Genomic DNA, 56,534 nt, shown 5'->3' on the forward strand with positions numbered 1-56,534 from the left:
TGCCGGCGCATCGCCCGGACGAGCGAGAACGTGGAGCCGAGGTTGTTCTCGTAGTACTCCAGCGGCTTCTCGACGCTCTCACCGACGGCCTTGAGCCCCGCGAAGTGGATGACCGCGTCGAACGGCTCGTGCGCGAAGAGGTGCTCGGTCTTGTCGTGGTCGGTGAGGTCGAAGGACCGGACGTCCAGCGGCTGCCCCGTCAGAGCCTCGATCCGCCCGACGACGGTGGGCTTGGCGTTGGCGAACGAGTCGACGACGACGACGTCGTGCCCGGCCGCCACGAGCTGGACGACGGTGTGGGAGCCGATGTAACCGGCACCGCCGGAGACGAGGACGCGCATGGGTCACACCGTATGGGTTCGGGCGGGTGGTGCGTCAGCGCGGCGTGCCGTCCGGGAGCGACTCGTGGCACTCGCGGAATAGCCGCACGGTGCAGTCGCGGCAGATGTCGCTGTCGAGGCGCGGGTAGATGGCGGCCAGCGCCTCCCCCTTGCGGGCGAAGATGTTCTCGGCGCCGATGACCTCGTCCTGCTCGCTGCGGCGCAGCATCATCGCGAGGTCCGGCTGCACCCCGACGAGGTACAGCCCGCCCCCCATGGCACGCCGCCGCTCCGCCTCCTGGCCCAGCATCTCGCAGCCGGCGCGGTCGCTGAACCCGATCGGCCGGGCGGTCACCATGAGGTGCCGCTTGGCGGGGTCGGCCTCGTCGACCGCGCGGAAGCCGTCGGTGACGGCCTCGACCGCGCCGAAGAAGAGCGAGCCCTCGACCCGCAGCGTCGTCAGCTGCGGGCAGGTCGGAGACTCCGGGCCCACGGGGACGAACTTGCGGCGGGTGTCGTCCAGCGCGGCGGGCTCCGGGGCGAGCTCGCGGATCGAGGGCCGCGAGGTGCGGTACAGGTAGAGGACCAGAGAGACCAGGACGCCGACGAAGATGCCCTTCTCGAGGTCGACGAGCGTCCCGACGAAGGTGACGACGAGGACGACCCGCTCCCGCGGGTGCCGCCGCAGGATCGGGACGATGTGGTGCACGTCGATCAGGCCCCACGCGACGATGAAGAGGATCGCGGCCATCGAGGGCACCGGCAGGTACGCCGCGAGCGGCGCGACGAAGAACAGGATGAGCAGGAGGAAGACGGCCGAGAACACGGCGGCGAGAGGGGTCTTGGCGCCGGCCGCGTAGTTGACACCGGTGCGGTTGAAGGAGCCGCTCGCGGTGTAGGACGAGAAGAAGCTGCCCGCGATGTTGGACAGGCCCTGGCCGATGAACTCCTGGTTGCTGTCGATCCGCTGGCCCGACTTCAGCCCCACGGACCGCGCGATGGCCACCGCTTCGGTGAGCGCGAGCAGCGCGACGATCGTGGCGGGGAAGATCGTGGCCTGGATGGCGCCCGGGGACAGGTCGGGCAGCGAGAACGGGGGCAGGGAGGCCGAGAGGGCCCCGACGGTGCGGATGCCGCTCTCCTCGGCCGGCACCCGCTGGCCGATGAGCACGGTGGCGAGCCCGCCGGCCACCATGGCGATGATCATGTACGGGAGCCTCGGCGCGACCCGCTTGGCGACGATGCCGACGACCAGGGTCACCAGGCTGACCGTCAGGACCCACGGCTCGATGGCCATGACGTTGGTCCCGAGGTGGAGGACGATCTCGTCGATGCGGGCCCCACGGGGGATGTCGAGCCCGAAGAAGTTCTTCACCTGGCTGCCCGCGATGAGCAGGGCCGCGCCCGCCGTGAAGCCCAGGATCACCGTGTGCGAGATGAAGTTGACCAGCGTCCCGAGCCGGGCCAGCCCCATCGCCAGCTGGATGAGGCCGGCGAGCAGCGTCAGGGTGAGGACGAGCCCGATGAACTCGGGGGTCCCGGGCTCGGCGAGCGGGCTGATCGAGGCGAACACGACGATCGAGATCGCGGTCGTCGGGCCCGAGACCAGGTGCCAGCTCGAGCCGAAGAGGGCCGCCACCACGGCCGGGACCATGGCGGCGTAGAGGCCGTACTCGGGCGGCAGGCCGGCGATCGTCGCGAAGGCCACGGCCTGCGGCAGCACGATGAGCGCCCCGGTGACCGCGGCGATGGCGTCGGCTCGCACCGTGCGCGGGGTGACCATCGGCCACCACCGCAGCATCGGCAGGGCACGCTCCCGCAGGGTGGGGCGGACCGTCGGTGTGCTCACGCGGGCTCCAGGACGTCGTGGTCAGGATGCCCCGTAGGGTATTCGACCGCGGCGCCGGTGCGGACCGGCCGCGACGACGGCCGTGGACTCCGAGGCCCTGCGCGCGTCCCTGCGGTCAGTCGTCGTCGGGCAGGACGACGCTGAGGACCCACGAGACGAGGGTGATGACGATCGCGGCGAGCACCGCGTCCCAGAAGAACTCGTCGATGGTGAACGCCAGCCCGATCGCGTCGCTGATCCACTCGGTGAGCTGCAGCATGAACGCGTTGACGATGAACGTGAAGAGCCCGAGCGTCAGGACGATGAAGGGGAAGGAGAAGAACTTCGCGATCGGCTTGATGACCGCGTTGATGAGGCCGAAGAGCAGCGCGACGAGAACGATCGTCAGGGTCTTGGCGGGCCAGTCGGACTGGTCCTCGGCGAGGTCGACTCCGGGCACGACGAGCGCGGCCACCCACAGGGCGACGGCGTTGATGCCGACCCGGATCAGGAAGTTCATCACGGCGTCAGTCTGGCACGCGGGGCCCGCTCGATGACGGACCCGGGCGCCGGCGGCCGAGACCCGGCGCCGGTCACATCTCCTCGTGGGTGTCGGGGTCCCCGCCGAAGAGGCGTCCGTCGGCGCGGCCCAGGGCCGTGATCGCCGCGACCTCGTCGGCGCCGAGCGTGAAGCCCTCGACGTCGAGGTTGCTCGCCTGCCGCTGGGGGCTCGACGACTTCGGCAGCGGCATCGACCCGAGCTGCACGTGCCAGCGGAGGATCACCTGCCCGGGCGTCACGCCGTGCGCCTCGGCAGCGGCCGTGACCGGCGCCTCGTCGAACGGGGCCTGCCGCTTGCCGAGCGGGCTCCACGCCTGGGTGAGGATGCCGAGGCGCGCGTGGACGGCCCGCATCTGCTCCTGGGGGAAGAGCGGCTGGAGCTCGATCTGGTTGAGTGCCGGCGTCACCCCGGTCTCCGCGATGACCCGGGTGAGGTGGGCCTCGGTGAAGTTGCTGACCCCGACCGTGCGCACGAGCCCCTCGCGCTGCGCCTCGACGAGGGCCGCCCAGGCCTGCGGGTAGAGGTCCTGGCTGGGGTTGGGCCAGTGGATGAGGCCGACGTCGATCTGCTCGACCCCGAGCCGGCGCGCCGAGTCACGCAGGGACCGCAGGGCGAGGTCGTGTGCGTGGAAGCGACCCGGGATCTTCGTCGCGAGGCGGACGTCGGCGCGGTCGACACCGCTGCGGCGCAGCGCCTCGCCGACCTCGGACTCGTTCTCGTAGTTGACCGCCGTGTCGAGGTAGCGGTACCCCGCGTGCAGCGCCCCGACGATGGCCTCGACCCCCTCGGGCCCGGCCAGGGGATAGGTGCCGAAGCCGACGAGCGGGACGGCGGTGCCGTCGTTCAGCCGGTGCGCGGCGGTGTCGGGCGTCATGGCGGCCACGCTACGCGCGCCGGAGCGGTGGGTGCGCGACGGCCGACGGGCCGACCGCGGGCCGGTCCTACAGTGGTCGCCATGACCGACGACGTCCCCGCCGAGGCCACGCAGCCCCCCACCCCGGTGCATCTGCGCGCGGCCCTCGCCGCCCTGCCTGTCTACGCCCCTGGCCGCCCGGCCGCCGTCCGCGACGGGCTCACCGCGTACAAGATCAGCAGCAACGAGAACCCGTTCCCGCCGCTGCCGTCGGTGCTCGAGGTCGTCCGGGACGCCGCCACGGCCATGAACCGCTACCCCGACATGGCCGTCACCGCGCTCACCCGGGCGCTCGCCGACCGCCTGGGGGTCCCCGCCGCACGGATCTCCACCGGCCCCGGCTCGGTCGGTGTCCTCGACCAGCTGATCCGGGCGACCTGTGACGACGGCGACGAGGTCGTCTTCGCGTGGCGCTCGTTCGAGGCCTACCCGATCCTCACGACCCTCGCCGGCGCCCGCCCCGTCATGGTGCCGCTCGCGCCCGGCGCCCGGCACGACCTCGACGCGATGGCCGACGCGGTCACCGACCGCACCCGGCTCGTCCTCGTCTGCACCCCGAACAACCCGACCGGCACGACCGTCGGCGCCGACGAGCTCGACGCCTTCCTCGACCGGGTGCCGGCGGACGTGCTCGTCGTCATCGACGAGGCCTACCTCGAGTTCGTCGACGCCCCGGACGCCCCCGACGCGATGGCCGTCCACGCGGCCCGACCCAACGTCGTCGTGCTGCGGACGTTCTCGAAGGCGTACGGCCTCGCCGGGCTGCGGGTCGGGTACGCCGTCGCCCACGAGCCGGTGGCCGAGGCGCTGCGCAAGTCCGCGCTGCCGTTCGGGGTCAACTCGCTCGCCCAGGCGGCGGCCGTCGCCTCGCTCGACGCCGCCGACGAGCTGGACGTGCGGGTCAAGGAGCTGGTGGCCGAGCGCGAGCGGGTCGTCGCTGCCCTGCGCGACCAGGGCTGGGACATTCCCGAGCAGCAGGCCAACTTCGTGTGGTTCGACCTCGGCGACGACACCGCCGCCTTCGCCGCCGCGTGCGAGGACGAGGGGCTCACCGTGCGTCCCTATCTCACCGACGGGGTGCGCGCGACGATCGCCGAGCCGCCCGCCAACGACCGGCTCGTCGAGGTCGCCGGCCGCTTCCTCGCCGCCCGCCGCGGCTGACCTGCCGGGCGCTGACCGAACGTGTGTGAACACGCCGGGGATCCCCGGCGAGTTCACACACGTTCGGGGGGAACCGGCCGCAGGGCACACTGTCGAGGTGCGCATCCTCCTCACCGGCGCGGCCGGGTTCATCGGCACCGCCACCTGGCGTGGGCTGGTCACCGACGGCCACGACGTCGTCGCCGTCGACCTGCTGGTGCCCGAGGCGCACGGCGTCGCCACCCGCGACGACCCGCCCGCCGGACTCCACGTCCTGGACGTGCGCGAGGCCTCCGCCTGGGGTGACCTGTTCCAGGGCGTCGACGTCGTCGTCCACCTCGCCGCGATGGTCGGCGCGGGCGTCACCGCGGCCGACCTGCCGCTGTACGCGGGCCACAACGACCTCGGCACGGCAGCCGTGCTGGCGGCGATGCACGCCGCCAACGTCGACCGGTTCGTCCAGGCGTCCTCGATGGTCGTCTACGGCGAGGGGCGCTACACCTGCCCGGAGCACGACACACAGTCGCCGGGGCCCCGGACCCGCGAGGCCCTCGACGCGGGCACCTTCGACACCCCGTGCCCGGTGTGCGGCGGGCCGCTGGACTGGGCGCTCGTCGGTGAGGACGCCGCACTGGACCCGCGCAGCAGCTACGCCGTGAGCAAGGTCGCGCAGGAGGGGTACGCCGGCGCCTGGGTCCGGCAGGCGCCCGGGGCGGCGGTCTCGCTGCGCTACCACAACGTCTACGGCCCGGGCATGCCGCGAGACACCCCGTACTCCGGGGTGGCGGCGATGTTCCGGTCCTCGCTCGAGCGGGGCGAGCCGCCCACGGTGTTCGAGGACGGCACCCAGATGCGCGACTTCGTGCACGTCGACGACGTCGCCCGCGCCAACCTCGCCGCGGTGCGAGCCGTCGTCGGTCTCGAGCCCGCCACCCACCGTGCCTACAACGTCGCGTCCGGCCACCCGATCGCCATCGCCGACGTCGCCCGTCATGTCGCCGCGGGCTCCGGGCGCGACGTCGAGCCGCGGATCACCGGCCAGTACCGGATCGGCGACGTCCGGCACGTCGTCGCCTCGCCCGCGCGGGCCCGCGACGAGATCGGGTTCACGGCGCAGGTGACGCCCGAGGACGGCCTCGCCCGGTTCGCCACGGCGCCGCTGCGGGCCTGACCCGCCCGCGCGGCCGCCTCACCACACCGTGTGCACGAGGTGCTGGAGCGTGACCGCGAGGACGCCCTGGCCCACGAGGCCCCAGCGCTGCCAGCGCGGCGGCAGCCACAGCGTGGCGAGCAGCAGCCACGGCACGAACGGCAGCCAGATCCGCTCCACCTCGGCCTTGCTCATCATCGACAGGTCGGCGACGGCGACCATGGCGACACCGGCCAGGACGAGCGGGGCGACCGCGCGCTCCCAGCCAGCGGCCGCCGCCCTACCCGCCGCGGACCGCAGCCGTGCGACGGGCACCGAGGCGGCCCCGAGCGCCGCCGGCAGCAGGAGGCCCGCCATCAGGACGAGGGCCCCGAGGTTGCCGAACACCCAGAACCACGCGGGACGCCGGTTCGCGAAGCCCGCCCAGTACCGTTCGTGCAGAACGGGGTAGGCCTCCCACCAGGCGTACCCCAGGGGGGCGAAGGCCAGGACCACCGCGAGCGCCGTGGCTGCCGAGACGGCACCGACGACGACGCGGTCGCGCCGGCCGCCGCGCGTCGCCACGAGCACCGCGAGGGCCAGCAGCGCGACGAGCCCGAGCCCGTACGACTCCATGAGGCACCACCCGAGGAGCAGGCCGGACACGAGGGCCAGCCCGGTCCGGCGGGCGCGCCCGGTGGCCGCTCCCGCAGCGGCGAGGGCGGCCATCCCCCAGGCGGCCGTCGCGGCGAACACGGCGTCGGCCGAGACCGCCATGAGGACCGCCGACGGCCCGAGGACGAGGACGGGGAGCACCGTGCGCGCGGCGTCGCGGGCGCCCAGCCGGTCGAGGGTCACGGCCACCGCGGCCGGCACGGTGGCGGCGACGGCGACGACGACGGAACCGACGGCCGGCCAGGCACCGAGCCCGAGCCGGTCGAGCCCGACGAACATGAGCACCGCCCCGGGCGGGTGGCCGGCGAGGTGAACCGGCCAGTTTCCCGCGCTGTCGAGGGGGATGCGGCTGATGTAGGTGCGCAGCAGCTCGCCGACGTCGTCGATTTGGCGGGCGGCCTGGAGGTACTCGGCCGGGTCGTCGAGGATCAGGCCCAGGCCGGCAGGCCCGTCGACGAGCGCCAGCGAGGCCATCCACACGACCGCCACCAGCCAGGACGAGACGAGCAGCCGCCCCCAGGCCATCCGTTGCACGCGGCCGCGCAGGCCCGGCCACGCGCTCGCCGCGACGAGCGCCACGGCGATGACGCTCGTCGGGCCGGCACGCAGCGCCCAGTCCCCGAGCAGCGGTGCCGCGCTCCCGGCTCCGACGTCGACCCCGACGAGCGGGGGCACGAGCATCGACGCCGCGACGACGACAAGCCCCAGCCCCAGACCCCACCGGGCGCGGCGACCGGCCGCCACCGACGCCGTCGGGCTCCCGGCGCGGGTGGTCGTCGGGGAGCCGGTCATGCCCCCAGGATGCCTGTCGGCCAGGGGCTCCGGTGACCCACAGCGCCGGGTGCCGTCACGATCCCGTAAGGCGGTCGCCCGGTGCCGGTGACCGGCGCAGCGCCTAGGGTCGCTGAGGTGACGTCGACCTGCGACCTCGTCCTGCCGTGCCGGGACGAAGCCGCCGCGCTGCCCGGCGTCCTGGCGAACGTCCCGGCCGGCCTGCACGTCGTCGTCGTCGACAACGGGTCCACTGACGGCACGGCCGAGGTCGCCCGACGGCTCGGAGCGACCGTCGTCCACGAGTCGACCCCGGGCTACGGCGCGGCCGTCCACGCCGGGGTCCTCGCGGCGACGGCCGAGTACGTCGGCATCCTCGACGGCGACGGCTCGATGGACCCGCGCGAGATCGCGCCCCTCCTCGACGCGGTGCGCACGGGCCGGGCCGCGATGGCGTGCGGTCGGCGCCGCCCCGCGGCCCCCGGGGTGTGGCCCTGGCACGCCCGCGCCGGCAACGCCGTCGTGCTCGCGTGGCTGCGGCATCGCACCGGGCTCCCGCTGCGTGACATCGCCCCGATGCGGGTCTGCCGGCGTGAGGACCTGCTCGCCCTCGGGGTCCGGGACCGGCGCTCCGGTTACCCCCTCGAGCTGCTCGTCCGGGCGCAGCGGGCCGGCTGGGTCCTCACCGAGCACGACATCAGCTACCACCCCCGGGCCGCCGGCACGCGCTCGAAGGTGTCCGGCTCGGTCCGCGGCACGGTGCGCGCCGGGCGCGACTTCGCGAAGGTCCTGGCCACCGAGGGGCTCCGGTGACGACCCGACGACCCGCCCGGTCCGACGCCGGAGCGGCCCGATGAGGGGCAGCGTCCTCGTTCTGGCCAAGGCGCCGGTCGCCGGCCGGGCCAAGACACGCCTCGCCGCCGACCTCGGCGACGACCTCGCTGCCGAGCTCGCCGCGGCCTCGCTGCTGGACACCCTGGAGGCCGGAGCCGCCGCCTACCCGCCGGGACGCCGCGTCCTGGCCCTCGCCGGCGACCTGCACGGGGCCGCCTGCGAGGCCGGGCTGCGGGCCGCCGCCGCCGACTGGCTCGTCATCCCGCAGACGGCGCCGAGGTTCGCCGACCGGATCGTCGACGGCCACCGGCAGGCCCACCGGCTCGCCGGGGGTCCCGTCGTCCAGATCGGCATGGACACTCCCCAGGTCCACGCCGCCCTCCTGCGCGGCCTCGCCGAGCTCGCCCACGACCACGAGCGCCCCGTCCTCGGGCCCGCGGTCGACGGCGGCTGGTGGGTTCTCGTCACCACCCAGCCCGCACAGGCGACCGTGCTGGCCGGCGTGCCGCTGAGCCGGGCCGACACCGGGCGGCTCACCGCGTCCGCGCTCGAGGCCGCCGGCCACCCGCCCGTCCTCGGCCCGCTGCTGCGGGACGTCGACGAGGTCGGGGACGCCGACGAGGTCGCCGCGGCGGCCCCGCACAGCCGGTTCGCCCGCCTGTGGCGCGAGCACGCGGGCCGTGCGGGCAGCCAGGCCGTGCCGGTCGACCGCGACGAGAGTCCCGGATGACCGAGCGTCGCCTCACCGGCGTCGCGGCCCGGATCGACGCGAGGATCCCGCGGCCCGAGGACTTCCGCAGCGACCTGCGCGGCCCCGGCACCGCGGCCCGGGCCGGGACCTGGCTGGGCGTCGCGTTCGGGGTGTGCTTCCTCACCGGTCTGTACAGCCACCTGCTCCAGGACCCGGTGGCCCGGATCCCGTTGCCCACCGGCCCGGCTCGGCTCTACCAGGTGACCCAGGGCGTGCACGTCGCAGCCGGGACGGCCGCCGTGCCGCTGCTGCTGGTCAAGCTGTGGTCGGTCTTCCCCCGGCTGTTCGAGCGGCCGCCTCGTCAGCCGCGCCGCCTCGTCCTGCACCTCCTCGAGAAGGGCTCGATCGCGCTGCTCGTGGGTGCTGCGGTCTTCCAGCTCGTCACCGGGCTCGCCAACAGCGCCCAGTGGTACCCGTGGTCGTTCGGGTTCCGCCAGGCCCACTTCGCCCTCGCCTGGGTGGCGGTCGGCTCGATCCTGCTCCACGTCGCGGTCAAGCTGCCGGCGGTCCGGGCGGCGCTCGGTGCCCCCCTCGACCGGGCACCGGCCGCGCCGGGGGCCCCGTCACGCCGCACCCTCCTGCGGCTCACCGGGCTCTCGGCGGTCGTGGCCGTCGTGGCCACGACCGCGGCGGAGGTGCCCGGGCTGCGCCGCCTCGCGGTCCTCGCCGTCAGGTCCGGGGACGGGCCGCAAGGGGTCCCGGTCAACCGCAGCGCCGTGGCCGCCGGGGTCGCCGGTGTCCTCGAGGACCCTGCCTGGCGGCTCCGGGTCGTCGGCCCGGACCGCACCGTCGAGCTGAGCCTGGACGACCTGCGCGCCATGCCACAGCACGAGGCGGTCCTGCCGATCGCCTGCGTCGAGGGCTGGAGCGCCAGCGGTACCTGGGGTGGGGTTCCCCTGCGGGACGTCGTGGCCCTCGTCGGGGCCACGGCCGAGGCCGACGTCGTCGTCCGCTCGCTCCAGTCGCGCGGCGCCTACCGCGCGAGCACGGTGCCGGCCCGCTGGGTGGCCCACGAGGACTCGCTGCTGGCGCTCACCCTGGCCGGGGAGCCGCTGCACCCCGACCACGGCTACCCGTGCCGGCTCATCGCGCCCGCCCGCCCCGGGGTGCTCCAGACGAAGTGGCTCCGCGAGGTCGAGGTGGTGGGGGCGTGAAGGCGGCTCGCATCGCCCTCGGCGGGGCCGGTGCCGCGGCCCTCGCCTGGGGGCTGCTGCTCCTCGCCGGGCTGGGGCCGCAGGTGCTCGCGGTCGCCGTCTGGGCCGTCGGCGGGATCGTCGGGCACGACGCCGTCATCGCCCCCCTGGTCGTGGTGGTCGGCGCGCTCGCCGCGGCGCGCGTCCCCGGCTGGCTGCGGCCCGTGCTCGTCGGGCTGCTCGTCGTGCTCGGACCGCTCACGCTCGTGGCGGTCCCCGTCCTCGGCCGGTTCGGGGCGCGGGTCGACAACCCGACGCTGCTGGACCGCCCGTACTGGGCCGGCTACCTGGCCGTCGTCGCCCTGGCGCTCGTCGTCACCGCGGCGCTCGCGCTACGGCGGCGCCCGCGCCCGTCGGCTCAGCCGTAGGGGTGGGGGCGACCCGCGAGGGTCGTCGCGAGCCGCTGGAGGGCGGCGTCGTCCCAGCCCGGCGGGTCGGTGATGGCGACCCAGGCCCGCTCGTTCGCGGGCCCGGAGTACAGGTGCCCGTACCCCATCGGCACGCTGCCCGCGCTCGGCAGGTCGAGCAGCACCTGGACCATCGACACGAGCGGGAACCACCCCATCCGCGGCGACACGTCCGGGCCGCGCTGGCCGTCGCTGAGCCACTCGGGTGGGGCGAACGCCAGGTCGCTGTCGAAGAAGACGACGGGGTCCGAGGCGTGCTGCAGGTACACGATGCGGGTCGGCCCCCAGCGCCCCGCGGCCGGGTCCGGGCCGTCGCGCTCGGACATGAACCGCACCGTCCGCCCGTCCCCGTGGGCGGGCAGGGACGCCGGGCTGCCGGGGTCCCGGTCGGCGACGAGCCCGGCGTGCACCGGGTTGACGAAGGGGGGCCCGACGAGGAGCGCGCCGTCGATCGGCTCGTTGATGAGGTCGATCGAGCCGAGGATGCTCTCGACCCCGTACGACCCGAGCGAGAGCCCGTACAGGTACAGCCGCGGGCGGGACGACTCGGGCAGGGTCGACCAGTACCGGTGCACGGCCGCGAACACCGTGCGGGACGTCTCGCTCGCGGCCTCCTGGTCGGCGAGGAGCGAGATCCAGCTCGGGAGGTAGGAGTACTGGACCCCCGCGATCGCCGTGTCGCCGTTCCACAGGAACTCGAGCGGGTCGGTGCCGTTGCGGTCGAGGTAGCCCGTCCCGGTGGTCGTCGCGAGCACGAGCACCTTGCGGTCGAAGGCCCCGGTCCGTTGCAGCTCGGACAGGACGAGGTCGGCGCGGGCCTCGGCGGTGTCGGCGCTGCGCAGGCCGACGTAGACCCGTACCGGCAGCCGGGCACCGCCCCCGGTGGCGTCGTTGATGTCCTGGACGTCCGGCCCCCCGGACACGAAGCCGCGGCCCTCGGCGCCGAGGTCCGTCCAGGCGACCGCCGACCCCGGGCCCCCGGACCTGACCGGGGACGTCGGGGGCTCGGCCCCCGCCGGGACGACGGTGTCGGACGGGGCGAAGAGCGCGTTCGCCCCGGCGAAGAAGCCCGTGACGAGGACGCCGCTGAAGAGCGCCCACGACGCGACGAGCAGGGCGGCGGCCCCGACGACGGTCGCGAGCCGGCGCGGCATGCGCCGGCCGAGGCGACGGCGAACGGCCCGGAAGCCGACCCGGATGCTGCGGGACACGATGAGGAGAACGGCCGACACGAGGACCGTGACGGCGGCCACGAGCGGCCACCCGCCGGGGCCGATCGGCGGCATGCCGTAGAGGTGTCGGATGTCGTTCTGCCAGCCCACCTGCTTCCACGCGGCGAGCACCAGCACGAGGACACACAGGGCGACGGACCCGCTGACGAGGACGGCGTGGAACCGGCCGCGGGGCCGCGGCACGCCGAGGTAGGCGAACGTCGCTGCCGCCGCGGTGCCGATCCCGTAGCCCACGACGAGGCTGACCCCGGAGATGACGCCTTGGACGGCGGCGAGCCGGGGGAGCAGGGACGGCAGCAGCGACGCCGCGACGAACACCCCGCCGACGGTGAGACCGGCGCCCGAGAACCGCGCCTCGGCGACCCGGGTCGGGCGCCCGAGCGGCGGCTCGAGCCGCCGCAGCAGCCGAGCGGCCGCGCTCGCGTGACGCAGCGTGGCGGTGCGCGCGGACGAGCCGGCCGCGCGGGGCCGCTCCTGGTCCACGAGGGAGCGTGTCGTCGGTGTCGTCATCCATGCCTCCGGGCCGGCGGTCGGCCCTGGTCAGCAGGGTACGACCAGGGGCGCCGGGCCCGTGGCCGCCCGGGCCGTTTCCGGCCGGACCGCCGCGAGCCGCCGGCCGACGGGCCGGCGCTCGACGGCGCTCCCGTTGACCCCGCCGCTGATCTGCTGTTACGTGGCCGCCCATGACCGTCATCGGCTTCCACTGCTCGCACGAGCAGATCGCCCCCGCCCGGCTCCTCCGCGACGTCCAGCACGCCGAGCAGGCCGGCTTCACCGCCGCGATGTCCTCCGACCACCTCTCCCCGTGGAGCACGCGCCAGGGGGAGTCCGGCTTCGCCTGGTCCTTCCTCGGCGCGGCCCTGGCCACGACGTCGCTGCCGTTCGGGGTGGTCACGGCTCCCGGACAGCGTTATCACCCGGCCATCACAGCCCAGGCGATCGCGACCCTGTCGAGCATGTTCCCCGGGCGGTTCTGGGCCGCCCTCGGCTCGGGCGAGGCGTCGAACGAGCGGGTCACCGGTGACGTCTGGCCCCGCAAGGACGTGCGGGACGCCCGGCTGCGGGAGTGCGTCGACGTCATCCGCCGCCTGCTCGCGGGTGAGGAGGTCAGCCACGACGGGCTCGTCACCGTCAACCGCGGCCGGCTCTGGACCCTGCCCGACGAGGTGCCGCCGCTCATCGGGCCTGCGGTGACCCCGGCCACCGCTGCCCGGCACGCCGACTGGGCCGACGGCATCGTCACGACCAACCAGCCGCTCGACACCCTCCACCAGGTCCTCGGCGCCTACCGCGACGCGGGCGGGCGGGGCGCGGCCCGGCTGCAGATCCACCTCAGCTGGGCGCCGACCCAGGACGAGGCCACGGCCATCGCCCACGACCAGTGGCGCAGCAACGTCTTCCCCCCGCCGGTCTGCTGGGACGCCGAGCACATCGACCACTTCGACGTGCTCGCCGAGAAGGTGCGACCCGAGGACGTCGCCGAGGTCGTCAACGTCTCGAGCGATCTCGGGTGGCACACCGCCCGGCTCCAGGAGTACGTCGACGCCGGCTGGGACGAGCTGTACCTGCACTTCGTCGGCCAGGAGCAGCAGCGCTTCGTCGACGCATTCGGCGAGCACGTGCTCCCGCAGCTCGAGCCGACCGCCCCCGCGCCGGCGACGACGGGCGTCCCCGCGGTCGAGCGCGAGGAGGCCGGCCGATGAGGGGCAGCGACGTCGGGGACGTCTGGTGGAAGTCCGCGGTCTTCTACTGCGCTGACGTGCAGACCTTCCAGGACAGCGACGGCGACGGGCAGGGCGACCTCCGGGGGATGACTGACCGTCTCCAGTACCTCGCCGACCTCGGGGTGACGGTGCTGTGGCTCATGCCGCTGTACCCCACCGCCGGGCGGGACGACGGCTACGACATCACCGACTTCCTCGGCGTCGACCCGCGGCTGGGGGACCTGGGGGACTTCGTCGAGCTCGTGCGGACGGCGAACGCGTGCGGCATCCGGGTCATCGTCGACTTCGTCATGAACCACACCTCCGACCGGCACCCCTGGTTCCGCTCGGCCCGGCGCAGCACCGACGACCCGTACCGCGACTACTACGTGTGGAGCGCCACCGAGCCGCGCTCGTCCAAGGCCGAGGTCGTCTTCCCCGACAAGGAGGACAGCATCTGGGAGCTCGACGAGAAGACCGGCGAGTACTACCTCCACCACTTCTACCGGACCCAGCCGGACCTCAACGTCGCGAACCCGCGGGTCCGCGAGGAGATCGCCCAGACCCTCGGCTTCTGGCTCCAGCTCGGGGTCAGCGGCTTCCGCATCGACGCGGTCCCCTTCCTCTTCGCGACGGACTCCTACCCGGGAGCCGACCCCGGCTCGTTCGACCCGTTCCGGTACCTCGGGGAGGTCCGCGACTACGTCACCCGCCGCATCGGTGACGCCGCCCTGCTCGGTGAGGTGAACCTGCCCTACGCGGGGCAGAAGGACTTCTTCGGCGGCGACGACGGCGACGGGCTCAACCTCCAGTTCGACTTCAACGGGATGCAGGCCCTGTACCTGTCGCTGGCCCGCCAGGACGCCGGCCCCATCGCCGCCGCGCTGCGCGAGCGCCCCGACCTCGACATCACGAGCCAGTGGGCGAACTTCGTGCGCAACCACGACGAGCTCACCCTCGACAAGCTGACGACCGCCGAGCGCAAGGAGGTGTTCGCGGCGTTCGGGCCCGAGCCGCACATGCAGCTCTTCGACCGGGGGCTCCGGCGGCGGCTCCCGCCGATGCTCGGCGGCGACCAGCGCCGCATCCGGTCGGTGTACTCCCTGATGTTCTCGCTGCCGGGCACCCCGGTGCTCTTCTACGGCGAGGAGATCGGGATGGGCGAGAACCTCGACGTCGAGGGCCGGCTCGCCGTGCGCACCCCCATGCAGTGGAGTGCCGCCGAGAACGGCGGCTTCTCGACCGCCGCCCGGCGCCGGCTGCCGCGGCCGGTTGTCACCGGCGAGTACGGCCCGGAGCAGGTCAACGCCGCCGACCAGCGCCGCGACCCCGACTCGCTGTGGGCCTTCATCCGCACCCTCATCCACCGGTACCGCCAGATGCCCGAGCTGGGCTGGTCCGAGGTGGAGGTCCTCGACCACGGGACGCCTGCGGTCCTCGCGCACGTCGCGCGCCGCGACGAGTGGCGGATGCTCGCGGTGCACAACCTCGGCGCGGCCACGGCGACGGTCGACCTGCGGCTCGAGGACGCCGCCGGCCTCGTCCTGGACGACGTCCTCGGCGCCGCGGGCCAGCAGCCGGTCGGCGACGGGGGCCGGGTCCGGCTCGTCCTCGAGCCGTACGAGGGGCGCTGGCTGCGCGTCCTGGCCCCGGGCCAGGAGCCGTTCGCCTGATGCCGGGTCACTCCGCCGCCGTCACCTCGCCGACGAGGAACGGGGCGCCGTCGGGGCAGTCCGCGAAGGGGGTGTCGTCGGGGGCGCCGGTGAGGGCGAGCCGGTCCCCGACCGCGACCGCGGGCACCTCACCACGCAGCGCCCACGTCTCGCCCGACCCGCCGACGACGACGTAGACGCAGCCGTCCTCGACCGCCAGCACCTCGACCGTCGCGCTCGTCGGGATGCCGCGGGCGTCCGAGCCGGGGGTCGGGGTGCCGCTCGGGGTCGTCGTCGCCGGCGCGGGTGGCGCGGTCGTGGTGGGGGCGGCCTCCTCGCCGTCGGGCCCGTCGCCTCCCGCGCAGCCGCCCAGCACCAGGGCGGTCACGATGGCGAGCGTGGATCGGGAGAGGCGGGTGGGTGTCATCCCCTCACAATGCCCGCTCCCGTGACCCCCCGCGCGCCGGGTACGGTAAGCCCGACACCGGCCGTGACCGCATCGCCACACCCCGCACTGCAGTCGCGACGACCCCCAGCACGGCCCCCTACCCCGGGGCCGACGAAGGAGTGCCTAGTGAGCGACAACGAGGTCGCCCCTCTCGAGACCGCGTTCGGCGTGGACCACCACGTCACCCGTGCGCAGGCCCCGGACCGTCCCGCCCAGGAGGGCGGGCCCGAGATGGTCCAGCTGCTCAACCCCGAGGGGGAGCGGGTCGCGCACCCCGAGCTCGACGCGATCGTCGACGACCTGTCCGACGAGGCCCTGCGCGGCCTCTACCGCGACCTGGTGCTCGTCCGGCGCTTCGACACCGAGGCCACCGCGCTGCAGCGGCAGGGCGAGCTGGGCCTGTGGGCCAGCCTGCTCGGCCAGGAGGCCGCCCAGGTCGGCTCCGGCCGCGCGCTGCGTCGCCAGGACTACGCCTTCCCCACGTACCGCGAGCACGGCGTCGCCTGGTGCCGCGGCGTCGACCCGGTGAACCTGCTCGGCATGTTCCGCGGGGTCAACCACGGCGGGTGGGACCCCAACGAGAAGAACTTCCACCTCTACACGATCATCATCGGCGCGCAGACCCTGCACGCCACGGGCTACGCCATGGGCGTCCAGCGCGACGGCGACGTGGGCACCGGGGACGAGCGCCGCGACACCGCCGTCATCGCCTACTTCGGCGACGGCGCCACCTCGCAGGGCGACGTCAGCGAGGCGCTCGTGTTCGCGGGCGTCAACAACAGCCCCGTCGTCTTCTTCTGCCAGAACAACCAGTGGGCCATCTCCGAGCCGAACGAGAAGCAGACCCGGGCGCCGCTGTGGCACCGGGCCCGCGGCTTCGGCTTCCCCGGCATCCGGGTCGACGGCAACGACGTCCTGGCGGTCTACGCCGTGACGAAGCAGGCGCTGGACGCCGCCCGCACCGGGCAGGGCCCCACCTTCATCGAGGCCTTCACCTACCGGATGGGGGCGCACACCACCTCCGACGACCCCTCGAAGTACCGCGTCTCCGCCGAGGTCGAGGTGTGGAAGCACCGCGACCCGATCCAGCGGTACAAGCGCTGGCTCACGACCACCGGCCGGGCCGACGTCGACTTCTTCGACGCCGTCGACGCCGAGGCCGAGGAGCTCGGTGCGTCGGTGCGCGAGCGGTGCCTGTCGATGCCCGACCCCGACGGCTCGGCGATGTTCGACCACGTCTACGCCGACGAGCACCCCGTGACGACCCGGGAGCGGCAGTGGTTCGAGCAGTACGCCGACTCCTTCGAGGGGGCCCACCGATGACCGCCACGACGCTCGCGAAGGGCATCACCTCGGGCCTGCGGGCCGCGATGGAGAACGACCCCAAGGTCGTCCTCATGGGCGAGGACATCGGCAAGCTCGGCGGCGTCTTCCGCGTCACCGAGGGCCTGCAGAAGGACTTCGGCGAGGACCGGGTCATCGACACCCCGCTCGCGGAGGCGGGGATCCTCGGGACCGCCATCGGGATGGCGCTGCGCGGGTACCGGCCGGTCGTCGAGATCCAGTTCGACGGGTTCGTCTACCCCGCCTTCGACCACATCGTCAGCCAGGTCGCCAAGCTGCGCGCCCGCTCCCTCGGCTACGTGTCGATGCCGATCGTCATCCGCATCCCGTTCGGTGGGGGCATCGGCGCGGTCGAGCACCACAGCGAGTCCAACGAGGCGTACTTCGCGCACACCGCCGGGCTGCGCGTCGTCGCCTGCTCCAACCCGCACGACGCGCACTGGATGATCCAGCAGGCCGTCGCGACCGACGACCCGGTGATCTTCTACGAGCCCAAGCGCCGCTACTGGGACAAGGGCGAGGTCGGCGACGGGCCGGACGGGGCGCTCGGCACCGCGCGGGTGCTCCGCGAGGGCACCGACGCCACGCTCTTCGCCTACGGCCCGATGGTCAAGACGTGCCTCCAGGCGGCGCAGGCCGCCGACGAGGAGGGGCGCTCGCTCGAGGTCATCGACCTCCGGTCGCTCTCGCCGCTCGACACCGGCGCGATCCTGGACTCCGTGCGCAAGACCGGGCGGGCCATCGTCGTCCACGAGGCCTCGACGTTCCTCGGCCTCGGCTCCGAGATCTCCGCGATGGTCACCGAGGAGGCGTTCCACCACCTCGAGGCGCCGGTGCTCCGCGTCGGCGGCTACAACGTGCCCTACCCGCCGAGCCGGCTGGAGGAGGAGTTCCTCCCCGACCTCGACCGCGTGCTCGATGCCGTCGACCGCTCCCTCGCGTACTGAAAGGCGCTGCCGCACATGGCTCTTCGTGAGTTCAAGCTCCCCGACCCCGGCGAGGGCCTGACCGAGGCCGAGATCGTCACGTGGCACGTGAAGCCCGGCGACACGGTGAAGGTCAACGACGTCGTCGTCGAGGTCGAGACCGCCAAGTCCCTCGTCGAGCTGCCCGTGCCGTTCGCCGGCACCGTCGGTGAGCTGCTCGTCGCCGAGGGCGCCACCGTCGAGGTCGGCACCCCGATCATCACCGTCGACGACGGCAAGGACGCCCCCGCCACCCCCTCGAGCGCCCCCGAATCGACCGATAGGTCACAGCAGGGACAGGCCGGCGTCCCGGATTCGACCGATAGGTCACAGGAGGGACAGACCGGCGTCCCGGATTCGACCGATAGGTCACAGGAGGGACAGGCCGACGGCAAGACCGAAGGGTCGATGGCCGGGCGCACGGCGGTGCTCGTCGGGTACGGCGTCAAGCAGACCGAGGCCAAGCGGCGTCCCCGCAAGGGCGCCGGCCACGGGCAGGAGCCCCCCTCGGTCCGCCAGCCGGAGGCGCACCGCGAGCCTGCCGCGGGCCTCGGGTCCCCCTCCGGGCAGGCGCGGCCCCTGGCCAAGCCGCCGGTGCGCAAGCTCGCCAAGGACCTCGGGGTCGACCTCGGCTCGGTCACCCCCACCGGCGACGGCGGCGTCGTCACGCGCGCCGACGTCGAGTCGGCGGCCTCCGGCTCGACGCCCGCCGACGTGGCGCCCGCCGCCAGCCGCTGGGGTCGACCCGCGGACGCCGGCGAGCGGCGGGCCTCTGGCTCTGCCAGGGAAACGCGCGTCCCCATCAAGGGAGTGCGCAAGATGACGGCGCAGGCGATGGTCGGCTCGGCCTTCACCGCCCCGCACGTCACCGAGTGGGTCACCGTCGACGTCACCGCGACGATGGAGCTCGTCGAGCGCCTGAAGCAGGACAGGGAGTTCCGCGACGTCAAGGTCACCCCGCTCCTGGTCCTCGCGAAGGCGATGTGCGTGGCGGTCCGCCGCAACCCCGGCATCAACGCGTCGTGGGACGAGGCGGCTCAGGAGATCGTCCTCAAGAACTACGTGAACCTCGGCATCGCCGCCGCCACCCCGCGCGGCCTCGTCGTCCCGAACGTCAAGGACGCCGACACGATGTCGATGCGCGAGCTCGCTGACGCCATCGGCGCCCTCACCGCCACGGCCCGAGAGGGACGGACGCAGCCGGCCGACATGGCGGGCGGCACCATCACGATCACCAACGTCGGGGTCTTCGGGGTCGATGCCGGTACGCCGATCCTCAACTCGGGGGAGGCGGCGATCCTCGCGTTCGGCTCGGTGACCCGCAGGCCCTGGGTCGTCGGCACCGGCGCCGACGAGCGGATCGAGCCCCGCTGGGTCACGACCCTCGCGCTGTCCTTCGACCATCGCCTCGTCGACGGCGAGCTCGGCTCGAAGTACCTCGCCGACGTCGCCGCCATCCTCGGCGACCCCGCTCGCGGACTCGTCTGGGGCTGACCGGATGTCGGGTGAGCGGGGTGTCGTCTTCCCGGAGGTCGACGGGCGCCGGTCGACCTCCGCCACCGGACGAGCCGTCGTCGCCGACGCCCTCGAGCCGGTCGACCCGGTCGGGGCGGCGGCGGCCCGCCGCGAGACGAACTGGCGCAGCGGCTACCTCACCCACTTCCGGCGTCTCGTCGAGGCCGGCCTCCCGAGCTACGGCGACGCCCGGTCCATCGCGGAGTCCGGGCTCGCCGCGGTGCACGACCGGATGCGCTGGAGCCCCGACGGCACCGGTGAGCAGCCGTTGTCGGCGGCCGTCGGGGGCGCGGTCGGGGCGTCGCCCAGCCCGGTCGGCCCGGAGGTGCTCACCGGTGGCGGCGAGCCCGACACCGCGCTGACCATCCCGTACCACGGCCGGCGGCTCGCCGGCGACGACCTGCGGCGCCAGCTCGACGCCTGGGTCGACAGCGGTGTCGTCGAGCCGAGTCTGCGCGAGGCCGTCACCGCGGTGCTCGAGAACCCCGACTGGCTGCGGCTCGACGGGCGCACCGTCGTCGTCCTGGGCGCAGCAGCCGAGATGGGGCCGCTGCGCTCGCTCCTGCGCTGGGGAGCCACCGTCGCGGCCGTCGACCTGCCCCGCCCCGAGCTGTGGTCGCGGCTCCTCGACGACACCAGCAGCCTGGCCGGGCGGCTCGTCCTGCCGGTCCGGGCCGGTGACGCACCGGTGCACGAGCGGGCCGGCCTCGACCTGCTGCACGACCTGCCGGTCGCCACCGCGTGGGTCGCCGGGCTCGAGGGCCCGCTCGTCCTCGGCAACTACGTCTACGCCGACGGCGGCACGAACGTGCGGGTGAGCACCGCCGTCGACGCGCTCACCGAGGCGGTCCGTCGTCAGCGATCCGACACCGCGCTGTCCTTCCTCGCGACGCCCACCGACGTCTTCGCCGTGCCGCCCGACGCGGTTGCGGCGGCGACGGAGGCGTACGCGCAGCGGCGGACCTCCAAGGTGCTGCGAGTGCCGCTGCGGACCCTGTCGGGTGGGCGGCTGCTGCGGCGCAACTACGTCCCGGGCGAGGATCCCGGCATCAACGACTCCGTCGTGCTCCAGCAGGGCCCGAACTACCTCCTGGCCAAGCGGATCCAGCGGTGGCGGGCCACTGCGGCCCGGGCCTCGGGGACGACCGTCTCGTTCAAGGTCGCCCCGCCGACGCGGACCCGCTCCGTCGTGAAGAACCGCGCCCTCGCCGCGGCGTACTCGGGCGCGCACCGGTTCGGGGTCGAGGTGTTCGAGCCCGGGACCGCCAACACGCTGATGGCGGCGCTGCTCGTCCACGACCTCGTGGCCCGGCCGGCGGCCCAGGACCATCCGTGGCAGGACGAGGCGTACGGCGCGGCGCACGGCGGGCTGTGGCGGTGCGCGTACGACCCGCGCAGCGCGCTCGGGCTCGCGGCGCTGCTCGGCGCCGCCTCCGCCCGCTGACCCCGTCCCGACGACCCCGCGCCCGGTGTGGGCGGACTGGCGGCGGGACGGGTCGGCCCGGGGAGGGGGACGTCACATCGGGGCGGGCCGTCGTGCCGGGCATGATGTGGGCCATGAGCCCGTCGATGCCGAAGCGCCCCGCCGACCCCCTCGACCTCGTCGACGTCGACTCGATGCTCACCGACGAGGAGAAGGCGATCCGGGCCACCGTCCGCCAGGTCTGCGACGACCTCGTCGAGCCCGACGTCGCCCGGTGGTACGAGCAGGGAGACCTGCCGGCCCGCGAGCTGGCGAAGGAGTTCGGCAAGGTCGGGCTGCTCGGCATGCACCTCGAGGGGTACGGCTGCGCCGGGATGTCCTCGGTCGACTACGGCCTCGCCTGCCTCGAGCTGGAGGCCTGCGACTCCGGCATCCGGTCCCTCGTCTCCGTCCAGGGCAGCCTCGCGATGTACGCGATCCACGCGTTCGGCAGCGAGGAGCAGAAGCAGCGGTGGCTCCCGCAGATGGCGGCCGGGGACGCGATCGGGTGCTTCGGCCTCACCGAGCCCGACCACGGCTCGGACCCCGGCGCGATGCGCACCCGCGCCCGGCGCGACGGGGCCGACTGGGTCCTCGACGGCTCGAAGATGTGGATCACGAACGGCACCATCGCCGACGTCGCCGTCGTCTGGGCCAACGCGGGCGAGGAGCACGGGGGCATCCGCGGGTTCGTCGTCCCCACCGACACCCCCGGGTTCGAGGCCCACGAGATCACCCACAAGATGTCGCTCCGTGCCTCCGTGACGGCCGAGCTGACGCTGCGCGGGGTCCGGCTCCCGGCCGACGCGGTCCTGCCGGACGTCACCGGGCTCAAGGGTCCGCTCGCCTGCCTGTCCGAGGCGCGCTACGGGATCGTCTGGGGATGCCTCGGGGCGGCCCGGTCGGCGCTGGAGACGGCCCGCCGCTACTCCATGGAGCGCACCCAGTTCGACCGCCCGATCGCCGGCTTCCAGCTGACCCAGGCCAAGCTCGCGCACATGTCCACCGAGCTCCAGCTCGGCCGGCTCCTCGCCCTGCACCTCGGTCGCCGCAAGGACTCCGTCGGGCTCCGGCCCGAGCAGGTGTCGGTCGGCAAGTACAACAACGTGACGAAGGCGATCGAGATCTGCCGGACGGCGCGAACCATCCTCGGCGGCAACGGGATCAGCGGCGAGTACCCGGTGATGCGGCACGCGAACAACCTCGAGTCGGTGCTCACCTACGAGGGGACCGTCGAGATGCACACCCTCGTCATCGGGCAGGCCCTGACCGGCGAGGCCGCCTTCCGCTGACCTCGGGCGCCGCAGAACCGGTTTGATCCCCGGCCCCGCGACAGGGACGATGGGCCGTCCCCCTACTTCCTCGCCCGGCGCCCCCAGCGCCCGGCGCCTGCGTGATGAGCGAGCCCATCGTGCTGTCGGCGTACCTCCCCCTCTTCCGCGTCCCCGGCGCGCTCCCGTTCATCGCGGGCACGATGTTCTCGCGGATCGGTGGCGCGATGTTCGGCGTCGCCGTCATCGTCATGGTCAGCGAGCGCCAGGGCTCCTACGGGCTCGCGGGCGCGGTGTCGGCCGTGGGCTTGGCGGTCCTCGCCGTCGCCGGCCCTCTGCTCGGCCGGCTCATCGACAAGCACGGCCAGCGGCGGGTGGCGCTGCCGTTCGTCGCGGTCTCGGCGGCGTCCGGGCTCGGAGCGGCGGCCTCCTCGGCCTTCAGTGCACCGGTCTGGACCCTGTTCGTCCTGTACGGCCTCAGCGCCTTCCTGCCGGAGCCCGGCCCGATGTCGCGGGCCCGCTGGGCGCACATCTTCCGCGACGACCCGGACCGCCTGCACACCGCGATGTCCTTCGAGCAGGTCGCGGACGAGGCGTCGTTCGTCATCGGCCCGGTCCTCGCGGTGCTCGCGTCGACCCTCTGGTTCCCGGAGGCAGGGCTCATCATGGCCGAGGTGCTGTTCACCGCCGGGGTCGTCACCTTCCTCTCGGCGCGTCAGACCGAGCCGCCGGTCGTCCCGCACGCGGAGCGGCCCACGGGCCTCGCGGTACGCCGGCCGGGGCTGCTCGTCGTCGCGGGGGCCCTGGTGCTCACGGGCGTGATCTTCGGCGCCAACGAGGTGATCGCCGTCGCGTACGCGGAGGCCGACGGATCCAAGAGCCTGTCGAGCCTCGTGCTCGGCCTCTTCGCGGTCGGGTCGACGGTGTCGGGCGTCATCTTCGGCAGCAGGGTGTTCACCTCGACGCTCACCCGGCGGCTCCTGCTGTCGGCGGTGGCGATGTGCGTCCTGGAGGTGCCGGCGCTGTTCGTCGGCAGCACCTGGCAGCTGGCCGTCGTCATGCTCGTCGCGGGGTCCGCCACGGCACCGATGCTCATCACGAGCCTCACGCTGGCGCAGCGCCTCGTCCCGAAGGCGCTCGTCACCGAGGGGATGGCGGTGGCGGTCACCGGGATCCTCGTCGGCATCTCGCTCGGCTCGGTCGTCGGTGGCTGGGCGGTCGAAGCGCTCGGCCCCCAGCGCGCCTACCTGCTGCCGGTGCTCGCCGGGGCGGTCGCCGTCGCCGTCGTGGGCATCCGCTACCGAGGGCTCGCCCGGGCCGAGGCCGCCGGCACGCCGTGGCGGAACCCGGGCCCCGCCTGAGGCCCGGGTCCCAGGGTCGTCGCGCCGTCGGTCAGGGGGTGGGCGCCCCCGCGGCCGCCTCCCGCTCGGCGCGACCGGCGGCCGCGTTGCGCTCGCTGTAGGCCGACCCGCCGCGCAGCTCGACCTGCGGCAGGAGCAGCATGACGAGGAACCCGGCGACCATGACGATGGACCCCACGAGGAACACGGTGTCCATCGCCTCGGAGAAGCCGATGAGGAAGGGCTTGGCGAGCGCCGGGTCCAGCTGGCCGAGGAAGGAGGAGTCGGTGAGGATCCCGCTCGCCGTCGCCGCCGATGCGTCCCCGCCCGCGGCGGCCTGCTGGAGCGCGGTGGCGACCTCGTTGTCGACCGAGCCGGCCGGTGCCTGGAGCCCCCGGGCCACCGCGGCCTGGAACTCCTCGGTCGGGGCGACGGTCCGGAACGCCGACGAGATGCGGTCGGGCACGGCGGCGAAGAGGATCGACAGGAACACCGCCGTCCCGATGGTGCCGCCGAGCTGGCGCGTCGTGGTGGCCGTCGACGTGGCGACGCCGATCTGCTGGGCGGGCACCGCGTTCTGGACGGCGAGGGTCAGCGGCTGGAAGTTGAAGCCGAGGCCCACGCCGAAGAAGACCATGATGATCATCGTCTGCCACAGCGGGGTGTCGTACTGGACGAAGTGGAAGCCGAACAGGCCGAGGACGAGCAGCCCGGACCCGATGATCGGGAAGATCCGGTAGCGCCCCGTGCGCGAGATGATCTGGCCGGAGCTGATCGACCCGGCCATGATGCCGCCGACGAGCGGGATGAGCTGGAGCCCGGCCTCGGTGGGCGACGCGCCCTTGACGATCTGCAGGTACAGCGGCAGCGAGGCGAGGCCGCCGAACATCGCGATGCCGATGATGACCGAGGCCGCCGAGGCCACCCCGACCGTCCGGTTCCGGAACATCCGCAGCGGGAGGATGGCCTCCTCCTTCATCCGCATCTCCTGGAGGACGAACGCGACCGCGGCGACGACCGAGATGACGTAGCCGGCCCAGGAGCGCCCCGAGCCCCAGCCCCACTCGCGGCCCTGCTCGAGGACGATGAGGAGGGGGACGAGAGCGGCCGACAGCAAGGCCGCGCCGGTCCAGTCGATGCGGTGGTCGAGGCGCTGGTGCCGCAGGTGCAGCGTCCGGGACACGACGACGAGGGCGGCGATGCCGATCGGCACGTTGACGAGGAAGACCCAGCGCCAGCCGGTGACGCCGAGGATGGAGTCGGCGCCGGCGAAGAACCCGCCGACGACCGGACCGGCCACGCTGGAGGTGCCGAAGACGGCGAGGAAGTAGCCCTGGTACTTGGCCCGCTCCCGCGCCGGGACGATGTCGCCGATGATGGCGAGCGCGAGCGACATGAGGCCGCCCGCTCCCATGCCCTGGACGGCGCGGAACGCGGCGAGGCTGTACATCGAGGTGGCGAAGGACGCCAGCGCCGAGCCGACGATGAAGATCGAGATGGCGAGGACGAACAGCTTCTTGCGCCCGTAGATGTCGCCGAGCTTGCCGTAGAGCGGCGTGACGATCGTCGCCGTGATGAGGTAGGCCGTCGTCGCCCAGGCCTGCTGGTCGAGCCCCTGGAGGTCGTCGGCGATGGTGCGGATCGAGGTCGCGACGATCGTCTGGTCGAGGGCAGCGAGGAACATGCCCATCATGAGCCCGCCGAGGATCGTGACGATCTGCCGGTGGGTCAGCGGTTCGTCGTCGGGAACGGCCGGGAGCGCGCCACCGGCGGGCGCGTCGGTCGCGGGTGGCTGGGCGTCGGCGCTCATCGGTCGGTCCTGGGGGTCGAGGTGAGTGAGGTTTCGAGCTCGCCGGCGAGGCGAGCGAGCTGGGTGCTGAGCGAACGGACCTCGTCGTCGGTCCAGTCGGCGAGCAGGCCCTGGAGCCAGCGGTCACGGCTCTCACGGATCGCGGTGAGCAGGGCGGTGCCCTCCTCCGTGACGCCGAGGACCTGGGCGCGGCCGTCGTCGGGGTCGGGGCCACGCGTCACGAAGCCGAGGTCGACGAGGGTGCTGACCTGCCGGCTCACCGTCGACACGTCGGCGTGGACGGCGTCCGCAAGGTCGGAGACCCGCAGCGCCCCGCGGCTGAGGTTGAACAGCAGCGGGTAGGCCATCGGGTCGACGAGCGGGTGGTGCCGCGGCGCCCGCTGGCGGGCGACGTGGAGCAGCTTGACGACCCGGATGAGCTCGTCACCGAGGGCGGTGGTCGGGGTCGTGGCCTGGGGTGACGGCACGGTCGGGCGTCCTTCCTAGCAGTTGCTTGCAGCATACAACTATCAGGAGGAGTGAGGCATTCCGTGTCCTGCGGGTCCGCTCAGACGTTCCGGGCGCCCAGGTGGTGCAGGAGGTTCTGCGAGAACCGCTGCCCCATGAGGGTGACGACGCCCTTCATCGCGGCCGTCACCGCGGGCCGGGTGACTCCGGGGAAGGGCAGGTCGACGCTGATCGCCATCGACGTCTCCAGATGCGTCCCGGCCGAGCGGGGCTCCAGGTCGTACCAGCCCTCGACCCCGGCCGTCTCGTGCTCGTCACCCGCGGCCGGGTCGTGCGAGAACTCCATGCGGCGCGGAGCGTCGAACGACATCCGCTCGGTGAAGGTGAAGGAGAAGGACTTGCCGAGCACCGGGACCTTGCTCATCTCCCACACCCAGTGCTCGCCCCGCGCGGTGACGCGGTGCAGGAAGGGCGTGAGCGCGGCGACGCGGTCCGGGTCGGTCAACGCCGCCCACACCTCGTCGGGGGAGGCGGTCACGGTCGCGCGGGACCGGGTGGAGGTCGTGAAGGTGGCCATGTCGTCCGGGGTCAGGGGGTGATGGCCATGGCGGCCAGGACGCGACGGGCGACGCCCTCGTCGCCGTGGACGGTGATGGGCAGGTCCTCGGGCGAGCGCCGCCCGCCCGCGAGCCGCATCGCCACCCGCGTCGACATCGACAGCGAGGTCGTGACGACGTCGGGGTGCTCCTCGGCCTCGCCGGTGAACAGGGGGACCCCCACGGCCTTGCCGTCGTGCTCCTCGACCCGGGCGCCGGCCCGGCCGACGGTGGGCCCGGTGAGGTCGAGCACGACCGCGTTGCCCGGTTCGATGCCGGCGTCGCGCGCGACGACGCGCGGGAGCACCGCGAAGAGCCGCGAGACGCTGTGCGCCGCGGCCGGGGTGTCGAGGCCTCCGGGGCGCTCGATGGCCTCGCGGATGTCCTGCTCGTGCAGCCACACGTCGAAGGTGCGGATCCCGAGGAGGGCCTCGAGGCTGGTCGGCCCGAACGGACCGACGATGTCCTCCTCGCCGGTCACCCCGTCGGCGCGGTAGACGGCGAGGCGCTCCTCGAGCCGCCACTCCAGCTCGTCGAGCAGGTCCTCGAGCGCCCGCCCGCGGCGCGACTCCAGGAGCTGCTCGACCCGGGCGCCGAACTCGTGGCGCACGTGGTCGTACCCGCCGACATCGAGGTCGGGCACGGCCTCGCCGGCGATCATGGCCTCGGTGCTCGCGACGTGCGCGATCTGGTCGGCCACGGTCCAACCCGGGCAGTCGGTGGCGAGCCCGGCGTGCTCGGGCCGCATGGTGCGGCCGAGGTCCGCGACGGACCGGACGGTCTGGGCCCACGCATCGACGGTCTCGGCGAACCCCGTGGGGGCCGGGGGGTGCAACGACATGCAGCCACAGTACCTAGGCTGTCGTCCATGGCCGTCCCGGAGCGCTCCCCGTCCGGCTCGCCGGCGCCGGCCGCGACGCTGCGGCCGCTCCCGGTCGCCGTCGGAGCGGCGCTGCTCGCCATCGTCCCGGCGGCCCTGCTCACCGGCGCGGTCGCCCCGCTCGCGCTGGCGGACCCCGGCCCGTTCGTCCGCTGGGGGGTGCCGGTGGTCGACGCCGTCGCCACCATCGCCGCCGTCACCGTGGTCGGGCTGCTGGGCCTGGCCGCGTTCGTCGTGCCCGAGCGCCGGCACACGCGCCGCCGCCTCGAGGCCACGCGGCTGGCCGGCGCCGTGGCGGCGGGATGGTTCGTCGCGATGGTGCTCCAGGTCGTGCTCACCTTCGCCGACCTCGCCGGGAGCCCCGTCACCGCCCCCGGGCTGCTCGACCAGCTCGTCTCGTTCGCGGTGGAGCTCGAGACCACCCGGGTGCTCCTGCTGAGCGCCGCCGCCGCCCTCGTCGTGTCGGTCGGCGCGCAGCTGGCCACGCGCCGGGCGGCGATGGGCTGGCTCGCCCTGCTCGCGCTCACCGGGATCGTCGTCCAGGCGCTGACCGGGCACGCCGCCGGGTCGGCGAGCCACGAGGACGCCGTCAACGGCCTCGCGGTCCACCTCCTCGGGGTCGTCGTGTGGGTCGGCGGCCTCATCGCGCTCGTCATCCTCCGGCCGCGGCTGGGCCGCGACCTCGGGGCGAGCGTCGCCCGCTTCTCGGTGCTCGCCACCTGGGCCTTCGCCGCGGTCGCGCTCTCGGGGGTGCTCCAGGCGTCGATCCGGATCGGGGGCCCGTCGGGCCTGGCCACCGGCTACGGCGTCGTCGTCGTCGCGAAGACGGCGCTCCTCGTCGCGCTCGGGGTCCTGGGGTGGCGGCAGCGTCGGGTCCTCGCGGGGCGGCTGTCCGCGGACCCGTCCGACGGGCGGGCCTTCACCCGCCTCGCGGTCGGCGAGATCGTCCTCATGGGGCTCGCCACCGGGCTCGCGGCCGTGCTGGCCCGCAGCCTGCCCCCCGTGCCCGACGCGCTGCCCGACCCCAGCCGGGTCCTCGAGCTGACCGGCTACCCCGACCCGGGGCCGGTCGCGATGGCCGACTGGCTGGGGACCTGGCGCATCGACTGGCTCTTCGTCGGGATCGCCGTGCTCGCGATCGGGCTCTACCTCGCCGGGGTCCGCCGGCTCCGGGCGCGGGGTGACCGGTGGCCGGTGCTGCGGCTCGTCCTGTGGGTCCTCGGCTGGGGGGTCTTCGTCTGGGCGACGTGCGGCGCACCGGGCATCTGGGGGCGGGTGCTGTTCAGCGCGCACATGGTGATGCACATGGCGGTCGCGATGATCGTCCCGCTCTTCCTCGTCCCCGCGGCGCCGGTCACCCTCGCGCTCCGGGCGCTGCCGGCGCGGCCGGACCGGACGTGGGGGCCGCGCGAGGTGCTGCTGGAGGTGGTCCACTCACGGGCCATGCGGGTGCTGGCGAACCCGGTCGTCGCCGCGAGCCTGTTCTTCTTCAGCCTCGCCGCGTTCTACTACACCGGCCTGTTCGAGCTGGCGCTGACGACCCACACGGGCCACCTGCTGATGATGGCCCACTTCCTGCTCACCGGGTACCTGTTCGTCTGGGTGATGATCGGAATCGACCCCGGGGTGCCGCGCTGGTCGCCGCTCATGCTGCTCGTCATCCTCTTCGCGACGGTGTCCTTCCACGCGTTCTTCGGGGTCGCGCTCACCAGCAGTGCCGACCTGCTCGCGCCCGACTTCTTCCGCGCGCTCGACCTGCCGTGGGCGCCGGACCCCCTCGCCGACCAGCACACCGCCGGGGAGATCGCGTGGGGTGTCGGTGAGGCGCCCACGCTCGTCCTCGCCGTCATCGTCGCCGTCCAGTGGTTCCGCCGCGAGACCCGCGAGGCCGTCCGTCAGGACCGGCAGGCCGACCGGGACGGCGACGCCGAGCTCGCCGCCTACAACGCCCGCCTCGCCGCGCTGCGGGACGAGGCCGAGCGTCTCGACTGAGAGGTCTTCGCCCGCGGGCTGCCCGTCTGCCCGACCCACCCGTCCCCCCATCGACCAATAGGTCACGTCAGGTACGGGTCGGCCGGCCTCCGCCCGCGTACGCACATCGACCAATAGGTCACGTCAGGTACGGGTCGGCCGGCGGCTCGTGTGCGCACATCGACCAATAGGTCACGTCAGGTCCAGGGCCCGGGCGCCCGGTCGATGGACGAAGATGGGTCCATGCGTATCGCCGTCGTCCAGCTCGCCTACGGGGACGAGGAGACCGCCGACGCGCGGGTCGACCGGGTGGCCGGGCTCGTGGCCCGCCAGACCGGGCACGACCTCGTCGTCCTCCCCGAGCTCTGGGCCCCCACCGGCTTCGACTACCGGCGCTGGGACGCTCAGGCCCAGGCCGTCGACGGTCCCTGGGCCGCGGCGATGGCCGACGCCGCGCGCGCTGCGGGGGTGACGCTGCACGCGGGCTCCTTCATCGAGCGACTCCCCGCCCCGGGCGTCGACGGCAACGACCTCGCCAACACCTCCCTCGTCTTCGGCGCCGACGGCACCCTGCTCGCGAGCTACCGCAAGATCCACCGCTTCGGCTTCGGCAGCGGCGAGCCGAAGCTCATGGAGGCCGGCGAGGACGTCGTCGTCATCGACCTGCCCGACGGCGCCGGCAGCACGGTACGCACCGGCCTGTCGACCTGCTACGACCTGCGCTTCCCCGAGCTGTACCGGAGGCAGCAGCAGGCCGGTGCCGAGATGTTCGTCGTGCCGGCCGCCTGGCCCGCCGCGCGCGTGCACCACTGGACACTCCTCGGGCGGGCCCGAGCCGTCGAGAACCAGTGCCTCGTCGTCCAGGCGAACACCGGCGGGACACACGCCGGCACCCCGATGGGCGGGCGCAGCCAGGTCGTCGCCGCGACCGGGGACGTGCTCGCCGAGGCCGCTCACACCGACGAGACCGTGCTCAGCGTCGACGTCGACCTCGGGACGACCGCCGGCTACCGCGACGCGTTCCCCGTGCTCGCCGACCGCCGCCTCTGACCCGGTCCCCCACGGCGCCACCCCTGCTCGCCCGTGCGAGAGTTGGGCCATGGACGACGTCGTCAAGGAGCTCGTGGACGCCCTGCCGCCCGGGGTGGTCGTCACCGAGGAGGCCGCCCTCGAGAAGTACCGGCACGACTGGACGCACGACGCCAGTGCCGGCACCCCCCGGGCGGCGGTCCGCGCCGAGACCGCCGCGCACGTCCAGGAGACCCTGCGCTGGGCCGGCCGGCACGGCGTCGGCGTCGTCCCCCGCGGGGCCGGGACGTCCCTGTCGGGCGGCTCGATGGCCGTCGACGGCTGCATCACGCTCAGCCTGGAGCGGATGACCGCGGTCGAGATCGACACCGCCGCCCGCGTCGCCGTCGTCGAGCCAGGTGCGCTCAACGTCGACGTCAAGCGGGCCGCGGCCGCCGAGAACCTCTGGTACCCGCCGGACCCCAGCTCGTTCGAGATCTGCTCCATCGGCGGCAACGTCGCGACCAACGCCGGCGGCCTGTGCTGCGTCAAGTACGGCGTGACGACCGACTACGTCCTCGGGATGGACGTCGTCCTCGCCGACGGCACCCTCGTCACCCTGGGCGGCAAGCGGGTCAAGGACGTCGCGGGCCTGTCGCTGCTCAAGCTCTTCGTCGGGTCCGAGGGCTCGCTCGGCATCGTGACCAAGGCGGTGCTGCGGCTCGTCCCGGCCCAGCAGCCGTCCTCGACGGTCGTCGCCACCTTCCCCACCGTGGCCGCCGCGGCCGCCGCGGTCGTGGAGCTCGGCCGCACCGTGCGCGCATCGATGGTCGAGCTCATGGACCACGCCTCCATCAACGTCGTCGAGGACTTCCGGCCGATGGGCCTCGACCGCGACGCCGGCGCGCTGCTGCTCGTCCAGTCCGACGCCCCCGGGGCCTCCCGCGCCGAGGAGGTCGCGGCCATCGTCGCGGCGTGCGAGCTGTCGGGCGCCAAGGACGTCATCGACACCGACGACCCCGAGGACGGCGAGATGTTCGTCCAGGCGCGACGCGTGCACTTCACCGCGCTCGAGCCTCGTGGCGCCGTGCTCCCCGAGGACGTCGGCGTCCCGGTGCCGCAGCTGCCGGAGCTGCTGGCCGAGATCGCCGACATCGCCGAGCGTCACGGGGTCGAGATCCCGGTCGTCGCACACGCCGGTGACGGCAACACGCACCCCGCGATCGTCTACGACGCCACCGACCCTGACTCCGAACGCCGGGCCCGGCTCGCGTTCGACGACGTCATGCACGCGGCGATCCGCCTGGGCGGGACGATCACCGGCGAGCACGGCGTCGGCCGGCTCAAGGCGGGGTGCCTGGAGGACCAGGTCGGCCCCGACGTTATGGACCTCAACCGGAAGGTGAAGGCGGCGCTGGACCCCCAGGGGATCCTCAACCCCGGCTCCTTCGTCTGATTCCTCGACAGCGCGGCCGGCACGGGCTGATACTGCGGGGAGTGGTCCCGTCGGGGGCTCGAGTGGAGGGACCAGGTCATGGAGTTGCGTCTGCTCGTCATCGTCGCCGTCGTCGTCGGGGTGGCTGTCCTGGCGGTCCTCGTCGGAGTCGTTGTCCATGCCGCGAGCCGCTCGTCCTCCGGATCCGGCGACGGCCGGTAGCCCTGCGGCACAGCCGGAGACCCGTGTGCACCAACGGGCGTCGACCGGTGTTTCCGCAGGTAGAGTCGGCGCGCCCGCCACTCCCACTGCCAGAGGAGACCGCATGTACATCGGACTCGGCATCTTCCTGCTCGTCATCGGCGCGATCGTGTTCGCCGTCGACGTCAACATCCCGTTCATCAGCGACGACGTGCTCGGCATCATCCTGATCGCTGCCGGCCTGCTCGCCATCGTGCTGTCCTTCGCGATGCGTGGCCGCGCCGGCCGCGGCTACACCGCCACCCGGCAGTCCACCGTGGACCCCGCCACCGGCACCCGCGTCGAGCGCACCGACGTCGACCCCGGCGTCTGACAGCACCCCCGCGCACCGACGGCCCGCCCCTCGCGAAGGGGCGGGCCGTCGGCAATGTGGGGCCGGGTCGGGAACACGCTGCTCGCGGCGCTCCCGACCCGGGGTTCGGTGGGGTGGTGTCAGAACGCCGACTCGGGGACGTCCATGAGGCTGGTGTCGGTGGCTTCGGCGATGGCCCGCTCGGCGGCCAGGCGCGGCAGCACCTGCCGTGCGTAGAACTGGGCCGCGGCGACCTTGCCGTCGTAGAAGTCCTTGTCCTTGCCCTCGGCCCCGGCGGCGAGCGCGTCGAGGGCGACCGCGGCCTGGCGCAGCAGCAGCCACCCGACGACGAGGTCGCCGGCGGCGAGCAGCAGGCGGGAGGTGTTCTGCCCGACCGTGTAGAGGTTCGTGACGTCGCCCCCCATCCGCGGGTCGGACTTGGTCAGCTCGCCGACCATGGCGCCGAGGATGCCCTGGACGTCCTCGAGGCCCTTGCCGAGCAGCTCGCGCTCGCGGTCGATGCGGCCCTCGTGCTGGCCGAGGTCCTTGGCGAACTCCTGGATCTGGCTCGCGAGGTAGGTGAGCGCCTGGCCCTTGTCGCGGACGATCTTGCGGAAGAAGAAGTCCATCCCCTGGATGGCGGTCGTGCCCTCGTACAGGGTGTCGATCTTGGCGTCACGGACGTACTGCTCGATGGGGTAGTCCTGGAGGAACCCGGAGCCGCCGATCGTCTGGAGCGACTCGGTGCCGAGCAGCACCCAGGCGCGCTCGGACCCCAGGCCCTTGACGATCGGCAGGAGGAGGTCGTTGACCCGGTTCGCGATGTCCGCGGCGGAGCCCTCCTCGAAGGACTGCTGGCCGGTCGTGAGCACGTGCTGGTCGACGACGTCCTGCTGGGTGGCGGTGTACAGGACGAGCGCGCGCAGCCCCTCGGCGTAGGACTTCTGCATCATGAGCGACCGGCGCACGTCGGGGTGGTTGATGATCGTGACGCGCGGCGCGGTCTTGTCGGTCATCTGGGTGAGGTCGGCGCCCTGGACGCGCTCCTTGGCGTACTCGAGGGCGTTGAGGTAGCCGGTCGACAGCGTCGCGATGGCCTTGGTGCCCACCATCATCCGCGCGTTCTCGATGACGTGGAACATCTGCGCGATGCCGTCGTGGCGGTCGCCCAGCAGGGTGCCGGTGGCGGGGACGTCGCCGCCGAAGGTCAGCTCGCAGGTGGGGGAGACCTTGAGCCCCATCTTCTTCTCGACGTTCGTCACGTAGACGCCGTTGCGCTCGCCGAGCTCGCCGGTCTCGAGGTCGACCTGGAACTTCGGGAGGATGAAGAGCGAGAGGCCCTTGGTGCCCGGGCCGGCCCCCTCGGGGCGGGCGAGGACGAAGTGGACGACGTTGTCGACCATGTCGGACTCGGCGCTCGTGATGAACCGCTTGACCCCGGTGAGGGTCCAGGTGCCGTCGTCGTTCTGCACTGCCTTGGTGCGGCCGGCCCCGACGTCGGAGCCGGCGTCGGGCTCGGTGAGCACCATGGTGCAGTGCCAGCCCTTCTCGACGATCCACCGGGCGAGCTGCTGCTGCTCGGGCGTGCCGAGCTCGTGGAGCAGCTTCGCGAAGCCGTACGACGCCGCGAACATCGACAGCGCCGGGTTCGCGCCGAGGAACATCTCGTTGACCGCCCAGCGCAGGCTCGGCGGGGCGACGGTGCCGTCGAGCTCGGCGGGCAGGTCGATGGCCCAGAAGCCGCTCTCGCGGTAGGCGTCGAAGGACTTCGCGAACGACTCCGGCATCGTCACGGCCTGGGTCTTCGGGTCGTACACCGGCGGGTTGCGGTCGGAGTCGACGAAGGAGTCGGCGATCTCGTTCTCGGCGAGCCGGGCGACCTCCTTGAGCATCTCGCGCGCGGTGTCGGTGTCGAGGTCCGCGTACGGGCCCGCGCCGAGCACGTCGCCGCGGCCGAGGACCTCGAAGAGGGTGAACTCGATGTCCCGCAGGTTGCTCTTGTAGTGACCCATGGCGGTCCCTTCCGGTGGTGGCGAGTGAGCGCTTGCTTACCAGTGTGCTACCAGCGGGTAACAAACGCAAGCGTTCCGGTTGGGCGACACCGCCGGCACTGTGCCCCGGATGGCGAGCCGTGGCGTCCCGGGCGCGGCATACTCGGTGTCGTGAGCGTGATCCCCGTTCGGCAGCGTCGGCCGGTCCGCCCCAGGGTGGCCCCGGGATGACGCGGTCGTCGTCAGAGGTCGTCGCCGAGGCCCGCAGCCTCCTCGACGCGGGGCGGGCGTGGCAGGCGCGCGACATCCTGGCCGACCACATCGAGCAGGAGCGGGACCCCGACGCGCTGCTGCTACTCGGGCACGTCTACCACGGGATGGGGGACCTGCCCCGCGCCGGTGCCGCCTGGTTCGCGGTCGGGAGTCGTGGCCCGGAGGCCGACGAGGCGGTCGCGGCCTGGCGCCAGCAGGCACACGACGACTTCGCCGTCATGTGGCGCTCGTTGCCGCGCTCGTTCCGCACCGAGCCGTGGCCACCGCGGATCGAGGCGCTGCGCGAGCGCGCCCTCGCGAGCGACCCGGACCTCGACACCCCCCGGTCCCCGCTGGTGCCCGACACCGTGTCGGCCGACGAGCCGCTGGCGGAGCCGGTGTCCGGCAGGGGCCTCGACGGGGCTCAGGTCATCGGGTGGATCCTCGGCGCCCTGTTCGTCGTGTGCGCCGTCATCGGGTTCGTCACGGTGCTCGGCTGGGTGGTCCCCGGCGAGTGATCCTCTGCCGACGGCGCGGGGGTCAGTAGCAGCCGTTGACGGTCGCGGCGAGCATGTCGACGCTCTGCTTGAGCGAGAGCGTGGAGGACTTGCCGTTGACGACGAACGCGAAGACCTTGAGCCTGCCGTCCGTGCCGTAGGTGTAGCCGGCGAGGGACACGACGTCGTTGAGGGTGCCGGTCTTCGCCCACACCTTCCCGACGGCACAGCGGGACTGGGACGTGGCGAAGCGGCTGTACTTGGCCGCCAAAGAACCGGTGCGCCCGGCTGTCGGCATGGCTTGCGAGCTGCGCAGCGGCCACAGCGCCGAGGCGTCGGAGTCCTGACCGCGGTCGACGAGCGACGCGAGCTGGAGTGAGCTGAGGCGGTTGGCGCGCGAGAGGCCCGACCCGTCGTACAGCGCGGTCATCGCGAGATCCTCCTGCGCCATGACACCGGCCTGCGCCGTCTTCGCGTTGCTCCAGGTCGCCGACCTCCCGGTGGCGCGGGCGACCATCTTGTGCAGGGACTCGGCGACCTCGTTGTCGCTCCTGAGCAGCATCCGGCTCACGATCGACGAGACGTACCACCCCTGGCTCGACGCGAGGGTGGAGGCCCCGGACCGGACGTTGTCGCGGCCCCAGTACCGGACGCTGCTGATCCCGTGCGCCTTGAGCCGGCTCGCGAAGTACGTCCCGACATCTGCACTCGTGTCCGGGACGTCGCGCTGGTCACGGACCAGGGCCCGGACCGGGTTGACCGCCTTCGGGACGTAGCTCGACTTCCAGCCGTAGGCGAGGCTGGGCTTGGGGAAGGCGTCGTCGTCGACGTACACGCGCACGCTCGTGAGTCCTCGCGACTTGAGTTTGGCGGCGGTCGTCGCGGCCATCCGGTCGAGATGGCTGCTCGAGAGCGACGGGTCGCCGAAGCCTTGGACGATGACCCGGTTCGAGCTCGGGCCCTGCTTGACGCTCGTGCTGAAGCGGTGCTTCGGCCCGAAGACCGTCAGGGCGTTGTGCGCGGTGACCAGCTTGGTCGTCGAGGCGGAGATGAGCGACGACGTTGCGCCCTTGGACCAGATGCGCCGGTCCGATGCGGCGTCCAGGACGGTTCCCGAGAAGGAGGTGCCGAACCGCGAGGTGGTGACCCGGTTCTTCAGTGCCCGCTGGATGCGCAGGTCCGCGGCGGTGTACTCGTAGTCCGTGCTGGCCAGGCTCTGCGTGGCCGGGGCCGGCGCCGCGAGCGGTCTCGACGGGGTCGCGGCCGCGGCTCCGCTGAGCGTGCCGAGGGCGGTCAGGGCGGACGCCAGAGTGGCGGCGGCGAGTCGGCTGGTGCGGCGAGCGGTCGTGCGCATGGGGGTCCCTCGGGCCGGAGTCGTTGCGTGCCGCACCCCTGCGCCGCAGCGATTGGAGGCTAACCCGTGGGTCCCCGCCCTGTCCTCGAGACGCGCGAATGCGCACCGAACGGATGCGCCCGCCGGCGTCCCGACATCGACCAATAGGGCACACGGGGTACGGCGCGCTGTCCCCACATCGACCAATAGGTCACCCGGGGTACGGGTTGGGTGTACCTACCGTGACCTATCGGTCGTTCGGGGTACGCCTGGGTGTACCTGCCTTGACCTATTGGTCGTTCGGGGTACCGGTGGGGGTGGGGGTGTACCTGCCGTGACCTATTGGTCGGTCGGGGTACGGGCCAGGCAGTGGAGCCGGTGACGAGAATCGAACTCGCGTGTCCAGCTTGGGAAGCTGGCGCTCTACCATTGAGCTACACCGGCGAGCCGGGTCGAGGACCACTGAAGATCCTCCCCGGCGCCCGGAAGTCTAGCCCACACCTCGGGGTCGTCCGCACCCGCATCCCGCGCTCGGCGACCCGCCCCGGTAGCCTGACGCCGTGCTCCTCTCCGACCGCGACATCCGCGCCGAGGTCGAGTCCGGACGGGTCAGCCTCGACCCGTGGGACCCCGACATGATCCAGCCGAGCAGCGTCGACGTCCGGCTCGACAAGTTCTTCCGGCTGTTCGACAACCACAAGTACCAGGTGATCGACCCGGCCCTGGACCAGGCCGACCTCACCCGGCTCCTCGAGGTCGACCCGCAGGAGGGCTTCGTCCTCCACCCGGGCGAGTTCGTCCTCGGCTCGACCCTCGAGACCGTCTCGCTGCCCGACGACCTTGCCGCCCGCGTCGAGGGCAAGTCCAGCCTCGGCCGGCTCGGGCTCCTGACCCACGCAACCGCCGGGTTCGTCGACCCCGGCTTCACCGGCCACGTCACCCTCGAGCTCTCGAACGTCGCGACCCTGCCGATCATGCTGTGGCCGGGGATGAAGATCGGCCAGCTGGCCTTCTTCAAGCTGTCCTCGCCCGCCGAGAGCCCGTACGGCTCCCAGGGCTACGGCTCGCACTACCAGGGGCAGCGCGGGCCCACCGCCAGCCGCAGCTTCCAGAACTTCCACCGCGCCGACGTCTGAGCCGATGGCCGGGACCGCGGACGACCTCGTCGAGATCCGCGTCGCGACGCCCGACCGCGCCACCGCGCTCCGGCTCGCCCATCTGCTCGTCGACGAAGGGCTCGCGGCCTGTGTGCAGGTCATCCCGGGGGTGACGTCGGTCTACCGGTGGGACGGCGTCGTGCACGAGGACGCGGAGCATCTGCTGCTCGCGAAGTCGACGGCGGGCCGGTTCGCACCCATCCGTGAGCGGGTCGGCGCCGAACACCCCTACGACACGCCGGAGGTGATCGCCGTCCCCGTGTCGGACGCTGAAAGCCGGTACGCATCGTGGGTGCGGGAGGCAGTCCGACAGGGCGGACCGGCCGGACCCGCCACGACTGACGAGGACGCCCGATGAACCGTCGACAGGTGCAGGTGCAGCACGCTCGGGCCGCGAGCCCGAACGCGGACCCCAAGGATGTGCGGGCCGCACTCCTCTCGACGGCCGGCGGCGGTGGAGCGCAGCTGCGCGGCCACGTGCCGGACCGGCCCGAGGGCGTCGTGCTCGTCCTGCACGGCGGGGCCGAGCGCGGCAGCAACCCGGTGACGTGGCTGCGGCTCGCGGTGCTGCGCATGCTCCCCTTCGCGACCGCCCTGCGCGAGCGGGGCGGCGACCGGCTGGTCGTGCTCCGGCTCAAGAACCGGGTCCGCGGCTGGAACGGCACCCGCCAGGACCCGGTGCAGGACGCCCGCTGGGCCCTCGAACGGATCCGCCGGGTCCTCCCCGGGGTGCCCATCGCCCTCGTCGGCCACTCGATGGGCGGACGCGTGGCGCTCCTGCTCGCGTCCGACGCCGGGGTGGCGGCCGTGGCGGCGCTCGCCCCGTGGATCGAGGGCGACACCCGCCAGCCCCGTCCGGGGACCGCCGTGCTGCTCATGCACGGCACCCGCGACCGGATGACCGACCCTCGACGCACCGCCATCGTCGCGAGGCGCTGGGACGAGTCGGGTGCCGACGTCCGGCACCTCGAGGTCCCGGACGCGGCCCACGCGATGCTGCGCCGGGCGTCCTACTGGCACCGGACCGTCGCGGACTTCGTCAGCGCCGAGCTCCTCGGCCGAGCCCGACCCAGCTGACCGCGGCCCCGACCGTCAGGAGCCCGGCGCACCACAGCATCGCCGCCCGGTACCCGGGGGTCATCGTCGCCGCGGACAGGTAGTCGTCCCCGGAGAGCCCGACGAGCGCCGGCAGCGCCGCGACGGCCAGCAGGGACCCCGCCCGGGCGACCGCGTTGTTCACCCCGCTCGCCACCCCCGCGTGCCGATCGGGCGCCGCCGCGAGCACCGCCGCCGTCAGCGGCGCGACCAGGGCCGCGAGACCCAGCGCGAAGACGACCATCCCGGGAAGGACGTCGAGCCAGCCGGCCCCGTCGCCCACCCGCAGCAGCAGGAGCGTGCCGGCCGCGCACACGAGCGGGCCGACCGTCATCGGGATCCGTGGGCCGATCCGCGCCGCGACCGAGGCGGCCCGGGAGGAGAGCAGCAGGAGCGCGACGGTGATGGGCAGGCTCGCCACCCCGGCTTCGAGCGCGGTCCAGCCGGTGGCCTGGAGCTCGAGGACGACGAACACGCTGACCGCTCCGAGGGCTCCGTACACGAGCAGCGTCATCCCGTTGGCGGCCGAGAACACCCGCGAGCGGAAGATCCCCAGCGGAACGAGCGGGTGCGCGCTGCGGTGCTCGACGGCGACGAACGCCGCCGCGGTCCCGGCCGCCACCGCTGAGACGGCGACGACGACGCCGGTGCTCAGGGTCGCGGCCGCGGTGAGGACGTAGGTGAAGACCGCGAGCGTCGCTGCTGCGAGCGCGGCCCCGGTCACGTCGAAGGGGCGCCCCTGGACCTCGGCATCCCGGGACTCCGGCGTCGTCGCGCTCGTGAGCGCGATGACGCCCAGACAGAGCGGGATGTTGATGCCGAACACCCACCGCCAGCTCGCGTTGTCGACGAGCCAGCCCCCGACCAGCGGCCCGAGGGCGGCGGCGATGCCCGAGAGCCCGGCCCAGGTCCCGATGGCGGCGGCCCGGTCCTGCGGGCGGAACGAGGACTGGATGACCGACAGCGCCCCCGGTGTCAGCAGTGCCGCCCCCACGCCCTGGAGGACCCGGAGCCCGACGAGCTGCCCGGGCGTCTGGGCGACCGCGCACAGGGCGGACGCCACGGCGAACCACACGACCCCCGCGAGGTAGACCCGCCGACGCCCCCACCGGTCCCCGAGGGCGCCGCCGACGAGGACGAGGGAAGCGAGCGCGAGGAGGTACCCGTTGACGACCCACTGCAGCTGCGCGAGGGAGGCTCCCAGGTCGGCGCCGAGCGCACGCAGCGCGACGTTGACGACGGTGCCGTCGAGGATGGCGACCCCGGTCCCCAGGGTCAGCCCGGCCAGGGCGGCCCGACCGCGGGGTGACCGGCGGTCGAGCAGGTCGGCCTCGGGCACGGGCTCGCTCATGGGGCGAACGCTAGCCCTGGGGCCGGCCCACACGCTGTGAGTCCGCCACCGCGACACCGTCGCGAGCGGCTGAGAGCATGGGCCCGATGACACCTGCAGGAAGCCACAGTCGCCCGATGCCCACCGACACGTCACGACGCAGCGCTGCGAGGAAGCATCGGGAGCGGGTCTCATGAGGGCGGTCCGCTGGGTGGCGGTCGGCCTCGCCGGGGTCGTCCTCACCGGCTGCAGCACCGTGCAGCAGGAGGCCGACGACGAGGCGGCCCGGGTCGCCGACCACGTGCTGCCGGGGGCCCTCGACGGCGCCATCGCCGAGTCCGGCGCCCTGACGCCGCAGGAGCGAGCGACTGCCGCAGCGGACTGGCTGGCCGAGCCCGGCCCGTCCGCCATGGACAGCCAGGGGAGCACCACGTGGGCGGTGCGGGGCCAGGACGGCGTCACGATCCGGGTCGACGTCTACGCCTGGGTGGAGTCGGGCTCGTTCTTCCCACCCGACCAGGGGAAGGCCGTCTGGGGTCTGGCCTGCCGGAGCTACGACGTGACGGACACGGTGGCGTCGACCCCGGTCGAGTGCCCCCCCGGGACCCCCGCCGCGCCCTGAAACGGCCACCCGGGTCAGACCGGCTCGGTGGCAGGCTCCGGGCCTGCCCGGCGCAGCTCGGGGGCGAGGGCCGCGAGGCCGAGCAGCGGCAGGAGGGCGAGGACGGCGAGGCTCGCGGGCACGCCGACGAGATCGCCCAGACCCGCGACCCCCGCCGAGCCGACGCTCCCGCCGACGAGGAACAGCAGGGTCGCCACCCCGAGCGCGACCCCGCGCACGTCGTGGTGGACCGCGTCGCTGACGGCAGCGCTCAATGTGGGCTGGCCGATGCCGAAGGCGACGGCCACGGCCAGCAGCCCGGCCACCACGAGCGGCACGTTGACCAGGGCCGTCCCCGCGGCGGCCAGGCCGAGCGACAGGGATGCCAGCAGGCCCGCCCCGGCGAGGGTCCGCGGTGCTCCCAGGCGCTCGAGCAGGGTCCCGGTCAGCCGGGGGATGAGGGGGGCCACGAGGATGCTCGGGACGAGGAGCAGCCCGATCTCCCACGACGCCCACCCCTCACGCAGCAGGACGACGGGCACCGCGATGAGCTGCCCGAACCAGGCGGCCGGAACGGCAGCCGCGGCCAGCGCGCCGCGGACGACGGTGGGGTTGCGGATGACCGAGGCCGGAAGGAACCCGTCGGGACGGCGGCGGACCCAGGCCAGGACGGCCGGGACGCCCAGCAGCAGCAGGAGCCCGCCCGCGACCGCGATGGTGAGCCCGGTGGTCGGGGACTGGACGAGCAGGACGAGCCCGCCGGCCGTCGCCGCGACGAGCCCCGCGCCGAGGACGTCGAGCCGGTCGCCGGTGCCCTCACGGGTCAGGGCGGGCCAGATCGCCGGCAGGACGGCGAGCCCCAGGATCGGGAGCGCCATGACGGCCCGCCAGCCCAGCCACTGGTCGACGAGGCCTCCCACGAGCGGTCCGGCGCACACGATGACGGTGGCGGTGGCCGCGAGGCGCCCCAGGGCCACTCCGCGGATCGCGCCCTGGTACCGCCCGTTGAGCACTGCGACGCCGAGCGTCGGCACGGCCGCGGCACCGGCGCCCTGGGCCATCCTGGCGACGACCTCGACGGCGAAGGTCGGGGCGAGCGCGGAGACGAGCGACCCCGTGGCCATGAGCGTGAGCCCGACGACGAGCGGCAGCCGGATGCCGACGAGGTCGGCGACGCGGCCGTACACGGCGGTCGTCACGGCGAGCATGAGCACGTAGAGGCTGATGGTCCACGCCGCGACGCCCACACCGACGCCGAGGTCGGCGGCGAGGTCGCGCAGCACGATGGACGCCGAGGAGGACCCCATGCCCGCCAGCCCGAAGAGCACACCGAGGTAGAGCGGGATGCGCCGGGCGTCAGAGGTCACTGCCCGACAACCTCGGGCGCGGTCCGCGCATTCCACGGTGCGGCCGAGGCCGCCTGCACCGGTCCCGGGATCCGCCACGCCACCCTCGCCAGCGGGGGGTCGCGTGTCGAGGTTCCGGAGTGGGGCCTCCGACTGGCGCCGCTTTGTCGCTAGGGTCTCAGGATGATCCGGTTCGACGCCGTGACCAAGGAGTTCCCCGACGGCACGGTCGCCGTCGACGACCTCACGCTCACCGCACCCACGGGAAAGATCACCGTGCTCGTCGGGCCGTCGGGGTGCGGCAAGACGACGAGCCTGCGCATGGTCAACCGGATGATCGAGCCCACCCGCGGTTCGATCTCGCTGGACGGCCAGGACACCGGGCGGATGGACCAGGCCGAGCTGCGGCGCGGCATCGGCTACGTCATCCAGCACGCCGGGCTGTTCCCGCACCGGACCGTCCTGGACAACATCGGCACCGTGCCACGCCTGCTCGGCTGGGACCGGAAGAAGATCCGGGAGCGCTCCAGCGAGCTGCTCGAGCGGGTCGGTCTCGAGGCGCACCTCGGCGAGCGGTACCCGTCGCAGCTCTCGGGCGGGCAGCAGCAGCGCGTCGGCGTGGCCCGGGCGCTGGCCGCGGACCCGCCCGTGATGCTCATGGACGAGCCGTTCTCGGCGGTGGACCCGATCGTGCGCGAGCAGCTGCAGGACGAGTTCCTGCGGCTCCAGGACGAGCTCGGCAAGACCATCGTCTTCGTGACCCACGACATCGACGAGGCGATCAAGCTCGGCGACCAGGTCGCGGTGCTGCGGGTCGGCGGCACGCTGGCGCAGGTCGCCGAGCCGGCGTACCTCCTGGCCCACCCGGCCGACGACTTCGTCGCCGACTTCGTCGGCCGCGACCGGGGGTACCGGGCGCTGCAGTTCCAGGAGACGCCGCGCCTGCCGCTGCGCCCGGAGCGCTGCGTCGTCCTCGGCGAGCGGCCCGAGGGGCGGGGCTCGACCTGGCTCCTCGTCGTCGACGACGACCGGAAGCCGCTCGGCTGGGTGGAGCCGGCCCGGGTGGGCGACCGTGCCGTCGAGGACGCCGACCTGCACCGGGGTGGGACCGTCGCCCGCGCCGGGGGCACGCTGCGCGGGGCGCTCGACGCCGCGCTGTCGTCGCCGTCGCGCCGGGGCGTGGTCGTCGACGACAGCGGCACCCTCGTCGGCACCGTCATGGCGCACGAGGTGCTGAGCGCCATCGAGGACACCGACCGACCCGAGCGCGACGAGGGTGACCCGGTGCGCGGCGGGGCCGTGACCGTCGCGGGGGACGAGGCCTGACGTGGACTGGCTGGCCTCGAACTGGCGCACCGTCGGCGAGCTCACGCTGAGCCACCTGTACCTCGCGGGCGTGCCGCTCCTCCTCGGGCTGGCCCTGTCGGTGCCGCTCGGCTGGACCGCCAAGCGGTGGCGCGGGTCGTACGCGGCGGTCGTCACCTCGACCGGCCTGCTCTACACGATCCCCTCGCTCGCGCTCTTCGTCATCATGCCGCTGGTGCTCGGGACGAAGATCCTCGACCCGGTCAACGTGCTCGTCGCGATGACCATCTACACGGTCGCGCTCCTCACCCGCACCGTCGCCGACGGCCTGATGTCGGTGCCCGACCATGTCGAGCAGGCTGCGACGGCGATGGGGTACGGGGGGTTGCGTCGGCTGTTCGGGGTCGAGCTGCCGCTCGCGGTTCCCGTCATCGCCGCAGGGCTGCGGGTGGCGGCCGTCTCCAACGTCAGCATCGTGAGCATCGCCTCCGTCATCGGGGTCTCCCAGCTCGGTGACCTGCTGCTCGACGGGTACCGCCGGATCATCTGGGGCGAGCTGCTCACCGGCATCGTCGCCACCCTGCTCCTGGCGCTCCTGCTCGACGCCGTCATCCAGCTGGGATCCCGGGCGCTCACTCCGTGGCAGCGCGTGGCGGGGGGCCGGCCGTGATCGCCAGCCTTCTCGACTGGTTCCTCGACCCGGCGAACTGGTCGGGCGAGGACGGCATCCCGGCGCGGCTGTTCGAGCACCTCTGGTACAGCGCCCTCGCCGTGGGCCTCGGCCTGGTCGTCGCACTGCCCCTCGGCCTGTGGGTGGGCCACTCCGGGCGCGGCCGTTGGGTCGTCTCCGTCGCCAACTCCGCGCGCGCCGTCCCCACCCTGGGCCTGCTCTTCGCGGTGGCGCTGTGGGTGGGCCCGGCCTTCCGGGGCGACCTCGCCTACCTCGTGCCGAGCACCCTCGTCCTCGTGCTGCTCGCCCTGCCGCCGCTGCTCGCCGGCACCTACGCCGGGGTCGAGGCGGTCGACCCCGCGGCGCGGGACGCCGCGCAGGGGGTCGGCATGACCGGCTGGCAGGTGCTCCGCCAGGTCGAGCTGCCGTGCGCGCTCCCCCTGCTCCTGTCCGGGGTTCGCACTGCCGTCCTCCAGGTGGTCGCGACGACGACGATCGCCGCGCTCATCGGGCTCGGCGGGCTGGGCCGCTACCTCATCGACGGCATCGCGCTCGGCGACTACCCGCGGGCGGCCGGGGGTGCGCTGCTCGTGGCGCTGCTCGCCGTCGTCCTCGAGGGGATGCTCGCCCTGCTGCAACGGAAGGTGGTCTCGCCCGGCCTGTCCGGGCGGGCTGTCGGCAGGTCACGAAACGATGACGATGCCGGAACGGGGAAGGAAACGGCGCAGGAACCGGTTGACCTGCGCGCGCCTGCCTGATGCCGCGATGCGGCACTTCGCACTGATCGAGGACACACCAGCGGCCTCCGGCCACCACGAAGGGACCGACCGATGAAGCGCAGAACCGTCCTGACCACCGTCGCCGTCGCCGCCGCGATCGGGCTCTCCGCCTGTGGAGGGGGCAGTGACCCCCTCGCGTCCGAGGCCCCGACGGACACCGGCACCGCGGCAGCCGGGGGCTCGATCGTCGTCGGCGGCGCCGACTTCTCGGAGTCGACCCTCCTCGCCGAGATCTACGCCGGCGCGCTGCGCGCCAAGGGTGTCGACGCCACGACGAAGACCAACATCGGGTCCCGCGAGGTGTACCTGCGGGCCCTCGAGGACAACTCGGTGCAGGTCTTCCCCGAGTACACCGGGGCGCTCGCCGTGTACTACGACAAGGAGTTCACCGGCACTGACCCCGACGAGGTCTACGCCCACGTCCAGGAGGTCGTCCCCGACACCCTCGCGGTGCTCGAGAAGTCGGCCGCCGAGGACGTCGACTCCCTCGCCGTGACCGAGGAGACCGCCAGGACCCGGGGGTTGACGACGATCGAGGACCTCGCGGGCCCCGCCGGCGACCTCACCATCGCGGCCCAGCCCGAGTTCAAGGAGCGTCAGCAGGGTGCCATCGGCCTCGAGGAGGTCTACGGCGTGACGTTCGGGACGATCCGCCCGCTCACCGGGCAGGCCGTCGTCCAGGCCCTGGTCAACGGTCAGGCCGACGTCGCCAACGTCTTCTCCACGGACCCCGCGATCGCGGCGAACAACCTCGTCGTGCTCGAGGACACCAAGAAGGTGTTCGGCTCGCAGAACATCATCCCGCTCGTGCGCGCCGACAAGGTCGACCAGGTCCAGGACACCCTGAACGCGGTGTCGGCCAAGCTGACCACCGAGGCCATCACCCAGATGCTCAAGCAGACCGACATCGACAAGCAGGACCCGAAGGCCGTCGCTGAGGAGTTCCTCACGAGCAACGGCCTGGCCTGACCCTCCGGCCGTTCGCCGGCCAGGTCCCGAACGCCGAGCGCCCCGGTCCTCCATCGCGGAGGACCGGGGCGCTTCGTCGTGTCGTTCCCTGCTCAGTCCCAGGGGTCGGGCTCGTCGACGAGCCCGGGATCCCCGCCGAACGAGCCGTCGTCGGGCGTGGCCTTCGCGCGGGGCTTCTCGTCCGGTGCGTCCTCGACGGCCGGCTCCGTGGTGGCCTCGACAGGTGCCGGTGCCTCGACCGCCGCGCCGACAGCGGGTTCCTCGTCCGTCGGCTCGTCGGGCTCGGGGGTGGGCTGCGTGTCGGCGGCCTCGTCCTCAGGCTCGGGGGACGACGCGTCAGCATCCTCCGGGGTCGGCGTCCGGTCCGCCGGAGCGCCCGGGGCCGGCTCGTCCCACGGGTCGGGCTCGTCGAGGAGGGCCTCGTCGCCCGCGAAGTCCGTGGCGGCCTCGGCTCCCGTCGCCGGCTCGTCGTCGGCACCGGCCGTCGCAGGGGCCTCGTGGCCCGGGTCGGCCGCGGCAGGTTCATCCTCGGTCGGCGCGGGGGCCTCGGATGCCGTGTCGGTGGCGTCCGTGGCAGCGGGTGCCGCGGCGGGTTCGTCCCAGGGGTCGGCTTCGTCGGTGGCGACCGTATTGGCGGGGGCCGGGGTGGTGTCCGCGGCAGCGGCGGTGGCGGGTTCGTCCCAGGGGTCGGGCTCGTCCGTGGCGACGGTGTCGGCGGGGGCCGGGGTGGTGGTCGCCGCAGCGGCGGTGGCGGGTTCGTCCCAGGGGTCGGCTTCGTCGGTGTCGGCGGGAGCTGTGTTCGGAGTGGTCTCGGGGCCGGTGTCGGTGGTGTCCGTGGGTGCGGCGGCCGGCTCGTCCCAGGGGTCGGCTTCGTCTGTGTCGGCGGGAGCTGCGCTCGGAGTGGTCTCGGGGCCGTCGTCGGTGGTGTCCGTGGGTGCGGCGGCCGGCTCGTCCCAGGGGTCGGCTTCGTCGGTGGCGACCGTGTCGGCAGGGGCTGGGGTGGTGTCCGCGGCAGGGGCGGCGGCAGTCGCGGGTTCGTCCCAGGGGTCGGCTTCGTCGGTGGCGACCGTGTCGGCGGGGGCTGGGGTGGTGGCCGCGGCAGGGGCAGCGGCAGTCGCGGGTTCGTCCCAGGGGTCGGCTTCGTCGGTGGCGGGGGGCGCCGCGCTCGGGGCCTGCTCAACGTCGACTGCCGTGGTGGTGGTGGCCGTGGCGGTCGCGGCGGCCGCGGCGTCCGGCTCGGAGACGGTGACCGGGGCCGCCGCCTCGACGAGGCCGCTCGCGCCCTCCTCGTCCTGCCCGCGGCGCACCGCGGCGAGGAGCATCTGCGCGACGTCGACGACCTCGACCTGCTCGGCGACGCCCTCGGACTGCTTTGCGGTCAGCCCGTCGGACATCATGACGCGGCAGAACGGGCAGCCGATGGCGATGCGGTCGGCCCCGGTGGCGATGGCCTCGTCGGTGCGGTTGGTGTTGATCCGGGTGCCGAGCTTCTCCTCCATCCACATCCGCGCACCGCCCGCGCCGCAGCAGAACGACGTCTCGCCCGAGCGCGGCATCTCGCGCATCTCGACGCCGGGCAGCGCCCCGATCAGCTCGCGCGGAGGGGCGTAGACCCCGTTGTGCCGGCCGAGGTAGCACGGGTCGTGGTAGGTGACGGTGGGTGCCGTCGAGGCGACGTTCTTCGCCGACGACATCCCGGGCGTCTCGTCGGGACGCGCGACCGGGGTCAGCTTCTTCTCGCGGACGAGCCGGTTGAGCAGCTGGGTGTGGTGCAGCACCTCGTAGTTGCCGCCGAGCTGGGGGTACTCGTTCTTGATGGTGTTGAAGCAGTGCGCGCAGGTGACGACGACCTTGGTGACGCCGAACTCGCCGAAGGTCTCGACGTTCTGCTGCGCGAGCGTCTGGAAGAGCAGCTCGTTGCCGGCGCGCCGCGCCGAGTCGCCGGTGCACGTCTCGCCGTCGCCGAGGACCGCGAAGGACACCCCGGCGGTGTCGAGCAGCTCGGCCACCGCGCGGCTCGTCTTCTTCGCGCGGTCCTCGTAGGCGCCGGCGCACCCGACCCAGAACAGCCACTCGACGTCGGTGGCCTGCTCGACGTCCTGGCCGAGCACCTTGACCGGGAACGGCAGGTCCTTGGCCCAGTCGAGCCGCGCCCGGGCGCCCATGCCCCACGGGTTGCCCTTGCTCTCGAGGTTCTTGAACAGACCGCCCAGCTCGCTCGGGAAGGCCGACTCGATGAGCGTGGCGTACCGGCGCATGTCGATGATGTGGTCGACGTGCTCGATGTCGACGGGGCACTGCTCGACGCAGGCGCCGCACGTCGTGCACGACCACAGGACGTCCTGGTCGATGACGGCGTCCGGGCCGTGCGGGTTGTAGGCGGTCAGCGGCGCCGAGGGGTCGTAGCCGGTGTCGCCGACGAGCGCCATCTGCGACCAGTCGACGACGTCGACCGACCCGGCGGGCTCGATGCCGTCCGTGGGCACGGTCTGGGCCGCCGCGGCAACCGAGGCCATGGCCCGCGCCGGGTCGCCGGCGGTGTCGGCCAGCGCCCGCAGGTACGGCGCCTTCGCGTCGGCGTGGTCGCGCAGGGCCATCATGAGCAGCTTCGGCGACAGCGGCTTCTCGGTGTTCCAGGCCGGGCACTGGCTCTGGCAGCGACCGCACTCCGTACACGTCGAGAAGTCGAGCAGGCCCTTCCAGGTGAAGTCCTCGACCGCGCCGACGCCGAGGGCGTCGCCCTCCTCCATGTCCTCCATGGCGTCGAGGTCGAAGGCGCGGCCGCCCACCGTCATCGGCTTCGCGGCGCCGAGCGCGGTCCGCCCGGACGCCTCGCGCTTGAACCAGATGTTCGGGAAGGCCAGGAAGCGGTGCCAGGCGACACCCATCGTCGGCTGCAGCGCGATGGTGATCATCCAGGCGAACGAGACGAGGATCTTCAGGGTCGCCACCACGTACACCCAGGCCGCGAGCGCGGGCAGGGTCGCGCCGGACCACCAGCCGGCCATCCAGCCGGTGAGCGGGAAGTGCAGGAGCAGGGAGCTCTCCGGCTCGATCCGGGTGACCATCGCCGCCTCGAGCCCGCGCAGCAGCAGGATGCAGATGGTGACGACGAGGATCGTCAGCTCGACGTAGTACGCCTGCCAGAACGTCGACCCGAAGAAGCGCGAGGACCGCCCGCTCTCGCCCGCGGCCCGCCGGGGGTGCTCCTTCTGGCGGACCGCCATGAGCACGACGATGCCGACGAGACCGCCCCAGGCGAACAGCTCGATGAGCCACTCGAAGGGCGGGAAGTGGCCGATGACGGGGAGCCGGTAGTCGGGCTGGATCAGCTGGAAGAAGGCGTTGACGAGGGTGGCGAAGAGGATGAGGAACGCGAGCGCAGTGAACCAGTGGGCGGCCGCGACGACCTTGAGCCGGCTCATCCGGGTGTGGCCGAGGAACTCCTTGGCCAGGGTCCAGGTGCGGGCGCCGGGGGCGTTGGTGCGGCTGCCGTCCGGCTGGCCCATCCGGTAGAGCCCGACGAACCGCCCGACCTGCCGGAAGAGCAGCGCCCAGCCGACGGTCGGGACGATGACGCACAGGACGATCGCGACGACCTGGACGGCGGTGACCCCGCCGAACCGCTCGTCGAGCGTCGGGACGACGTCGCTGGCCAGGGCGGGTGCGAGGGCAGGCGCGGCGAGCAGCATGCGCCGCAGCCTACCGCCGGGTAAGCGAGCGCTCACCGCTGTGTGACGACCATCAACCGGCCTGTCACGGCGGGCAGATCCGTCGTCTGCGCGTCCCCTCCGATGCGCGGCGGCTACCAGGGCCGAGACGCCGTTGTCCCCATGGATAACTATCTGTTGGAATACACATAACGTGTCGGGGGTTGGCCCCGACAGTACGTGCGCTGCAGCGCGCCGCCGCCCCTCCGGGACGCCGGCGGTTCCCGACCGAAAGGTGATGCGATGCCCATCCTCGACGACGTGACCCAGGCGGTCGGTAACACCCCGCTCGTCCGGCTCAACCGGATCATCGACGGGGATGCGACCGTCGCGGCCAAGCTGGAGTTCTACAACCCGGCGAGCTCGGTCAAGGACCGCATCGGGGTGGCCATCGTCGACGCCGCGGAGGCGTCCGGGCAGCTGGAGGCCGGCGGCACGATCGTCGAGGCCACGTCGGGCAACACCGGCATCGCACTGGCCATGGTCGGGGCAGCCCGCGGCTACCAGGTCGTCCTCGCCATGCCCGAGTCGATGAGCAAGGAGCGACGGGCCCTGCTGCGCGCGTACGGTGCCGAGCTGATCCTCACCGACCCGTCGCTCGGGATGAAGGGTGCCGTGGCCAAGGCCGACGAGATCGTCGCCGAGCGCGAGGGCGCGGTGCTCGCCCGCCAGTTCGCCAACGCCGCGAACCCCGAGATCCACCGTCGGACGACGGCCGAGGAGATCTGGAAGGACACCGACGGCCAGGTCGACATCGTCGTCGCGGGCATCGGCACCGGTGGCACCATCACCGGCGTCGGCGAGGTGCTCAAGGCCCGCAAGCCGGGTGTCCAGATCATCGCCGTCGAGCCCGAGGAGTCCCCGATCCTCAACGGCGGCCAGCCCGGCCCGCACAAGATCCAGGGCATCGGCGCCAACTTCGTCCCGGAGATCCTCAACACCGACATCTACGACGAGGTCATCGACGTCAACGCGCAGACCTCGGTCGAGTGGGCCCGCAAGGCGGCGACCCACGAGGGCCTGCTCGTCGGCATCTCCTCCGGTTCCGCGCTCGCCGCCGCCGCCCAGGTGGCCGCGCGCCCCGAGAACGCGGGCAAGACGATCGTCGTCATCATCCCGAGCTTCGGTGAGCGGTACCTGTCGACGATCCTGTTCGAGGGGCTCGTCGACTGACCATGTCCTTCCTCCAGCAGGCGCGGGCGACGATCCGCGACGACCTCGACGCGGCGATGCGGCGCGACCCGGCGGCCGAGACGCGTGCCGATGTAGCGCTCAACTCGCCTGGGCTGCACGCGATCTGGGCCTACCGGCTCGCGCACCGGCTCTGGGGCAAGGGGCCCGGATGGCGCCCCGCCGCGCGCCTGCTGTCGACCGTGGCACGCGCCGTGACGGGGGTGGAGATCCACCCCGGGGCCAGGATCGGGCAGCGGTTCTTCATCGACCACGGCATGGGCGTCGTCATCGGCGCCACCGCCGTCGTCGGCGACGACGTCATGCTCTACCACGGGGTCACCCTCGGTGGCCGGTCCCTGCAGCGCGGGGTCAAGCGGCACCCGACCGTGGGCGACCGGGTGACGATCGGCGCGGGGGCGCGCGTCCTCGGCGACATCCGGATCGGGGACGACGTGCAGATCGGGGCGAACTCGGTCGTCGTCAAGGACGTCCCGGACGGCGCGGTCGCGACGGGGGTGCCGGCCACGGTCCGCTTCCCCCGGCTTCCCGAGGAGGACCCCTACGACGCGCTGTTCGCCGAACCCGCGATCTTCATCTGAGCGCACCCCCGTCCCCCCATCGACCAATAGGTCACGCCGGGTACGGACCCCGGTGTCCCGACATCGACCAATAGGTCACGGCAGGTACGAGGTAGGTGTACCTGCCGTGACCTGTTGGTCGGTTGGGGTGCGGGGCGTGTACCGGGTGTGACCTATTGGTCGGGTGGGGTGCGGGTGTCGGCGACCGGGCTGCTGGTCAGCGGCCTGCGGGGCTCCCGTCCGACCCGTGCAGGGAGCTCCCGTCCGACCCGTGCAGGGAGCTCCCGTCCGACCCGTGCAGGGAGCTCCCGTCCGACCCGTGCAGGCAGCTCCAGTCCGACCCGTACAGGCAGAAGACGCCCGCGTCCGGATGAAGCTCGACGACCTCGGCCCACGCCTGGGCCGCGTCCGCACCCTGCGCGAGCAGCCGGTGGTAGCCGACCATCGCCTCGGCGGCCAGGTCGTCGGCGACCGGGGACACGGCGGCCAGGACGCTCGTCGCCCCGAGCGAGAGCAGCGCGACGGCCAGCCCCAGCGGCTCCGCCCCCGGGCGGCTCGAGAACTGGCCGACGTCGCAGGCCGCGAGCGCCACGTGTTCGGCGGCCACGGGGCGGGGGAACTCGTGCGCGAACACGGGACCGTCGGACATCCGGACCGACGAGAACAGCGGGCTCTGCGGCTCATGGATGCCGTGGGCGGCGAGATGGACGACCCGCGCGCAGGCCAGGGCCTCGAGGACATCGGCGCTGGAGGCGAGCCCGACGGCGGCCGGCTCGGCCGTCGCGGAGCCGTCCCCAACGGCCCAGGCGTCCCGGACCGCGTCGACCTCGGCCGCGCTCCGGGCCAGCCCCGGCCCGTGCACGGCCCGCAGTGCCTCGCTCGCCCGTGGACCGCCGCCGCGCGCCGGACCGCGCACCCAGCGGGTGACGCTCGGCGCCACGGTGACCGGCCGGCCGCGCAACGACGGGAGCAGGCTCCACGGCATCGCCGCGAGCGACCCGGACGGAACGACGACGACCCGGCCGTCCCCGCGCCACAGCGGACGCAGCACGGCGTCGACGGTGTCGAGCGACGCGCGGGTGGCTCGCGCGAGCACCGGGGTCATCGGGGACGACGGCCCGAGCGCGGCGCGCGCCCGCAGGTCTCGGCGGAGCCTGGTGCCGAGCGCCGCGACCTCCGCGGTGTCGCCCACGTCGTGGACGGAGGGCGGCTCGGCGCCGAGGGTCACGGCGTGCAGCCGGCCGCCGGACTCGAAGAACTCCACGACGACCGTGGCGCGCTCGCGGGCTGCGGCCGCGCCCTCGTCGGCGGCCACGGCCGGGGCGGCGCCTCCGGCGGCGGCGTCGGTGGCCAGGCTCCACTCCCGCTGCGCGATCAGCGGCTCGAGCTCGCTGACGCGGGCCGTGATGTCTCGGATGACCGCCCCGTCGCTGTCGACGAGCAGCTGCCGCAACCGTCGCAGCTCGCGGGTCAGCTCGGCGAGCCCGGGGTCCGGCGAGGCGCTGACCGGGTTGATCCGGTGCGAGATGGCACGCCATCGCTCGACGGTGGTGGCGACCTCGGCCGGGGTCCCCGAGCGCAGGACGCCGGCGATGTCGAACTCCGCCAGCCGGCGGCCGTGCAGGGCCATGGCGGCCCGCACGTCGAGACTCGAGGAGAGGAACTGGTGCGCGGCCAGCAGCCGGTTGCCGTCGGTGACGTGGCGTTCGGTGTCCGCCCGATGCCCGCGCGCCGCCTCGACCCGGGCCCGGACCAGCGCGTCGTGGAGACCGGCCGCGAGGGAGTCGGTACCGGTGTCGTCGAGGGCACTGAGGCAGCGCTGTGCCCCCGAGACATCCCCGAGCAGGACCCGGGCCTCGGCTTCGAGCCGGATCGCCGCCCGGTCCGAGGGCGAGGCGGTGCGCGCCGCGCCATTGCGTTCGGCGAGGGTCGCCACCACTGCCGGGAGGTCGGTCCCGGCGGCGACGTCCACCGTGGTCCGGACGAGGTCGGCCTCGCGGACGAGCTCGGACGCCTGCCGGGTCCGGTAGGCGGCGACCGCGCCCCGGACGTGCTGCCGGGCCGGCTCGAGGTCGTCGACGAGGAGGTCACAGCGGGCGAGCCGTAGGGCGATCTCGCCCTCCTCGATGCGATGGCCCTCCCGGTGCGCGGCGTCGAGGGCGATGCGCAGCGCCCGGCGGGCCGCGTCGACGAGGCCGGCGTCGAGGAGCACGTCGGCCTCGTCGAGCCGGCTGCGGTCGCGCGACACCGCGGTCTCCATGGCGTCGGCCGCTCGCATCAGGGTGAGCGCGCGGGGCAGGTCGCCCGCGACGAACGCGACGACCGCGCGGTTGTGGCGGGCCTTGAACTCGAGGTCGACGAGGCCGTGCCGCGCCGCGACGGCGGCCGCGGCGTCGGCGTGCTCGGCCGCCGCGCGGATGTTGCCGACACCGAGCTCGCCCTGCCCGAGGTTGAGCCGCAGCGCCCACGTCTGCGCCGGGTCGAGCAGGTCCTCGTGCGCCGCCGCCCGGCTCAGCGAGTCGACGCAGTCGCGCCACGCCCCGACGCGACCCTGGATGGTCCCCTCCTGGATGTGGGTCAGGGCGACGAGCAACGGGTCGCCGAGGGCGTCGGCGTCCTGCCGGGCGGCGCGGAGCATCGCGAGGGCCGGGCGGACTCCGCGCAGCTCGAGCTCGGCCCACGACCGGGTGATGACGATCCGGATGCGCATCCAGCCCGCCGCGTGGTCGGTCCGCCCGCTCAGCATCCCGAGGGCGTCGTCGAGCCCCGCGGCAGCCTTCTCGAACCGGCCGACCTCGTTGTCGTGGCGCGCCGTGGCGAGGAGGCGCTGCGCCTGCGCGATCAGCGGGTCGTCCTCGATGAGCCTCTCCTAGAGCTCGATCGCGGGGGTGATGATGGGCGGGGCGTCCGGGGCGGACAGCCGCCGGAGCACGAAGCTCGCGAGTCCCCGCTCGACTCCGAGGAACGAGAAGCGCCCCTCGTCGTCGGTCGTCGTCGTCCGGGTCCGGCCGCGTTCGCGGAGCTCGACCTCGACGTCGTTCTCGCTGACCCAGCCGATGACGTCGGAGAGGGTGGACTCGCCGTGCTCGATCGTCACCATGACGCTCAGGCCGTCGCGGGCGAAGGTCACGGTGTCGGCGCGGTCGTAGTCGGCGCCGCGCACGGACGCGAGCGTGGACCCGGACACGATCTCGGCCACCTGGGCCTCCAGCGAGGCGACGCTCATCGCGAACTTGATCCGGTCGAGCAGGTCGCCGGGCATGGGGTCGAGGTGGATGTGGGCCTCGCGCAGCTCGGCCAGGACGAGCTCGTCGACGGCGTCGATCGGTTCGGCGGCGAGCAGGAACTCGTGGTCGGGCGTCGGGGTCATCTCGACATCTCCCATCGGGGGTCGGCGGTGAGCGCAGCGCGGAGCTTGGCCAGGCAGCGGCCCCGGGTCGGGCCGATCGAGCCGACGGGCATCCCGAGGGCCTCGGCGACGTGCGCGTAGTCGGGGCGTTCGGCGAAGGCGATGGCACGGAGCAGGGTCCGGCAGCGCTCGGGCAGCTCGGCGAAGTGGGCCCACACGACGGATCCCTCCTCGGCCGCGAGGACGGCCTCCTCGGGGGACGGCTCGGTCTGCTCCGGCTCGACGTCGCGGACGTCGTCGTAGGTCCCCGTCTCCTCACGCCGGCCGCGCCGGGTGGACGTCCACGCGTCGCGCTTGGTCGTCGTGATGAGCCACTTCAGGACGGCCTGCGGGTCGGCGATGGACGGCGCATGCTCGATGAGCTTGAGCCAGGTGTTCTGCACGACGTCCTCGGCCGCCTGCCGGGTCAGCCCCTGCTGCCGGGCGACCGCCCACAGCAGCGGGGTCACGGCGTCGACGAGCGTCGACATGCCCGACGGGTCCCCGTCCCGGAAGGCCCGGAAGGCGTCGGCCGCGCGCACCGCCAGGCTCTCGGCGCCGGCCCCGGTCTGCATCACGGCGAGCCTCCGAGCACGGTGCCGAGAGCCGCGCGGACCCGGTCGGCACGCTTCTCGGGGGACTCCGGTGCCTCGGTGCCGGCCAGCTCGGCCGCGACCCGGCCGGCGCACCGCGGGCACGCGAAGGACGTCCCGCTCCAGGTCCCGAAGCCGGTGCGGTAGCGGTCGGGGTCGGCCGTGGCCCGGGCCGGGCTGGCGCCGTGCGCCGGTACGGCCAGCCCACCACGGCCGGACCCGTCGAGCGTGACCGGCATCGTGCTCACGACCGCGACGCCGGGCTCGTACGTCGTCACCCAGTCGCCGGTGTTCGAGAAGACGGCGACGGTGCCGTCGGCGGGGTTCGCCGCCCCGACACTCGTGACGGGCACCGCGGTCGCGGCGCGGGTGGTGAGGGCGGCCGGCCAGAAGTGCTCGGTCGTGGCGCCGTTGCCCGCCGCGGCGACGACGGCCACGCCGTCCTCCGCCAGCGCGCGCAGGAGGCCGAAGAGGGCGCCCTCGTCCTCCACCGCGCCAGGGCTCTCGTGGTAGTAGCCGAGCGACAGGTTGACGACGTCGACGGGGTCGCCGTCGCCGCGCCCGTCGAGGGCGGCCCAGTGGTAGAGCGCCAGGGCGCCGAGCGCCTCGATGACGTCGCGCTCGTCGGCCGCGCCGTCGCCGTACATGACCGGGACGATGACGAGGCGCGCGTCGGGGCAGTGCTGCCGGATGACGCCCGCCACGAACGTGCCGTGGCCGGCGAGCGCGTCGAGGGTGCCGTTGACGTGGTCGATGGTGACCCCGGCGCGCTCGGGGTCGTCCGCGGCAGCGAACCGCAGGCCGATGGGGACACCGCCGACGCGCGGGTCGCGCTCGACGAGCGGTGACCCGTCGAACCACGGGTGCTCGCCGAGGCCCGTGTCGAGGACGGCGACGACGGGGGAGCACCGCCCCGTGCCGGCCGGCGCCGGGACGTCGAGGACGACGGGGCCACGCCCGGTGGCCGTGCCCGGGGCGCCGACGCCGCCCATGTAGCCGACGCCGCCCATGTACCCGACGCCGCCCATGTACCCGACGCCGCCCATGTACCCGACGCCGCCCATGTACCCGACCCCCTCGAGCGAGCCGGCGCTCATGAGGACGTGGTTCAGACCCCAGCGGGCGACCTTCTCGCCGAACTCGGCACGGGCCCGCTGGAGGACGCTCCAGGCGTCGAGCGGCGCGGCGAGCCGCGCCGCCGCGGGGACGAGCTCCACCGCGGTGTGCATCACCCGCCCGAGCCGGTCGTCGTACCCCAGCTCCGCGGCTGGGCCGACCACGGCACTGGGCAGGACCCGTGCGCTGAAGCCCATCTGGTCGCCGAGCTCCGCGAGGATGCCGAGCGGGTCGCCCAGCTGGTCCTGCGTGAGACCCGGGACGAGGAGCCGGTGCGGGATGTAGCCGACCGGATGAGGGGCCGGCTCGTCACCGATGCGGTCCGCGGTCGCCGGGTCGAGCACCGTCGCGTGGAACCGCCGCAGGGCCGAGTCGGGGATCCCGAAGACGGGCGTCGGGGGGCGTCGGCCGCGCCCGTTGCCGCCGGTCGCGGACTCGGGACCGTTGGCGTCCATGGGCAGCTCCTGTGCGCGAGACCGCGGTCAAGGGACCGTGG

General features: G+C 73.6%; 50 protein-coding genes and 1 tRNA gene (1 of these 51 running past the window's edge). 30 read left to right on the forward strand and 21 right to left on the reverse strand.

Going from position 1 to position 56,534, the window contains the following annotated elements:
• From galE to Q0963_RS05745, 4 genes are all read right to left on the reverse strand, one after another.
• A protein-coding gene (gene galE, locus Q0963_RS05730; RefSeq protein WP_299443968.1) for a UDP-glucose 4-epimerase GalE crosses the window boundary here: on the reverse strand, positions 1-341 show its 5' end (the start). The gene continues 679 nt to the left of window position 1, outside the view; the window shows 341 of its 1,020 coding nt (coding positions 1-341); it begins with the start codon at positions 339-341; its stop codon lies off the left edge, out of view.
• A 34-nt stretch (positions 342-375) separates the two neighbouring features.
• A complete protein-coding gene (locus Q0963_RS05735; protein ID WP_299443971.1) occupies positions 376-2,169 on the reverse strand; it encodes a SulP family inorganic anion transporter in 1,794 nt (597 codons plus the stop codon).
• A 115-nt stretch (positions 2,170-2,284) separates the two neighbouring features.
• Positions 2,285-2,668, reverse strand: a complete 384-nt coding sequence (locus Q0963_RS05740; RefSeq protein ID WP_367180032.1) for a phage holin family protein — start codon at positions 2,666-2,668, stop codon at positions 2,285-2,287.
• 73 nt (positions 2,669-2,741) lie between these two features.
• The gene (locus Q0963_RS05745) at positions 2,742-3,584 is read right to left on the reverse strand and encodes an aldo/keto reductase (protein WP_299443977.1); all 843 of its coding nucleotides are present in this window, start codon (positions 3,582-3,584) and stop codon (positions 2,742-2,744) included.
• 81 nt (positions 3,585-3,665) lie between these two features.
• Here Q0963_RS05745 and hisC point away from each other — a divergent pair, with 81 nt between their 5' ends.
• The gene (gene hisC, locus Q0963_RS05750) at positions 3,666-4,784 is read left to right on the forward strand and encodes a histidinol-phosphate transaminase (RefSeq protein WP_299443980.1); all 1,119 of its coding nucleotides are present in this window, start codon (positions 3,666-3,668) and stop codon (positions 4,782-4,784) included.
• Positions 4,785-4,881: 97 nt separating this feature from the next.
• Positions 4,882-5,934, forward strand: coding sequence for an NAD(P)-dependent oxidoreductase (locus tag Q0963_RS05755; RefSeq protein WP_299443983.1), 1,053 nt, complete (start codon positions 4,882-4,884; stop codon positions 5,932-5,934).
• Between the two features lie 18 nt (positions 5,935-5,952).
• On the opposite strand, the gene Q0963_RS05760 is transcribed toward Q0963_RS05755, so the two are convergent.
• Positions 5,953-7,359: a hypothetical protein gene (locus Q0963_RS05760; protein WP_299443986.1), complete on the reverse strand. Its 1,407-nt coding sequence runs from the start codon at positions 7,357-7,359 to the stop codon at positions 5,953-5,955.
• A gap of 117 nt (positions 7,360-7,476) precedes the next feature.
• Between Q0963_RS05760 and Q0963_RS05765 the strand changes: the two genes are divergently transcribed.
• From Q0963_RS05765 to Q0963_RS05780, 4 genes are read left to right on the forward strand one after another with little or no spacing between them, the layout of a single operon-like run.
• Positions 7,477-8,151, forward strand: coding sequence for a glycosyltransferase family 2 protein (locus Q0963_RS05765; RefSeq protein ID WP_299443989.1), 675 nt, complete (start codon positions 7,477-7,479; stop codon positions 8,149-8,151).
• A gap of 40 nt (positions 8,152-8,191) precedes the next feature.
• Entirely contained in the window at positions 8,192-8,902 is a 711-nt protein-coding gene (locus Q0963_RS05770) for a DUF2064 domain-containing protein (RefSeq protein ID WP_299443992.1), read from the forward strand.
• Positions 8,899-10,077 carry a molybdopterin-dependent oxidoreductase gene (locus tag Q0963_RS05775; protein WP_299443995.1) on the forward strand — a complete coding sequence of 393 codons (1,179 nt, stop codon included), beginning with the start codon at positions 8,899-8,901 and terminating at the stop codon, positions 10,075-10,077. Before Q0963_RS05770 ends, Q0963_RS05775 begins: the two co-directional genes overlap by 4 nt.
• Positions 10,074-10,484, forward strand: a complete 411-nt coding sequence (locus tag Q0963_RS05780; protein WP_299443998.1) for a hypothetical protein — start codon at positions 10,074-10,076, stop codon at positions 10,482-10,484. The genes Q0963_RS05775 and Q0963_RS05780 overlap by 4 nt, the downstream gene beginning before the upstream one ends.
• Here the strand turns inward: Q0963_RS05780 and Q0963_RS05785 are convergent.
• Entirely contained in the window at positions 10,475-12,265 is a 1,791-nt protein-coding gene (locus tag Q0963_RS05785) for an alpha/beta-hydrolase family protein (RefSeq protein WP_299444001.1), read from the reverse strand. The two genes, Q0963_RS05780 and Q0963_RS05785, sit on opposite strands and share 10 nt — an antisense overlap.
• A gap of 173 nt (positions 12,266-12,438) precedes the next feature.
• Between Q0963_RS05785 and Q0963_RS05790 the strand changes: the two genes are divergently transcribed.
• Positions 12,439-13,458, forward strand: coding sequence for a TIGR03885 family FMN-dependent LLM class oxidoreductase (locus Q0963_RS05790; RefSeq protein ID WP_299444004.1), 1,020 nt, complete (start codon positions 12,439-12,441; stop codon positions 13,456-13,458).
• The gene (locus tag Q0963_RS05795; protein WP_299444007.1) at positions 13,455-15,131 is read left to right on the forward strand and encodes an alpha-amylase family protein; all 1,677 of its coding nucleotides are present in this window, start codon (positions 13,455-13,457) and stop codon (positions 15,129-15,131) included. Before Q0963_RS05790 ends, Q0963_RS05795 begins: the two co-directional genes overlap by 4 nt.
• Before the next feature lie 7 nt (positions 15,132-15,138).
• Here Q0963_RS05795 and Q0963_RS05800 read toward each other — a convergent pair whose 3' ends face one another.
• On the reverse strand, positions 15,139-15,537 hold the full coding sequence (locus Q0963_RS05800; protein ID WP_299444010.1) for a hypothetical protein: 399 nt from the start codon (positions 15,535-15,537) through the stop codon (positions 15,139-15,141).
• A gap of 189 nt (positions 15,538-15,726) precedes the next feature.
• On the opposite strand from Q0963_RS05800, the gene pdhA reads away from it, so the two are divergent.
• From pdhA to Q0963_RS05830, 6 genes are all read left to right on the forward strand, one after another.
• Positions 15,727-16,881: a pyruvate dehydrogenase (acetyl-transferring) E1 component subunit alpha gene (pdhA, locus tag Q0963_RS05805; protein ID WP_299444633.1), complete on the forward strand. Its 1,155-nt coding sequence runs from the start codon at positions 15,727-15,729 to the stop codon at positions 16,879-16,881.
• Positions 16,878-17,849 (forward strand): alpha-ketoacid dehydrogenase subunit beta, encoded by a 972-nt coding sequence (locus Q0963_RS05810; protein ID WP_299444013.1) that lies wholly within the window; start codon positions 16,878-16,880, stop codon positions 17,847-17,849. Before pdhA ends, Q0963_RS05810 begins: the two co-directional genes overlap by 4 nt.
• A gap of 15 nt (positions 17,850-17,864) precedes the next feature.
• Positions 17,865-19,361 carry a dihydrolipoamide acetyltransferase family protein gene (locus tag Q0963_RS05815; protein WP_299444016.1) on the forward strand — a complete coding sequence of 499 codons (1,497 nt, stop codon included), beginning with the start codon at positions 17,865-17,867 and terminating at the stop codon, positions 19,359-19,361.
• Between the two features lie 4 nt (positions 19,362-19,365).
• Positions 19,366-20,826: a hypothetical protein gene (locus tag Q0963_RS05820; RefSeq protein ID WP_299444019.1), complete on the forward strand. Its 1,461-nt coding sequence runs from the start codon at positions 19,366-19,368 to the stop codon at positions 20,824-20,826.
• Between the two features lie 113 nt (positions 20,827-20,939).
• Positions 20,940-22,136 (forward strand): acyl-CoA dehydrogenase family protein, encoded by a 1,197-nt coding sequence (locus tag Q0963_RS05825; protein WP_299444022.1) that lies wholly within the window; start codon positions 20,940-20,942, stop codon positions 22,134-22,136.
• A gap of 104 nt (positions 22,137-22,240) precedes the next feature.
• The gene (locus tag Q0963_RS05830; protein WP_299444025.1) at positions 22,241-23,476 is read left to right on the forward strand and encodes an MFS transporter; all 1,236 of its coding nucleotides are present in this window, start codon (positions 22,241-22,243) and stop codon (positions 23,474-23,476) included.
• 31 nt (positions 23,477-23,507) lie between these two features.
• Here the strand turns inward: Q0963_RS05830 and Q0963_RS05835 are convergent, their stop codons facing one another.
• From Q0963_RS05835 to Q0963_RS05850, 4 genes are all read right to left on the reverse strand, one after another.
• Complete coding sequence (locus tag Q0963_RS05835) at positions 23,508-25,265, reverse strand: MDR family MFS transporter (RefSeq protein WP_299444028.1); 1,758 nt, start codon at positions 25,263-25,265, stop codon at positions 23,508-23,510.
• Entirely contained in the window at positions 25,262-25,732 is a 471-nt protein-coding gene (locus tag Q0963_RS05840) for a MarR family winged helix-turn-helix transcriptional regulator (protein WP_299444031.1), read from the reverse strand. Before Q0963_RS05840 ends, Q0963_RS05835 begins: the two co-directional genes overlap by 4 nt.
• An 80-nt stretch (positions 25,733-25,812) precedes the next feature.
• The gene (locus Q0963_RS05845; RefSeq protein WP_299444034.1) at positions 25,813-26,289 is read right to left on the reverse strand and encodes an SRPBCC family protein; all 477 of its coding nucleotides are present in this window, start codon (positions 26,287-26,289) and stop codon (positions 25,813-25,815) included.
• A gap of 11 nt (positions 26,290-26,300) precedes the next feature.
• Positions 26,301-27,149: a maleylpyruvate isomerase family mycothiol-dependent enzyme gene (locus Q0963_RS05850; protein WP_299444037.1), complete on the reverse strand. Its 849-nt coding sequence runs from the start codon at positions 27,147-27,149 to the stop codon at positions 26,301-26,303.
• A gap of 27 nt (positions 27,150-27,176) precedes the next feature.
• Here Q0963_RS05850 and Q0963_RS05855 point away from each other — a divergent pair, with 27 nt between their 5' ends.
• The 5 genes from Q0963_RS05855 to Q0963_RS05875 all read left to right on the forward strand — a co-directional run bounded on the left by Q0963_RS05855 (position 27,177) and on the right by Q0963_RS05875 (position 32,176).
• Positions 27,177-29,180: a cytochrome c oxidase assembly protein gene (locus Q0963_RS05855; RefSeq protein WP_299444040.1), complete on the forward strand. Its 2,004-nt coding sequence runs from the start codon at positions 27,177-27,179 to the stop codon at positions 29,178-29,180.
• A gap of 222 nt (positions 29,181-29,402) precedes the next feature.
• Positions 29,403-30,209 carry a nitrilase-related carbon-nitrogen hydrolase gene (locus tag Q0963_RS05860; RefSeq protein WP_299444044.1) on the forward strand — a complete coding sequence of 269 codons (807 nt, stop codon included), beginning with the start codon at positions 29,403-29,405 and terminating at the stop codon, positions 30,207-30,209.
• A 49-nt stretch (positions 30,210-30,258) separates the two neighbouring features.
• A complete protein-coding gene (locus tag Q0963_RS05865) occupies positions 30,259-31,623 on the forward strand; it encodes an FAD-binding oxidoreductase (protein ID WP_299444047.1) in 1,365 nt (454 codons plus the stop codon).
• 78 nt (positions 31,624-31,701) lie between these two features.
• On the forward strand, positions 31,702-31,824 hold the full coding sequence (locus Q0963_RS05870) for a hypothetical protein (RefSeq protein WP_299444050.1): 123 nt from the start codon (positions 31,702-31,704) through the stop codon (positions 31,822-31,824).
• A gap of 103 nt (positions 31,825-31,927) precedes the next feature.
• Positions 31,928-32,176, forward strand: a complete 249-nt coding sequence (locus Q0963_RS05875) for a DUF6458 family protein (RefSeq protein WP_299444053.1) — start codon at positions 31,928-31,930, stop codon at positions 32,174-32,176.
• 119 nt (positions 32,177-32,295) lie between these two features.
• Here Q0963_RS05875 and Q0963_RS05880 read toward each other — a convergent pair whose 3' ends face one another.
• A complete protein-coding gene (locus Q0963_RS05880; protein ID WP_299444055.1) occupies positions 32,296-34,167 on the reverse strand; it encodes an acyl-CoA dehydrogenase in 1,872 nt (623 codons plus the stop codon).
• A 206-nt stretch (positions 34,168-34,373) separates the two neighbouring features.
• Between Q0963_RS05880 and Q0963_RS05885 the strand changes: the two genes are divergently transcribed.
• Entirely contained in the window at positions 34,374-34,916 is a 543-nt protein-coding gene (locus Q0963_RS05885; RefSeq protein WP_299444058.1) for a hypothetical protein, read from the forward strand.
• 22 nt (positions 34,917-34,938) lie between these two features.
• Here the strand turns inward: Q0963_RS05885 and Q0963_RS05890 are convergent, their stop codons facing one another.
• Positions 34,939-36,249: a D-alanyl-D-alanine carboxypeptidase/D-alanyl-D-alanine-endopeptidase gene (locus Q0963_RS05890; RefSeq protein ID WP_299444061.1), complete on the reverse strand. Its 1,311-nt coding sequence runs from the start codon at positions 36,247-36,249 to the stop codon at positions 34,939-34,941.
• Between the two features lie 349 nt (positions 36,250-36,598).
• Positions 36,599-36,672 (reverse strand) — tRNA-Gly (locus Q0963_RS05895).
• A gap of 116 nt (positions 36,673-36,788) precedes the next feature.
• On the opposite strand from Q0963_RS05895, the gene dcd reads away from it, so the two are divergent.
• The 3 genes from dcd to Q0963_RS05910 are packed head-to-tail and all read left to right on the forward strand — an operon-like array spanning position 36,789 to position 38,462.
• Positions 36,789-37,364, forward strand: coding sequence for a dCTP deaminase (gene dcd, locus Q0963_RS05900; protein ID WP_299444064.1), 576 nt, complete (start codon positions 36,789-36,791; stop codon positions 37,362-37,364).
• A 4-nt stretch (positions 37,365-37,368) separates the two neighbouring features.
• On the forward strand, positions 37,369-37,743 hold the full coding sequence (gene cutA / locus Q0963_RS05905; protein ID WP_299444067.1) for a divalent-cation tolerance protein CutA: 375 nt from the start codon (positions 37,369-37,371) through the stop codon (positions 37,741-37,743).
• Complete coding sequence (locus Q0963_RS05910) at positions 37,740-38,462, forward strand: alpha/beta hydrolase (protein ID WP_299444070.1); 723 nt, start codon at positions 37,740-37,742, stop codon at positions 38,460-38,462. Before cutA ends, Q0963_RS05910 begins: the two co-directional genes overlap by 4 nt.
• Here Q0963_RS05910 and Q0963_RS05915 read toward each other — a convergent pair.
• Positions 38,425-39,831, reverse strand: coding sequence for an MFS transporter (locus Q0963_RS05915; protein WP_299444073.1), 1,407 nt, complete (start codon positions 39,829-39,831; stop codon positions 38,425-38,427). The genes Q0963_RS05910 and Q0963_RS05915 overlap by 38 nt on opposite strands.
• A gap of 172 nt (positions 39,832-40,003) precedes the next feature.
• Between Q0963_RS05915 and Q0963_RS05920 the strand changes: the two genes are divergently transcribed.
• A complete protein-coding gene (locus Q0963_RS05920) occupies positions 40,004-40,432 on the forward strand; it encodes a hypothetical protein (RefSeq protein ID WP_299444076.1) in 429 nt (142 codons plus the stop codon).
• Positions 40,433-40,446: 14 nt separating this feature from the next.
• On the opposite strand, the gene Q0963_RS05925 is transcribed toward Q0963_RS05920, so the two are convergent.
• Entirely contained in the window at positions 40,447-41,778 is a 1,332-nt protein-coding gene (locus tag Q0963_RS05925; protein ID WP_299444079.1) for an MFS transporter, read from the reverse strand.
• Between the two features lie 162 nt (positions 41,779-41,940).
• On the opposite strand from Q0963_RS05925, the gene Q0963_RS05930 reads away from it, so the two are divergent.
• The 4 genes from Q0963_RS05930 to Q0963_RS05945 all read left to right on the forward strand — a co-directional run bounded on the left by Q0963_RS05930 (position 41,941) and on the right by Q0963_RS05945 (position 45,480).
• Positions 41,941-43,083, forward strand: coding sequence for an ABC transporter ATP-binding protein (locus Q0963_RS05930; RefSeq protein WP_299444082.1), 1,143 nt, complete (start codon positions 41,941-41,943; stop codon positions 43,081-43,083).
• Position 43,084: 1 nt separating this feature from the next.
• Positions 43,085-43,732 (forward strand): ABC transporter permease, encoded by a 648-nt coding sequence (locus Q0963_RS05935; protein ID WP_299444085.1) that lies wholly within the window; start codon positions 43,085-43,087, stop codon positions 43,730-43,732.
• Positions 43,729-44,490, forward strand: coding sequence for an ABC transporter permease (locus tag Q0963_RS05940; RefSeq protein WP_299444088.1), 762 nt, complete (start codon positions 43,729-43,731; stop codon positions 44,488-44,490). Before Q0963_RS05935 ends, Q0963_RS05940 begins: the two co-directional genes overlap by 4 nt.
• A gap of 72 nt (positions 44,491-44,562) precedes the next feature.
• Positions 44,563-45,480, forward strand: coding sequence for an ABC transporter substrate-binding protein (locus Q0963_RS05945; protein ID WP_299444091.1), 918 nt, complete (start codon positions 44,563-44,565; stop codon positions 45,478-45,480).
• A gap of 92 nt (positions 45,481-45,572) precedes the next feature.
• Here Q0963_RS05945 and Q0963_RS05950 read toward each other — a convergent pair whose 3' ends face one another.
• Positions 45,573-49,172 carry a heterodisulfide reductase-related iron-sulfur binding cluster gene (locus tag Q0963_RS05950; RefSeq protein ID WP_367180033.1) on the reverse strand — a complete coding sequence of 1,200 codons (3,600 nt, stop codon included), beginning with the start codon at positions 49,170-49,172 and terminating at the stop codon, positions 45,573-45,575.
• A gap of 261 nt (positions 49,173-49,433) precedes the next feature.
• Between Q0963_RS05950 and cysK the strand changes: the two genes are divergently transcribed.
• Both cysK and cysE read left to right on the forward strand, forming a co-directional pair.
• On the forward strand, positions 49,434-50,363 hold the full coding sequence (cysK, locus tag Q0963_RS05955; RefSeq protein ID WP_299444095.1) for a cysteine synthase A: 930 nt from the start codon (positions 49,434-49,436) through the stop codon (positions 50,361-50,363).
• A gap of 2 nt (positions 50,364-50,365) precedes the next feature.
• On the forward strand, positions 50,366-50,962 hold the full coding sequence (cysE, locus tag Q0963_RS05960; RefSeq protein ID WP_299444097.1) for a serine O-acetyltransferase: 597 nt from the start codon (positions 50,366-50,368) through the stop codon (positions 50,960-50,962).
• Between the two features lie 196 nt (positions 50,963-51,158).
• Here the strand turns inward: cysE and Q0963_RS05965 are convergent, their stop codons facing one another.
• The 4 genes from Q0963_RS05965 to Q0963_RS05980 form a co-directional block, all read right to left on the reverse strand.
• Positions 51,159-53,687: a CHAT domain-containing protein gene (locus Q0963_RS05965; RefSeq protein WP_299444100.1), complete on the reverse strand. Its 2,529-nt coding sequence runs from the start codon at positions 53,685-53,687 to the stop codon at positions 51,159-51,161.
• Positions 53,688-53,810: 123 nt separating this feature from the next.
• On the reverse strand, positions 53,811-54,311 hold the full coding sequence (locus Q0963_RS05970; protein WP_299444103.1) for a hypothetical protein: 501 nt from the start codon (positions 54,309-54,311) through the stop codon (positions 53,811-53,813).
• Positions 54,308-54,904: an RNA polymerase sigma factor gene (locus Q0963_RS05975; RefSeq protein WP_299444106.1), complete on the reverse strand. Its 597-nt coding sequence runs from the start codon at positions 54,902-54,904 to the stop codon at positions 54,308-54,310. The genes Q0963_RS05970 and Q0963_RS05975 overlap by 4 nt, the downstream gene beginning before the upstream one ends.
• Positions 54,904-56,493 carry a S8 family serine peptidase gene (locus Q0963_RS05980; protein WP_299444109.1) on the reverse strand — a complete coding sequence of 530 codons (1,590 nt, stop codon included), beginning with the start codon at positions 56,491-56,493 and terminating at the stop codon, positions 54,904-54,906. The genes Q0963_RS05975 and Q0963_RS05980 overlap by 1 nt, the downstream gene beginning before the upstream one ends.
• Between the last annotated feature and the right edge of the window lie 41 nt (positions 56,494-56,534).

The organism is uncultured Phycicoccus sp., from assembly GCF_947495705.1.
Taxonomy (GTDB): domain Bacteria; phylum Actinomycetota; class Actinomycetes; order Actinomycetales; family Dermatophilaceae; genus Phycicoccus.

Coding starts and splice junctions, on each gene's coding strand:
- cutA (WP_299444067.1), top strand. CDS start 37,369: ATGGCCGGGACCGCGGACGACCTCGTCGAGATCCGCGTCGCGACGCCC.
- Q0963_RS05785 (WP_299444001.1), bottom strand. CDS start 12,265: ATGACGACACCGACGACACGCTCCCTCGTGGACCAGGAGCGGCCCCGC.
- Q0963_RS05740 (WP_367180032.1), bottom strand. CDS start 2,668: ATGAACTTCCTGATCCGGGTCGGCATCAACGCCGTCGCCCTGTGGGTG.
- Q0963_RS05865 (WP_299444047.1), top strand. CDS start 30,259: ATGGACGACGTCGTCAAGGAGCTCGTGGACGCCCTGCCGCCCGGGGTG.
- Q0963_RS05890 (WP_299444061.1), bottom strand. CDS start 36,249: ATGCGCACGACCGCTCGCCGCACCAGCCGACTCGCCGCCGCCACTCTG.
- Q0963_RS05820 (WP_299444019.1), top strand. CDS start 19,366: ATGTCGGGTGAGCGGGGTGTCGTCTTCCCGGAGGTCGACGGGCGCCGG.
- Q0963_RS05980 (WP_299444109.1), bottom strand. CDS start 56,493: ATGGACGCCAACGGTCCCGAGTCCGCGACCGGCGGCAACGGGCGCGGC.
- Q0963_RS05830 (WP_299444025.1), top strand. CDS start 22,241: ATGAGCGAGCCCATCGTGCTGTCGGCGTACCTCCCCCTCTTCCGCGTC.
- Q0963_RS05875 (WP_299444053.1), top strand. CDS start 31,928: ATGTACATCGGACTCGGCATCTTCCTGCTCGTCATCGGCGCGATCGTG.
- Q0963_RS05975 (WP_299444106.1), bottom strand. CDS start 54,904: ATGCAGACCGGGGCCGGCGCCGAGAGCCTGGCGGTGCGCGCGGCCGAC.
- Q0963_RS05845 (WP_299444034.1), bottom strand. CDS start 26,289: ATGGCCACCTTCACGACCTCCACCCGGTCCCGCGCGACCGTGACCGCC.
- Q0963_RS05770 (WP_299443992.1), top strand. CDS start 8,192: ATGAGGGGCAGCGTCCTCGTTCTGGCCAAGGCGCCGGTCGCCGGCCGG.
- Q0963_RS05920 (WP_299444076.1), top strand. CDS start 40,004: ATGAGGGCGGTCCGCTGGGTGGCGGTCGGCCTCGCCGGGGTCGTCCTC.
- Q0963_RS05745 (WP_299443977.1), bottom strand. CDS start 3,584: ATGACGCCCGACACCGCCGCGCACCGGCTGAACGACGGCACCGCCGTC.
- Q0963_RS05965 (WP_299444100.1), bottom strand. CDS start 53,687: ATGCTGAGCGGGCGGACCGACCACGCGGCGGGCTGGATGCGCATCCGG.
- Q0963_RS05950 (WP_367180033.1), bottom strand. CDS start 49,172: ATGCTGCTCGCCGCGCCTGCCCTCGCACCCGCCCTGGCCAGCGACGTC.
- Q0963_RS05760 (WP_299443986.1), bottom strand. CDS start 7,359: ATGACCGGCTCCCCGACGACCACCCGCGCCGGGAGCCCGACGGCGTCG.
- Q0963_RS05775 (WP_299443995.1), top strand. CDS start 8,899: ATGACCGAGCGTCGCCTCACCGGCGTCGCGGCCCGGATCGACGCGAGG.
- Q0963_RS05855 (WP_299444040.1), top strand. CDS start 27,177: ATGGCCGTCCCGGAGCGCTCCCCGTCCGGCTCGCCGGCGCCGGCCGCG.
- Q0963_RS05825 (WP_299444022.1), top strand. CDS start 20,940: ATGAGCCCGTCGATGCCGAAGCGCCCCGCCGACCCCCTCGACCTCGTC.
- Q0963_RS05795 (WP_299444007.1), top strand. CDS start 13,455: ATGAGGGGCAGCGACGTCGGGGACGTCTGGTGGAAGTCCGCGGTCTTC.
- Q0963_RS05790 (WP_299444004.1), top strand. CDS start 12,439: ATGACCGTCATCGGCTTCCACTGCTCGCACGAGCAGATCGCCCCCGCC.
- Q0963_RS05885 (WP_299444058.1), top strand. CDS start 34,374: ATGACGCGGTCGTCGTCAGAGGTCGTCGCCGAGGCCCGCAGCCTCCTC.
- cysK (WP_299444095.1), top strand. CDS start 49,434: ATGCCCATCCTCGACGACGTGACCCAGGCGGTCGGTAACACCCCGCTC.
- Q0963_RS05810 (WP_299444013.1), top strand. CDS start 16,878: ATGACCGCCACGACGCTCGCGAAGGGCATCACCTCGGGCCTGCGGGCC.
- cysE (WP_299444097.1), top strand. CDS start 50,366: ATGTCCTTCCTCCAGCAGGCGCGGGCGACGATCCGCGACGACCTCGAC.
- Q0963_RS05880 (WP_299444055.1), bottom strand. CDS start 34,167: ATGGGTCACTACAAGAGCAACCTGCGGGACATCGAGTTCACCCTCTTC.
- Q0963_RS05815 (WP_299444016.1), top strand. CDS start 17,865: ATGGCTCTTCGTGAGTTCAAGCTCCCCGACCCCGGCGAGGGCCTGACC.
- Q0963_RS05945 (WP_299444091.1), top strand. CDS start 44,563: ATGAAGCGCAGAACCGTCCTGACCACCGTCGCCGTCGCCGCCGCGATC.
- Q0963_RS05910 (WP_299444070.1), top strand. CDS start 37,740: ATGAACCGTCGACAGGTGCAGGTGCAGCACGCTCGGGCCGCGAGCCCG.
- Q0963_RS05835 (WP_299444028.1), bottom strand. CDS start 25,265: ATGAGCGCCGACGCCCAGCCACCCGCGACCGACGCGCCCGCCGGTGGC.
- Q0963_RS05870 (WP_299444050.1), top strand. CDS start 31,702: ATGGAGTTGCGTCTGCTCGTCATCGTCGCCGTCGTCGTCGGGGTGGCT.
- Q0963_RS05860 (WP_299444044.1), top strand. CDS start 29,403: ATGCGTATCGCCGTCGTCCAGCTCGCCTACGGGGACGAGGAGACCGCC.
- Q0963_RS05930 (WP_299444082.1), top strand. CDS start 41,941: ATGATCCGGTTCGACGCCGTGACCAAGGAGTTCCCCGACGGCACGGTC.
- Q0963_RS05970 (WP_299444103.1), bottom strand. CDS start 54,311: ATGACCCCGACGCCCGACCACGAGTTCCTGCTCGCCGCCGAACCGATC.
- Q0963_RS05915 (WP_299444073.1), bottom strand. CDS start 39,831: ATGAGCGAGCCCGTGCCCGAGGCCGACCTGCTCGACCGCCGGTCACCC.
- Q0963_RS05800 (WP_299444010.1), bottom strand. CDS start 15,537: ATGACACCCACCCGCCTCTCCCGATCCACGCTCGCCATCGTGACCGCC.
- hisC (WP_299443980.1), top strand. CDS start 3,666: ATGACCGACGACGTCCCCGCCGAGGCCACGCAGCCCCCCACCCCGGTG.
- Q0963_RS05850 (WP_299444037.1), bottom strand. CDS start 27,149: ATGTCGTTGCACCCCCCGGCCCCCACGGGGTTCGCCGAGACCGTCGAT.